We start from the raw sequence: 57671 nt of genomic DNA on the forward strand, positions 1-57671 counted from the left end.
ATTTTTTAAGGATAATAAGCTGGATTTTGATTCCGGTTCGTAGGGACACGAACCGGGGATGAGTTACTTCAATAGGGAAACAGTAACAAAAGAACTGTTATGTACATCATGATAAATTCGATGTGTCGCCTTCTGAAAATCCTGTGGTTCGGCCTGATAGATATCCATAAATTTCTGGGGATTGCGATCGGCCAAGGGAAACCATGAATTTTGAATCTGGATCATGATTTTATGTCCTTTTTTAAAGGTGTGCGCGATATCCGGCAACGGATAATTTACTTTGGTAATGGCGCCAGGAACAAAAGGTTCAGGTTTTTCGAAACTGTTGCGGTATTTTCCGCGCATAATTTCACCGCGCACCAGCATTTCATAACCGCCCATAATTAAGTTTTTGGGATTCGGTATTGGGTTTGGCGCTTCTTCAGGATAAACATCAATCAATTTAACTACATAATCAGCATCGGTTCCGGTAGTAGAAACCACAAGATTGGCCAGCACAGGTCCGGTTAGGGTAATATCTTCCGTTAAGGCGTCAGTCTGATAAGTTTTAACATCTGGGCGGCGGGCTGCAAAACGCTGATCGTCTATCATGTACTCGCGGGTACGCCTGGCCTGAACGCCATCCTGGTAAGGTACCGGGTTATTTGGATCGCTCACATATTCATCCCAGCTATCAGTTCTGCCAACTTTTTCAAAGCTGAGCTTTCCGTTAGGCTGTAAATAAAGATTTTTGCTCTCTACTTCTTGTGGAGGCCAGGTATTGAATTTTTTCCATTCGTTACTTCCGGTTACAAAAATATTGGCTTCTGCTGCATTAAAATCTCCTTCTCCTTTTAAATAATGCTTAAAAAAAGGTAGTTCATACTGTTGCTGATAATCAATACTGGTGGTTTTGCCAAAGTTGATATCGCCAAGAAAAGAACCATCACTACGTACCCAGCCGCCATGGAACCAGGGGCCTGCAACGAGAATATTATTGGCGCCGGGATTCTGTTTTTCAATAGCTTTATAGGTATCAAAAGTTCCATAAGCATCTTCGGCATCAAAAAAGCCGCCCACCACCATCACGGCGGGCTTTACCTGGGTTAGATGAGGAGTAATTAAACGTGCTTTCCAGAAGGTATCTAAATTCGGGTGTTTAAATAAATCGTTCCAGAATTTAATACTGTCTGCAAAATAGCGTTCCTTCAGGTTCTTAACTGATCCGGCTTCTAAATAAAAACGATAATTATCCTGAATAGGAAACTGAAAGCCTTTTGGTCCTTTATCCGGTGTAATGGGCTTAGGCCTCGGCACCCCAAAACTACTCATAAAACTGAAGGCATCCATTAAAAATAGGGTACCACGGTGGTGAAAATCGTCGCCCATAAACCAGTCGGTAACCGGTGCCTGAGGAGAAACGGCTTTCAGTGCCGGGTGAGCATTTGGCAAAGAGGTGGTAGAATAAAAACCAGGATACGAAATGCCATAAATGCCAGCCTTTCCATTGTTTCCTTTTACGTTTTTAACCAGCCAATCAATAGTATCGTAAGTATCCGTACTTTCATCAATTGCAGTTTTAGATTTCTTTCCAACCAGCTGAGGACGGATATCTTCAAAAGTTCCTTCACTCATCCAGCGGCCGCGCACATCCTGATAAACAAAAATAAATCCCTCGCGCATCATGGCTGGGAAATTGCCCAGGCTTAATTTGTATTTATCTTCACCATAAGGAGCAACCGTGTAAGGCGTACGGTTAATTAACAATGGATATTTTTTGGATTGATTTTTTGGTATGTAGATGGAAGTAAATAACTTCACTCCATCTCGCATAGGAATTTGACGTTCTATTTTGGTGTAATTTTGTCTCACATATGCCGAATCGGTTTGTTGAGCCATTAATTCGTTAGAAATAAACAGGTAAAACAAAAGGCCAAAAATTCTGCTAAGGTTCATTTGAGCTGGTTTTTAGGAATAAAATTTAAATATAGGCAGATTAACGATTGATAAGAAAAATATAGTGCGTAAAAGGTTTGTTAGTATGGGAAACGAGGGTAGGGTGTACGATGTACGATGTAAGATGTAGGATGTACGATGTAAGATGGAAGATGGAAGACGCAGGATGATGACGGATGATGGCAAAGTCAGACCTTGTTAGTAGCCGTGCAAAAGAAAATTCGGTTATTTATAGATCATCGGAAAGAAAATTAATGGGGCATAGCTGTGCTATTGGATATTGTTTTCCAACCTGATTCGCTATTCGTCATTAATTTATCAAAATTTAGTTAAATATGGTTAAAGGATAATCTTTTAGACGCTTTTGACGTCTGATAGATAATTGATATAAACACAAAGCAATGAATAGGTTATTCAGTAAAGGATGGGTTGTTTTTGCTGCAGCAGCGATGATAGCAACCTTGAGTATCGAAAGTGTTTCTGCACAGCGGCCGAGTAGGAGCGGTGGCGGTTTTTTCGGTGGGGGCAGATCAGGCTCAATTGGCTCATCGAGAGGTGGTGGATTTTCTCATCAGCCCACCATGCGCGGGCCAGGCAGGGGTAGTTTTTCTACTGGTATCCGTTCCGGCAGATCAAGTTATGGATATTACCGGCCAGGTTATCGGGTGGGATATGGCAGGCCATACTATGGGTACAGATTTGGTTTCGGAAGACCTTATTACAGACCATATTATAGTTATTACAATTTTTACAGGCCGTTTTTAGGTGTCAGGATTAGTGTACTGCCGTATGGATATTATCCATTCTGGTATGGACCAACCCAGTTTTATTATTCCGGCGGATTGTTTTATCAACAAAATAATGATCAATACGAAGTGGTCACACCACCAGTTGGTGCCGAAGTACCGAATTTGCCATCTGATGCCAACCGGATAACCATTAATGGAGTTGACTATTACGAATACAAAGGTGTTTATTATACCCAAAAAGAAAATGCTGATGGTAAAACGGTATATGTGGTAGCTGGAAAAGATGGCGTTTTGAATACTACAGATGGTTCGGCTAATACGCCTAACATTGGTGATATCATTAACCAGTTGCCTGAAGGATGCAGAGAGGTGACCATTAAAGACGAAAAATACTTTGTTTCGCCCGATGATGTGTATTATGAAGAGGTGGTTGATGGAACAAATATTACCTACCGCGTAATCGGTAAATTGTTTTAATGCGATTTATCAATATAAGTGCTGGCCATTTTAAAGTATGACCAGCATTTTTTATTTCTAATGTTCTTAATTTCTAATGATGAGTTTATTTTTATTATCAAGGAATAAATATGCAATCGGATGTTACCACCCGGCTGTTTTGTTCTAAAAAAGGATTATATAGGGCGCTAAATTAATGTTGAGCCTGTTAGATGGTAAAAGCGAGCAGCTGACATAAGAACAATTCTAAAAAGACTGTGAAATAATTCAGAATGACTTATCCTGGCCCGTCAAAAAAACATATTTTTACAGTCTAAATATTTCGATTTGAAATCCATACAACCATATATCATTGTCTATGCTCTTTTTGCTGTTATTTTCTATTCCTGTTCAGTAACTAAGCATGCTAAAGTTAAACAGGAAGAGACCAGTATTTCAGCTGTAAAGTTTTTGGATGGATATATAATGCCCTTAAACCCGGTTTTCCAAAATACCGTTGTTGGAGGTTTATCGGGGATTGATTATGATGTAAAGCAGAACCAATATTATTTGATCAGCGATGATCCATCGCAATTTAGTCCCGCAAGGATTTACACCGCAAACATTGATCTCAAAGAAAATAAAATCGATACCATCCGGATTACGGGCGTTACTTTTCTTTTACAGGAAAACGGAAAACAATATCCCAAATATGGCACGGATAAAAGGGTGAAGCCAGATGGGGAGTCTGTTCGTTTTAATCCAGTTACCAATCAAATGATCTGGAGCAGCGAAGGCGAAAGGTTGTTTAAAAATGGTGATACGACCATTGTTCAGCCCAGTTTAACTTTTATATCTACAACAGGCAAATTTTTGGATACCCTTCCGCTACCCAAAGGCTTCCACTTTACCAATACAGAGAGCGGTCCACGAAAAAATGCTTTGTTTGAAGGTTTGACCTATGCTGATGATTACAAAACTTTATATGCCAGTTTAGAAGAACCACTTTATCAGGATGGCCCGCAGGCCGCTTTTAAATATGATCAAGCTTTAACGCGAATTTTAAAGTTTGATGTGGCAACTAAAAAGAATATTGCACAATATGCTTATAAGCTTGGCGCTTTACCTGTTAAACCTACTGTTGATAATGACTGGAATGTAAATGGAATTTCCGAAATACTGGCCATTAACCCTCACACGCTTCTGGTAATGGAACGGGCCTGGGCAAAAGGGCATGATGACCATACTTTTTTAAAACTTTACCTGGTTGATCTTAATGGCGGAGAAAATGAAATCGATAATCCATCTTTTATAAAAAATCCACCTAAGCCGCTCAGCAAAAAACTGCTTTTCGATTTTGATAGCTTAAACAGGCACATCGATAACTTTGAAGGGGTAACTTTTGGCCCAAAACTTGCCAACGGGCATCATTCGTTGATATTTTGTGTAGATAATAATTTCAGTAAATCTCAGGTGCAGCAGTTTTTCCTTTTTGAGATTATCCCATAAACCATTCAGTTAAAAATTTATAATGAGTAAAATAAAAGCCCTGCTTTTCGATTTAGATGGTACACTGATTGATTCTGAAAAATTTCATTTCGATTGCTGGAATACCTTTTTGTGTGACTATAATGTAACCATTGATTTTAAAGACTGGTTAAGTAATTATGCAGGAATACCACTGCCGAAAAATGCAAAAACCATTATAGACCGCTATAAAATTGAGGAAGATTTAGCAAGCTTTATTGAGAGAAGGGAAAAAATCACTTTTGATGGGTTTAGAACAACGGATATTAAATTAATGCCACATGCCTTGGAGTTTATACAGTTTGCCTACGAAAAAGGACTTACGCTTGCGGTGGTTACCGCTAGCCCAAAGATTGATGTGGAAGCCGTTTTTGAGCGTAACGGGCTGGCCAGATATTTCAGTTTATTTATCACGAGAACAGACGTAAGCAAATCTAAACCCGATCCCGAAAGTTATAACCTCTGCGTGGAGCGGTTGGGTTTCGCAAAAGAAGAATGTATCGTTTTTGAAGACACCCTGAATGGTGTTAAATCGGCCCTGGCTGCTGGTATTACCTGTTATGCCATACAGAGCAATGTGCGTGCACACCAAAAATTGAAAATAGCTGATGAACTTTTCCTCAGTTTTGCGAATGCCAAAGCATTTATGCTACAAAAGGAATTAATCTAGGTTCTAAAATTAACTGGTTGTTAATGTAGTAACAGGATTTAATATGGTGAAAAAAGTTTTATGGATTTTATTTGCAACTTTCGCATTGCTAGTTGGACTTTATCCAATAATTTACTTTTTGATCGATAGAAAATTTGGACTGTTAAATTCAAAATCAATTGAGTTATTGAGTAATACCTGCTGGAATATGGGTTTTTATACGCATATTATCTTGGGAGGAATTGCTCTATTGATTGGTTGGACACAATTTAGTCCGAAAATGAGAAATAGTCGAATGGCATGGCATCGGAAACTGGGTAAAGTTTATGTGGTTTCCGTCCTGCTAAGCGCATTAGCTGGTATCTATATTGGCTTTTTTGCAACAGGTGGATGGGTTTCTTCCGCAGGGTTTATCAGTTTAGGCGTCATTTGGTTTTTTACCACATTAAAAGCTTATTTATATGTTAGAAACGGCGAGATTGAAAAGCATCAAATAATGATGGTTTACAGTTATGCTGCTTGTTTTGCTGCAGTAACCTTAAGGATCTGGTTGCCAATATTGACCATAATGTTTGGCGATTTTTTTAAAGCCTACCTGGTTGTTGCCTGGTTATGCTGGATTCCAAATTTGATTGTTGCCTATTTAATCACCAGAAAAACATTAACCAATAAATGGTTTGGTCGCCCTATCCGCTGAAATAATTGAATTTTATATGATGTCTGCTCAGGAAATTTTATCCGGTGTCGGATCATTTTCATCTTATGATCTGCTTCTTTTTGAAGCAAAAGCGACGCGAAAAATATTCAAGAAAAACGATACGTTATTGAAAAAAGGTGAGGTTTGTCAATCCATCTATTTCATCTTATCAGGATCTTTCTTTCAATTTAAATCTGATGGCCTGGATGAAACCATTATCGATCTGCACCTACGCAATGAGTGGATGTACAATCACCCGAGTTTAATAGACCAACAATCATCCGAAACGACTATTAAAGCATTTGAGGACGCGGAGGTGGTTGAGTTGAGTTTACAACAGCTGCACGAACTGATTGCCAGATCACCATCTTTTTTAAGCTTTGGAAAGATTTTCGATCAAACGAACCATCGGACTTACTTCTTCGATAATGCATTAAGTCCTGTACAAAAATATAACTACATTAAAAACGTAAAACCGCTTATTGTACAGGTTTTTCCTGTAAAAATGATTGCCTCTTACCTTAAAATAGCGCCCGAAACACTCAGTAGGGTTAGGGCAGGTAAATAATTTCCTGATTTCGATCAAGTGCTGTTTTTGACAAAATTTCCCATTTTTGAAATAAAAAAATATGCTAACAGAAATCAATCCGAAACTTCCCATGCGTGATAAAGAAATCACCAGAGATTTTTATGTGAATAAATTAGGCTTTGAAGACATTGGTGTCGACAATTTTAAGGATTACCTTATGGTGCAAAAAGATCATGTTCAGCTTCACTTTTTTTTATTCGAAGCACTCGATCCCAAAGAAAACTATGGCCAGGTTTACCTCCGCACAGATGATATAGAAGACTTATACAAATGGATGCTGGATAATAAACGAAGCATTCATCCGAATGGGCATCTACAAACAAAACCTTGGGGGCAAAAGGAGTTCTCTATGCTCGATCCGGACAACAATTTACTTACTTTCGGACAAGAGGCCTAGGGGGTGGTTAGTTCAATAGTCGATAGTTCATTGGTCAATCGTTAATTAGTCGGTGGCTCATAGTTTGATAGTTTGTGATTATTGATATGGTTAATTAACGCAAAACATTATAGGCTGAGCCCGGTTGATCTGATTTTTTGCCGGGCCATTCAAATATTTTATAGTCTTAAAGTAAAATATTTTTATGCTCAGCACTTTGAGACAGTTGAACTTTGTGTGATTATCCTCTTTGGTCTCAATAATGAAGCCTTGACTATGGGGATGGGCCAATAATCTTATAGACTGATGTCTGGAATTGGAAGACTATTGCCTAATCACTTTCAGCTTTCCGCCTTTTTTCCATACCTTTGGCTAATCAAAATACTCAAGAAATTATGCAATACGATGTCGTTGTTATCGGTTCAGGACCGGGCGGTTATGTAGGCGCAATCCGTTGTGCTCAGTTAGGTTTAAAAACTGCAGTAGTAGAAAAATATAAAACTTTTGGAGGTACTTGCTTAAACGTAGGTTGTATCCCATCTAAAGCTTTGTTAGATTCGTCGGAGCATTTTCACAACGCTGCCCATACATTTACTACTCACGGTATCGATTTAAAAAACCTTAAAGTTAATATGCCACAAATGATCGCCCGTAAAGACGATGTTGTTGCTCAAAATACTGCCGGTATCACTTATCTGTTCAAAAAAAATAAAATCGATTCTTTCGAAGGTGTAGGTTCTTTTGTAGATAAAAATACCATCCTGGTAACCAAAACTGATGGTACTACTGAAACTTTATCTGCTAAAAATGTAATTATTGCTACAGGTTCTAAACCAACTACATTACCGTTTTTGCCAATTGATAAAAAACGCATTATTACTTCAACCGAAGCTTTAAACATTAAAGAAGTGCCAAAAACCATGGTGGTAATCGGTGGTGGTGTAATTGGCTTGGAATTGGGTTCAGTTTATGCCCGTTTAGGAACAAAAGTTTCAGTGATTGAGTTTTTGCCATCCATCATTGCAACAATGGATGCAAGTTTAGGTAAAGAACTTCAACGCGTATTGAAAAAAAACCTGGGCATGGAGTTTTACATGGGCCACAAAGTTACCGGTGCTACCAATAATGGTAAAACGGTAACAGTTACAGCAGATAAGCCTAAAGGGGAATCCATTTCGTTAGAAGCTGATTATTGCATTGTTGCTGTTGGCCGTACTGCTTATAGCGAAGGTTTAGGTTTAGATAAAATTGGTATCACTGTTGAGGAGAGAGGTAAAAAAATTCCGGTTAATGAGCATTTAGAAACTTCGGTTAAAGGTGTTTATGCCATTGGGGATGTAATTACCGGAGCCATGTTGGCGCACAAAGCAGAGGATGAAGGTACTTACGTTGCCGAAACCATTGCCGGCCAAAAACCACACATTAATTATAATTTAATCCCAGGTGTAGTTTATACCTGGCCAGAGGTGGCTTCTGTAGGTTTAACAGAAGATCAGTTAAAAGAAAAAGGTGTAAAGTATAAAGCAGGTTCCTTTCCTTTCAAGGCCAGCGGACGTGCAAAAGCAAGTATGGATACTGATGGTTTCATTAAAGTTTTGGCTGATGCTGCTACTGATGAGGTTTTAGGTGTACATATGATTGGACCGCGTGCTGCGGATATGATTGCTGAAGCCGTTATCGCCATGGAATTCCGTGCGTCTGCTGAAGATATTGCACGTACCTGCCATGCACATCCAACTTATACGGAAGCGTTGAAAGAAGCTGCTTTAGCTGCAACCGAAAACAGAGCAATACATATTTAGACAAAGCTGTTTAATGAATAATAGAAAATCCCGGTATTTATATCGGGATTTTTTGCTTTATTTCTTTCTGTCATCTCGAGTGTAGTCGGGAAATCTGTCTCGAAAATACATTCGATTTAGAACCCTCCTTTTTGATTTCTCATCCCTTCTTTACATTTTCTTAACTGAATGATAATATAACTATCTTAAAAACAGCATGATTTGAATTTATTTTTGCGGTTCAGATAATAAGTAAACCATGAACTGTAAAAAACTATTTGGCGCAATCCTTATGGCTTCGCTGGTGTTTGCTGCCTGCAAAAAAAATTCAACCGATGATCCGATGGTAGATCCTCCTGTCGAAGCTGTTGTGCCTGAAAAAATCGATAGCTTTAAAGAAACTGCATCTGTTGATTTAGGCGGCGAATTCGCTTCTGAAATTTCTGCTTACGATCCCTCAACCAAAAGATTATTTGTAGCCAGTAATGATGGTGGTGCCAAAGTTGATGTAGTAGACATGAGCAAATACCCAACGGTTACAAAGTTGCAAACCTTAACCTACGCAGCTAACGCGGGCATTAATAGTGTGGCCGTGAATAACGGCTTATTGGCCATTGCCTTAGATGGTGCTGATAAACAGGGGAACGGTGATGTTTTGATACTGAAGACTTCAGATTTATCGGAAGTTAAAAAAATTACAGTAGGTGCCATGCCAGATATGGTAACGTTTAGCCCGGATGGCAACTATATTTTATCTGCTAATGAAGGTGAACCCAATCTGGCCTACACGGTTGATCCAAAAGGAACGATTTCTATCATCAATGTAAAGGATAATTATTCAGTAAAAACAATAGATTTCTCGGCTTTTGAATCGCAAAAGGCGACATTGCTGGCTGGCGGTTTCAGGATATATGGTTACAATGCGAGTTTTACCCAGGACATTGAGCCGGAATATATTACAGTAAGCAGCGATTCTAAGAAGGCTTATATTACGCTTCAGGAAAACAATGGTGTTGCTGAAGTTGATATCTTTGCAGGGAAAATCAACAAAATCACCCCCTTGGGCACCAGGGATTTCAGTATTGAAGAAAATGCCATTGATTTTACGGTAAAAGATGGTAAACCAGAATTTAAAACATGGCCGGTTAAGGGTTTTTACCTGCCCGATGCCATATCTTATTTTACCGCAAACGGTATTGCTTATCTTGCCTTGGCCAATGAAGGCGATACACGCGACTGGTCGAAAGAAACCTCCGAAGAAATAGAGGTGGGCAGTAGTAAACTAATCCTAGACCCTCTTAAATTCCCAAATGCGGCAACACTAAAGTCAAATGAAAATTTGGGTAAACTTATCGTTGCAAAAAATTATGGCGATACGGATGGCGATGGCGATTATGATGAACTGTATTCTTTTAGCACCCGCAGTTTCAGCATTATTAATGCAAATACCGGTCAATTAGTGGCCAATGTAGGCAGAGAACTGGCGCAAAAAGTGTCGGATGCAGGAAAATACGATCCCAAAAGAGCAACTAAAAAAGGGGTTGAGGTTGAAGGGATCACCGTGGCTCAGGTAAATGGACAAACTTTAGCTTTTATTGGTCTTGAACGTGCAGATGCAATAGCGATTTATGATGTAACCAATCCGGTAGCGCCAAAATTTGTTCAGTTATTTTCTACCGGCGATGCGCCAGAAGGTTTACTTTTTGTGAAACCAAAAGATAGCCCGAACGGCAGAAGTTTATTAATTGTTTCAAATGAAGGAGATGGAACCGTTCGGTTCTATCAACCTGATAAAATATAGTCTCTCCATACCTTTATTGATTATGATGTTAATCCCGGTATTTTTATCGGGATTATTTTGTTTTAGGCTAGGGCGTTAACTCCACTAATCATTGTCATTTCGAGCGAAGTACAACGCAGCCGAGAGATCTATCTCGAGGTAGATTTCCCCGCTCCGCTATGCTGCAGTTGAGATGAAGAAGTGGGTGCTTTAGTCTTTGGTCTTTCTGCCTTGGCCTTTACTCTTTTTCCTTTTTTTCTCCCAACAATAAAAACTAAGCCCTATATTGCATCACAAAAAAACTTTAGGGGTGCCTTCAAATAAGTTGGCTGAGAATATACCCTTTTTGAGGTTAAAGGTAGATGGTAAAAAGGTAGAGGTTAATTCCTTCAGCCTTAAAACCCTCCAGCTATCGACCTCGAATGGACCTGATCCGGATCATGCCGGCGTAGGAAATTAGTTTGTCTGCAATAATTGCATAAAATGCCTTCGGCATTTGAAGACTCCTGAAGTTGTACAACAAAAAGAAGTCTTTAGCAATGAATTATATCCAGGTATTAACAATAGCCGGCTCAGATAGTGGGGGTGGCGCAGGCATTCAGGCAGATTTGAAGACCTTTTCGGCCCTGGGCTGTTTTGGTACATCTGTTATTACGGCCGTCACCGCGCAGAATACGTTAGGAGTGTGTTCCGTTCATGGTATTCCTGTCACAATAATTATAGATCAGTTAAAGGCAGTGCTGGATGATATTAAACCCATGGCAATTAAAATCGGCATGATTAATAGGGCAGAAGTAGTTGAGGTAATTGAAACAGAACTTAAAAATTACACTGCGGATGTACCCGTTATTTTAGATCCGGTAATGGTAGCTACCAGTGGCCATAAACTGATAGCACCTGATACTGTTGAGCAGTTAATTGACAAATTGTTCCCGTTGGTAAGCCTGGTTACCCCAAATATTGATGAAGCGGTTATCCTGGCCGGGCAGCCCATTCATAACCTTGAGGATATGGTTGCTGCGGGTAAGAAAATTATTGAAAAAGGGGCAAGAGCTGTTTTGGTTAAAGGAGGACATTTAATAGGAGCCGTAATTTATGATGTCTTTATTTGTGGAAGCGATGCGCCGGTTATACTCGAAAGTACTTTTATTGCTTCTAAAAATCTGCATGGCACCGGTTGCACACTTTCATCAGCCATAGCCGCCGAAATGGCTAAAGGAAAAATGCTGCTGGATGCTATTAAAAATGCGAAAAAATACATCGGCCAGGCCTTACAAGCTGGTAGTGAAGTAAAAACAGGTGAAGGTAACGGACCTTTAAACCATTTTTTCGAACCTTTAAAATTAATTATACAATGAAGTGGAGCGAACAGGCATGGGAAAGAATTGTACCCATCTATAAGAAAATTTTAGCTATGCCTTTTAATAAGGAGCTGAGCAATGGCACCTTACCAAAAGAAAAATTTATTTTCTATTTAGCACAAGACGCTTATTATCTTTTAGAATTTGGGCGGACGCTAAGCACCATTAGTGGGCGTATGCAGAATGCGGATTGGGTAATGGCTTTTGCCAGCTTTTCTACAGGTGCTATTTTTGCCGAGCGTAGTTTGCACGAAAGTTATTTCACCGAATTTGGTTTAGCTAATCATGTGCAACCTACGCCATCTACACTTTTATATACCAGTTATATACTTAGTCAGGCTGCCTATGCCAATGTAGAAATAGCAGTAGCAGCTGTTTTGCCGTGCTTTTGGATTTATAAGGCAGTAGGAGACCATATTCTCGCCCGGCAGAAAGGAGAAGCAAATCCTTACAAAAGGTGGATCGACATGTATGCGGGAGTCGAGTTTGCTGTTGCAGTAGAAAAAGCTATTGATATTGCAGATCAACTGGCGGTACAAGCGAATGCCGCAACCCAACAAAAAATGCTGGAAGCTTTCGAAATGGCAACACGTTTAGAATGGATGTTCTGGAATAGCGCTTATGAATTGGAAAAATGGAAAATTTAATATTTTAACCTGATAAACAGCAAAATATTTTGATAAAAAGTTAAAAACATGTCGGTATTTCCAATAGATTTAAAGAACTTTGCCATTCTATAATTTTAAAGCATCACATTGGAAGAAAGCAAGCAAGAACAGGAAATTTTAATTAAACAAGAAGATAAACCTGCATTAACGCAAAGCTCTCCGAAACAAGTACGTTTAGCCATATCTGCCTTTTACTTTATGCAAGGGGTTTGTTTTGCCAGTTGGGCCAGTAGAATTCCAACTTTTAAAGCTTCTATGGGCCTAAACGACGCAGAATTAGGTTCTATACTTTTTGCATTACCTGCAGGACAGATCCTAACCATGTTTTTTTCTGCAAAACTGACTACGCATTTTGGTAGTAAGAAAATGTTAAGGGCTACAGCACCGCTTTATGCCATTGCATTAACTTTTTTAGCATTAGCCAATACGGGTTGGCAGTTAGCTGCTTTTCTGGTTTTATTTGGCATTACCGGTAACCTGTGCAACATTGCCTTAAATACACAGGGTGTTGCTGGCGAAAACTACTACGGCAAACCTATCATGAGTTCTTTTCATGGCGCCTGGAGCATCGGAAATTTAACCGGTGCATTAATTGCGCTTGGATTGGTAAACTTAAAATTAGGGATGTATACCCATTTTTGGATTATTGCCTTAATATCTTTAACCAATGTGTTATTTAACGCGCAAAAATTACTTAATTACAATAAACCCGATACCGTAGCTGAAAAAACAAAGTTTTTCACCATGCCACAAGGTATCTTGGTATTATTGGGCGTTATTGCATTTTGCAGCATGGCTACCGAGGGCACGATGTTCGATTGGAGTGCTATTTACTTCGAGGATGTGGTGAAATTACCCCATAATAAAGCTATTATCGGTTATGCATCATTCATGTTTATGATGGCTAGCGGAAGGTTTATGGGTGTATATTTAATCGGTAAATTTGGGCGGAAAAATCTCCTGCAGATTAGCGGTGCCATTATATCTATAGGTATGGCGCTTGCCGTAATATTCCCTTATCTAATTACTGCAATTTTTGGTTTTATGCTTATTGGTCTGGGCGTTTCAAGTATTGTACCCATGGTATATAGCATAGCCGGAAACAACAGGAAAGTACCGGCCGGTAAGGCCATTACCATGGTTTCGAGTATTGGTTATTTTGCCTTTTTGTTTGGCCCGCCGTTAATCGGTTATGTTTCGCAACTATCCAGCCTGCGTTATTCTTTTGGGATTATTTCCGTGTTTGGTTTGCTGATTATTTTTTTGGTAGCGAAAATTAAAGAGATCAATTAGGCTTTCTATTTCGTTAAAAAAAATATATTGATTATGTGGGGCGCAAAGCTTGTACAAAACACTACATTTCTTCCCGCTTTTTGCTTGTACGCTTCGCTGCCTCGTACCTCATTGCTGCAGGGTAACACTCCAACCCCCGCCTGCAACGGGCAGGGGGGCTATGTGGCTACTGCAGCATTTCATTTGTCAGGTTGCGGGGCACAGAAACGAAGTTGCTAAACCTGATTGCAATGGAAAGCCCGGAGCGTAGCGGGGACTTGTAATGGAAAGCAGGGCTGCAAACCGCCAGGAACTACCGTACGCTCATTTCCAGGTCTTAAGATACTAGATATGTCCTAATTTATTTCGGTCGGTGAGACACCAACCGATAGGATAAGCAGCTTTTCATTTTGGGGTTTTAGCGTGCAGAAACGAAGTTGCTAAACCTGATTGCAATGGAAAGCCCGCATCCCGATTTTCATCGGGAGAGGACTTGTAATGGAAAGCAGGGCTGCAAACCGCCAGGAACTACCGTACGCTCATTTCCAAGTCTTAAGATACTAGATATGTCCTAATTTATTTCGGTCGGTGAGACACCAACCGATAGGATAAAATTCAGGTTGACGATTACCCGAGTGAGTCTCTACTAAATCTGGTGTGCTACTCTTTCTTTAGCAATCCATGTTCCTTTAAGGCTGCAACGGCAAGCTCGATCAATCTTAAATTTTCTTCCAGGTGCCCATGCTGTACTTCTACATTGATATAGGGAATATTATTTTGCATGGCATAAACCGATAGGGAACCATCATTGGTCGCGAATTTAGATTGAAGAATAACATTCACATTGGCCTTTTTTAAACTGCTGAACAACCTTGGCTCGGTTACATAAATCAGATCATCTCCATCCATCTGAAAGTTGATATACACCGAATCGGCAGTGCTGGCTAAGTCGTAACCTGGCAAATAAGAAGAAATGCCAAAACCGCCATCCGCATTATTATGGAGAGTTAAAAAATAACCCGTAGTTTTTGGGTCGTAAAAATCTACAATTTGCTTTCCTGCGTTCAATATGGCTTTTTCCACTTCGTTAGAGCTGAACTGGTTTTTCTTTAACCTGGTATTAACCCCCACTTCGGTATATATCGCATTTGGGTCTATGCGGTATTGATCGTCCATATAGCTGAAGTAATAATCCCTTACTCCACCATATTGACTGTCGATCAGTTCACCACCGTACCACCGGATATAATCAAAACCAGCCTTAACACCGGTATCTTCATTGTCATGTACCACTAAAAACTTTACGCCATTGGGTTTATAACTGTACTTTACCAGGGTAATATCCAAATTGCAAAGTTTAACGAAGTTCGAGTCGGTACGCATAGCGGCAAAAACAGGCGGATGTTGAGCTTGTACGAAGAGTGTAGAGCAAATTAGGAATAGGCTAAGAAGGGTTTTGAACATAATGCCTAATATACAATGTTGTTTGGTAATTTGTTTGGATGCAGTATAGTAGAATAATTTTCTTGTGAAATGAGGTCGGTTTAATAGTTCTTGTTGGCGCCGACCATGGTATGTCAGGAAATCTTATACGTACTGGATTTAAAAATTCCACAAAAAAAGCCCCGATTTGGGATCGGGGCTAATTGATTGTTAATTTGGAGGGATATTAATGTCCGTGATCTAAATCGTATTCATTTACATCTTTATGGTCATAAGGTTCAACCATTAATTCATCAATGGTTTTTCCTTTTTTATTGAAACCAAAGCGCTCTAACATTCTATCGAATATTAAGTACACTACCGGTACCACAATTAAAGTTAAGAACAGTGAACTGGTTAATCCGCCTACAATAACCCATGCCAAACCGTTTTTCCATTCGGCACCGGCACCGCTTGCCAGGGCAATTGGAAGCATACCGAATACCATGGCGATGGTTGTCATCAAGATTGGACGTAAACGTGCGTGGTTGGCCAATACAAGTGCTTCTTTGGTTTCTTTGCCTTCTGCTTTCAGGTGATTGGTAAAATCGACCAGGATAATCGCATTTTTCGCTACCAGACCCATTAGCATAATCAATCCTAAAATGGTGAAGATACCTATTGAGTTATTGGTTAAAGCCAGGGCTAATAATGCTCCGATTACCGCTAATGGAAGTGAAAACATCACCACCAGAGGATAAATAAAACTATCGTAAAGGGCAACCATAATGAGGTAAACTAAAATAATCGAAGCCAATAATGCGATACCTAAGGTACCAAAACCTTCGCTCTGGTTTTCCTGGTCACCTGCCCAGCTATAACTTACACCAACCGGCGCTTTAAGTTTACCATTTTTTTGCATTTCTTCCAGTTTTGCCTGGAACTCTGCAACCACCGTTCCTGTTGGTCTACCGATTGATTGCGCCTTAACCGATACCGAAGTGGATTTATTTAAACGCTCCAGCTGACTTGGACCTGAACCTTCCGTAATGGTTGCAAACTGTGATAATTTGATCTGTTTGCCATCATTATTTACAAAAATAAGGTTACGTACATCATCAATGTTCTGGCGGTTAAAGTTTTGATATTGGATGTTAATATCGTACTCGTATTCCCCTTTACGGTATTTACCATCGGTATTACCCGCAAATGCAGTTTGCATGGTAGAACCTACAGTTTGTAAGGTTAAGCCTACTGCCGACATCTTATCGCGATCTACCTGAACGTTAATTTCGGGCGTTCCCTTTTCTACGGATAATTTAATCTCTGTTGCGCCCGGAATAGATGCAAGCACTTTTTGTGCGCCTTCTGCATATTTCAAGGCACTGTCCAGATCAGATCCCATTACCACCAACTGGATCGGTGCATTTTCTGCAATACCCAGGATACTGATCGGAACGGTTTTTACTTTGGCTCCCACCAGTTCTTTGGCCAGTGCACGGCTCATTTTGGTAGCAAAAATATCAGAAGAGACGCCTTTACGCTGATCGCGTTCAACCAGTTTAACATTAATTTCAGATTTATAGGCTGTAGCCTGTGTACCACCGAAATCACCGGTCGATTGTCCGACAGTAGTAATCAACTGCGTAATTTCTGGCTGTTTATCCAGAAAAGCCTCTGCTTTTTGAGTGAGGAAGTTGGTTTGCTCTAAAGAAGCATCTTTTGGCAATTCTAACTGCACCAGGAACTCACCTTTATCTGATTTAGGGAAGAATTCAGAACCAATAAAACCACCTGCCAACAAACCGCATGAACTGAAGAACATAACTACTACGATAATCAGTGTTAAAGCTTTGTGATTCAACGACCAGGTTAAGATACTGGTAATCCACAAGGTGAATTTTTTAAGTTGTTTTTCAAACCACAGGATAAAACGGCCAAACAGATTTTTACCTTCAATACGTTCCAATTTACCGAAACGGGAGAAAATAAGTGGTACAATGGTAAATGAAGCCAGCAATGAAAGTAAGGTTGCAATAATTACCACAATACAGAACTGGCGTAAGATATTCGATACCAGACCGGTACTTACGGCAATCGGGAAGAATACCACCACAATTACGAAAGTAATGGATACTACCGTAAAACCAATTTCCCTTGTTGCATCAGATGCGGCCCTCACTTTGTTTTTACCCATCTCCATGTGTCGCTGTATATTTTCCAATACCACAATCGCATCATCCACCAGGATACCTACCACGAGTGATAGCCCGAGCAGCGACATTAAGTTTAAAGTAAAGCCGAATAGGCTAATACCGATAAAGGTAGCGATCAGCGAAACCGGAATCGATACCATTACAATTAACGCATTACGTAAACTGTGCAGGAAAAAAAGCATAACAAATGCCACTAAAATAACCGCGAGGATTAAATCATGGATAACCGCATCAGCAGATTCTAAGGTAAAGATCGAACTATCGTTTACAATTCTGATGTCTAATTTATTGGCTGCGTACTCTGTTTTAAGTTTGGCAATAATGGCATGTACACCTTTACTTACCTCTACAGCATTCGCGTCACTTTGTTTAATGATCTGGATGGCGATAGATGCTTTACGATCAATACGGGCCAGTTTCTCCGTTTCTTTCTGCGAATCCTGAACATCGGCCACATCACCTAAGCGGATCTGGGCACCATCCTTACCTGTGGTTAAAACCAGGTTTCTCAATTCCTCAATACTTCTGTATTTACCCGATAAACGGATCAATACGTCCTGGTTCTGCGTTTTAACACTTCCGGTAGGGAAATCCAGATTCGAAGAAAGAATCATTTGTTGGACCTGGGGAACTGCAAGGCCATAACCCTGTAGTTTATTGGCATCAAGCGAAACCTGGATTTCACGTTCAGAACCACCTACCAGGTTTACCTGTGCAATACCGTTTACCCTCGAAATTACCGGGGCAATACGTTTGTCGATTAAATCGTAAAAGCTTACGTCGTCCATATTGGCAGAGGCCGACATGGTAATTACCGGTAAATCGTCAAGCGAGAATTTACTCAATGATGGTGTTTTTACATCTTCGGGTAGCTCAGCCAGAATGGCGTTTACCTTACGTTGCGCATCATTTAACGAGATATCGATATTAGCGGCATCAGTTAGTGTAATGGTTACGGTTGATAAACTCTCAAACGAAACTGAGTTGATTTTTTTGATGTTTTCCATCGATGATACCGCATCCTCAATCTTTTTGGTCACGGTATTTTCAACCTCATTTGGCGAAGCGCCAGGGTAGATGGTTGAAATAGATACTACGTTGTTGGAGAATTTCGGAAGTAATTCATAACCCAACGAAAAGTAACTTAGTAACCCCAGCAAGGTAAGTGCGGTAAATACCACAATAACCAGCGAAGGCCTTTTTATAGATATATCTGTTATCTTCATTTTAATTCGTATTGCGTTTTGCGATTGGCGTATCGCGTTTTTAAAAGCTGAAAATTCCGCTAACTTACTTTACGATACTAACCGGAGTACCGTCAGTTAAGTTAATTTGTCCACTGGTAATCACAGTCTCACCTTCTTTTAAGCCGTCCAGAATTTCAACGTTATCGCCTAAAATGCGGCCAGCTACCACATTACGGGTTTTAGCCGTGTTGTTGGCTTTATCCAATACAAAAACCTGGTTACTGCTCACACTGCCCACAAATGATGTGCGTGGAATAAGGATGCTTGGGGCCTGTTTAGGGAATTTAAATACTGCAGTGCCATACATACCGGCTTTTAAGGTGTTTTTATGGCTGTTTTCCACTTCAATTTCAACCGGGAAGTTTAAAGTTGCATCAGCTTTAGCCGCGATGAAGGTTACCTTTCCTGAGAAACTATCTGTTGGGAAAACCGAAGATCTGATCTCGATCCGATCACCTATTTTAAGGTTCGCTACCTGCGATTCGTTCACATTAACTTTCAGCTTTAATTTGGAAACATCAACCAGTTCGAATAACTGTGTACCCTGAGCAGTTACAAAAGCACCAACTTCGATGTATCTTTTGTTTACAATGCCGTTAATTGGCGATTTAATATTTGCGTCGCTTAACCTTCTTTGTGAAGCCTGTAAACGCAATTTCGCATTTTTTGTGGCTAATTTAGCCTGATCTAACTGTTGTTGGGTAACGCCACCGGTTTGGAATGAGCTTTGATATCTGGCTTCATCTCTTTTTGCATTTTCGTAAGTAGCTTCAGCAGTTTCCCTATCAGTATTGATGATTTCGGCATCTATGCGGGCCAAAACCTGTCCCTTGCTTACCCTGTCGCCTTCGTCTACATAAATAGCCTTAACCCGCCCTGCGTTTTCCGATAAAAAGTTAAGTTCCTGTTTGGGAATAAAATTTCCGTTTGCACTGAAATCTAAATCCACAGCTTTTTTCTCTACTTCAGCAACACGAACGGCAACTGCACCGCCACCTTTAGCAATGAAAGCAGTTTTCTCTTCGTTCTTCTTTTTATTGTTGCTTAAAACATAAGCTATTGCACCAAGGGCAACAACAACTACGATGATTATGGTAATTACTCTTTTCATTTCTATTGTACTAGCGATTTAATATTTCCGTTCGATTTGATTAATTGTATTTCGGCTATTTTATAATTTAGTAAAGCCTGTGTATAACTGTTTTGTGCCGAGGTAAGTGCATTTTCGGTATCCAAAAGATCGGTTAATGAAGCTAAGCCGTTATTATAATTATTTTGGGTACTTCTGTAAATCTCTTGCGCTAAATCGGCATTTTTACGTTGCGATTTGATGGTATTTAAGTTGTTTCGCAATTGTATTTTCGCATTTTCGTAAGCCAGGTTTAAGGCATTATTGGTTTCTCTTCTGCTCTCCTGAGCCTTTTTAATGTCTACATCGGCCTGGCGGATTTTAGACCGGGTTAAAAAACCGTTAAAAATCGGTACTCTTAACGTCAAGCCAATTGCCGACGAACCGAAACCGATAGCTGAAGCATTCGAATTAAGGAAATCGAAACTATTGCTCTGGCTCGAATAGGTATAGTTGCCCGTTAAAGATAAGCTAGGATAGTATTCGGCCACATAGGCTTTGCGCTGTAAGGATAAAAGTTTATCCTGATTATTTAAAAGTTTAACTTCAGTTCTGTTTGCCAGATCGATAGAATCTGTAAACATAGGTAATGTAGTTACTTCCGTTAATTCGGTAGGAGGCAGGCTGATCGGGGTTGCAACCGCCATGCCCATCGAAAATTTTAACTGGTTTTCCAATTGGGTAATCGCATTGATCACTTGCTCACGTTGTGTGTTCAGGTTGGTCAGGTTTACACTGATCCGGTCTACATCGATTTTTCTGGCCAAACCATTTTTATACTGGGTACCCACAATTTTTTCGACTATCTTAACATTTTTGATGTTGGTATCGATTACGTTAAGCTGTTGCCTGTTTACCAAAACCTGATAATAATTGTTAGCCACCAGTTCGATAATCTGTTCTTCCGTTAATTGCGAGGTAAGCGCATAATATTCTTCGCTTGATCGTGCAGCCTGCAGCCCGGTAAAAACCTGTTGGTTAAATAACTGCTGCGAAAGCTGAACACCTGCAGTCGAATTCCAGTTTTGACCTAATTTAAACGATTGTGTTGCACCACCAATATTAGCCACCAGCTGACCAATAATTGGGTTGTACGTTAAACCCACGTTTCCGGTAATTTGTGGTAAAGCTTGTGCCCTAACTTCTTGTACCTTATATTTTCCACCTTCAATATCTAATTTGGCATTGCGTACTTTAGTATTGTTTTGGAGCGCAAAGGTGAGCGCATCTTTTAAGGTAATTTGCTGCTGTGCAATTGCCAGCTGCGGTAAAACCGAGCCGGTAATAACAATGAGCATTAATCTTACCATTTTTATTCTAAGCATAATGTACTGTTTTTTGTTTTTGGGTTCTTCTCTGTTTATTCAGCCTGTTAAGTTGAGGCTAGTGGTTTATGCCAACGTTAAGCGCTTAGTCTGCACACCTTAAACCTCTTACGAATATGGTAGTCAGGTTTTTTTGCTTTAACGTCATTTTATTTAGTGATTTTTTATCGGGGAAAAGATCTTTGCCTGTTTCCATAATACACATGGTAGAAAGGCCCATTAAACTTTCCAGATACAATTCCGCAACATGTGCAGTATCTTCATACTCAATTTCCCCTTTTGCTTTGGCCTGACTAAAAATCTCTGCGAAAAAATCTTTTTCCGATTCTTTTAGCGTACGTAGTTTGCCTTTAATCACTTCATCGTTCAGTAAATCCGGAATGCCTTCGGTAATGCGAAGCATATAATATTTCTGGAAGAAGGTATTCCGTACATCAACGATGTTAAAAAGAATCTCCTGCACTGGTAAATCAGGATTGTGTTTCTTTTTGATCAGTTCAAAGAAATCGTTAAATACTCTTTCTATTACTCCTAAAATCAAATGTTTTTTATCGGGGAAATAATAATAAAGAGATGGTTTGGATACGGATAAATCTTCGGCAATATCATTCATCGTGGTTTTGCCAATACCAAAATGGATAAAGCGTTTTATCGCACCATCAATAATTTGCTCTCTCTTTTTATCGGCTACAATCATTTTACTTTTCTACTTTCTGACTTTTTTAATATTTTAGTCAAAAATAGTGCTAAAAAATCATATGTCAGAAAATTTGGTTTCAAACCGTATTAAGCTTACAATCTTATGACATAATTTTGCCTGTTGAGATGTTTATATATCTTTACAAACCAATTATTTAGAAAAATTGTCTGCGTTCATCAACATCCTCACCGTACTGTTTACCATCATTGCTATGGAGTGTTTATCGTGGTTTATACACAAGTATCTATTCCACGGGCCATTGTGGTTTATGCATAAAAGTCACCACCAGCAATCAAAATCATTTTTCGAATGGAACGATTTGTTTGCCTTGCTATTTGCCGGAGTATCATTGTACCTTATGTACATTGATCAGGATAACTTAAGTTACCGGTTTTTTGTAGGACTGGGAATCACATTGTATGGCTTGATTTATTTTGTGGTACACGATTGGTTTGTGCACCGGCGTTTTAAAACTTTTAAAAGCAATAATGCTTACTTGCAAGCGGTAAGGAAAGCACATAAAATCCATCATAAAAACAGGGGAAAGGAAAAAGGAAAAGCCTTTGGTTTGTTGTTTGTGCGGAAAAGTTTGATAAAAAAATAACTAAAATATTTTAAAACTATATAATTAGTTTATATTTGACTGGTCATTAAATTAGTTAAGGTTATGAAAATTTTGGTTTTTTTAGCAATGCTTTTCTGGAGCACCGGTTTGTTTGCACAGTGGTTTACATTTGAGGTTAAAGGGCATATCGACGATGCTGAAAAAGCAAAGTATGCATATTTATATAGCGCAGGTAATAGAAATATTTTCTTAAAGGTGCCACTTGTAGGCGGAAATTTTAAATTTAGCTCAACTGCCAATTTGGATGGAAGTCTTTTACGCTGGGCGGTTATCTTTGTTGAAACACGAGATAATGTTACCGCAGCAGAAGTAAAGAAGAACCTCGATAGCAAAACCTGGCGACTGGGTGGAACGCCTAAAATAAAAAGTATCATCCTGGAAAATGTTGATTTAGATATCACAAAGGGAAGCCAGATTAATTATGCTAAAATTGCGGGTGGCGGTACATTTAATAAACAGCTTGAAGAATTAGGTAGTAATGGAAATGTTGATAAAATCAATTTATTTGATTTTATCAGAAAGTACCCTAACTCACCCGTGAGTTTACTTAAGTTACAAGGGTTAGTCAATTTTTTAAAAGTTTTACCTGCGGCTAAATTTGAGCAAATTTACGGCGGATCTCCTCAACAGATGTACGCAATGCTTTCTGATCGTTTAAAACAAAGCAAAGAAGGCAAGTTGATAAAAACGAAAATTGATGAAGGAAAGAATTAGAGGCATGCTATCACTATCAATTCAAGGTTTTCGTTCCAATGCTTTTATGATTAAAAATGATCATAAAATGTATTCAGTTGCTCTTTGATTCTATTGTTCATATTAGTTGTATTGGTGATTATTCTAAAATTTTGAGCTTTAATTTTGATAAGAGGATTACCAAAATCGTTCCTTAGCTATTTTTTATTTTACTTTTGCAGCATAACAGAAAATCACTATGCTTCAAATCCAGGAAAATATTTCGCTAAAACCATACAATTCCTTCGGTATAGATGTTCAGGCAAAGTCCTTTGCTGAAATTTTTTCGGAAGATGAATTGAAATCCCTGTTTGAGCATGAATTGGTAAAAAATCAAAAACTACTCATTATTGGTGGTGGCAGCAATATACTGTTCACACAAAATTATGATGGACTGGTGATCAAAATCAGTATTAAAGGCATTCAATCTAAAGTGATCGATGATCAGGTGTTGGTAACTGCCGGAGCAGGTGAAGTTTGGAACGACTTTGTAAACTACTGTGTAGAAAACCATTTTGCGGGCGTAGAAAATTTAAGCCTGATTCCAGGCACGGTGGGTGCATCGCCGATACAAAATATTGGTGCGTATGGGGTAGAGCTGAAAGATGTTTTTGAAAGCTGCACGGCATTTGAAATCAAAACCGGAGAAATGAAAACCTTTACCTACAATGATTGTCATTTTGGTTACCGCGAAAGTGTTTTCAAAGGCAGGCTAAAGGGGCAATATATCATCACATCTGTCACTTTCCGGTTATCGGCTGTGCCAAAGATTAATACTTCTTACGGTGCTATTGAAACTGAACTGCATAGCAGGGGCATAGCGCAACCGACAATTGCAGATGTTTCGGCTGCTGTATCGCATATCCGCGTGAGCAAACTGCCGGATCCATCTACCATCGGAAATGCTGGTAGTTTCTTCAAAAATCCGGTGATTGAAAAACACGAATTTGCAGATGTTGTGGCAAAACACCCCGATGTGGTGCATTATCCCACGGCAGATGGTAAAGTTAAGCTGGCAGCAGGTTGGCTAATTGAGCAATGTGGCTGGAAAGGCAAGGTGGTTGGGCAAACAGGTACCTGGCGAAACCAGGCCTTAGTTTTGGTTAACCACGGGCGAGCAACCGGCAAAGAAGTGTATGATTTTTCTGAACAAATAATAGACAGTGTGAAGTCTACTTTTGGGGTCACCTTAGAAAGAGAAGTAAATATTCTGTGACGAACGTTGATTATTAGTTAGTTACGTGTTTTTAGCCGTGTGCCAGAAAATTTTGGTATTAAGTTTGTTTGAGTTTTAGCGAATGAACAATAATTGATTTGTTTTTAATCTCCTAAAGCTAAATATCATGACAAAATTTGAATTCAATCATCTAGTTAATCATCACTCGGTATCACTTAGATCTTATGCTTTAAATTTTACTAAAGACGCAGAAGATGCAAATGATTTGGTTCAGGATACTATGCTGAAAGCGATTACTTATTACAATAAGTTTAAGGAGGGAACTAATTTAAAAGGCTGGTTGTTTACCATCATGAAAAATACCTTCATTAACAATTATCGCCGATTGGTTAAAACAAATACTTTAATTACACAGAGCGAAGATATCTCTTCTGCAAACCTATCCTATAGTGCTACTAAAAACAATGCAGAGAGCAAATTTGTGTTAGGTGATATCGATAAAGCATTAGCTCAATTGCCTGAAGAATATTATGTTCCTTTTATCCGCTACTTTGAAGGTTATAAATATCATGAAATTGCTGATATGTTAGAGATTCCAATTGGAACGGTAAAAACACGTATACATGTGGCAAGGGGTATTTTGAAGAAGTACCTTAAAACATATTCGAAAGAAATTGCCAGTACAGAATTGGCTTAAGATACATCTATTATAGAATTAGGGGCTCAGATTAATCTGGGCCTTTTTTGTTATCCCTCCAAAAAAAACGTTATCTCGACCGAAGCGTCTGCCCGTACAGGCGGGGAGAGATTTATCTCCGGATAGTACATCCCTTATATGATCTGGGTTTCTTACCTTTTTGAATCTGCGCGAGCAAATGGAACTACACCTCATTTTTGATTCCCACGGATAACGCTGAAAAGGCCGCAGATTTATTTCATAATGGATATATCATGATCTGCATTTTGAGCATAGCCGGATCAGCATGACGATTGCCTTGTAAAAAGCGTTAAAAAGCAAAAAGCCCGGAAAATCCAGGCCTTTTTGCTTATCATATATTTGGTTAGTTGATTCTTATTTTTTCTTTCAACAATTTGCCTTCTCTCTTATTTCGAAACAAATGCAAACTTCAAACGATTATGTGTTTTTTAAGATTATTGCAGTATTTTTGTTTTGTGGTTATAAAGATAAGGGAAATTTTAAATTTGTCAAGCTTTTTTTAACTTTTTTTTTATTTCTTTTGCTACCACTTGTCCCGAAATGATTGCTGGTGGCACCCCAGGCCCCGGAACGGTTAACTGGCCGGTGTATAAAAAATTTGTTACTTTACTTTTCATTTTGGGTTTTAGAAAAGCGGTCTGTTTCAGAGTGTTTGCTAATCCATACGCATTCCCTTTAAAGGCATGATAATCTTCCACAAAATCTTTCATGGCATAACTGCGTTTAAATAAAATGCTGCTGCTGATATCGTTTCCAGTCAAATTTTTAAAGCGATCAATCAGCACATTAAAGTATTCTTCTCTTTTGCTTTCGCTATCTTCCAAATCTGGTGCAAGCGGAATTAAAAAGAAAAGATTTTCGCAGCCTTCCGGTGCTACACTTTCATCGGTTACTGAAGGGCAGCAGGCATAAAACAGTGGCTTTGATGGCCATTGCGGATGGCTGTAGATTTCTTCGGCATGTTGGTCAAAATTCTCATCAAAGAATAAGTTATGGTGTAATATATTGTCTATTTTTTTATTTAAGCCTATATAAAATAAAAGACAGGACGGTGCCATTGTTCTTTTATCCCAATAATTTTTGTCGTAATTACGGTATGGTTGGTCGAAAAGATGCTGGTCAATGTGGTGATAATCTGCGTTACCCACCACAAAGTCGTTTTTGAAATTTCCCTGATTCGTAACCACGTACGCTGCCAGGTTGTTTTTTACCTCAATTTTGGTTACTTCGGTGTTGAACATGAATTTTACCCCTTCGGCTTCTGCAATGTTTTGCATAGCGGCCACAATTTGATGCATACCGCCCATTGGGTACCAGGTGCCTAATACAAGATCAGCGTAGTTCATCAGGCTATATAATGCAGGTGTATGCTGTGGCGTGGCACCTAAAAATAAAACCGGGAATTCCAAAAGCTTCCGCAGGCGTTCATTCTTAAACAGCTTATGCACATGTTTTCGCATATTGCCCAAAAGCTGTAGTTTAATGCCGCTAATGGCTAACCTGGGGTCAAAGTATTCCATTACGCTATGCGAAGGCTTAAAAACATACTCATTCATGCCTACATCGTATTTATATTTAGCCTGATCGAGAAAATATTTGAGGTTACTGCTGCTTCCCGGCTCAAGTTTTTCAAATAAGGCATACAAATCATCCAATGTTGCCGGAACATCAATCGTATCGTTTTTGCCAAAATAAATGCGGTAAGAGGGGCTTAACCTTTTTAATGCATAAAAATCAGCAGTCGTTTTGCCGAACAGGTTAAAATAGTTTTCGAAAACATCCGGCATCCAGTACCAGCTGGGACCCATATCAAAAAGAAAACCGTCTTTTTGCCAGGTTCTGGCCCTGCCTCCTGCCATTTCGTTTTTTTCGATAACGGTAACATCGCAGCCATCTTTGGCCAATAGGGCTGCTGCAGCCATGCCTGCAAAACCGGCGCCGATAATGGTAACCGTGGTTTTTTTCTCCATGGTGTAAATAAAGGAATTTTATCGCGTTTTGTTTTGGTTTTTTCTCACGCTGTGTCTGTTATTCCGAATGCCATGAAAAATCTTTCTTGTCGATGGTATTTAATCAGTTTACTTGATCAATGGTTTTGGGTAGCATGTTTTATCAGTTTAAATACCTTTTGCCGTGCTGCTATTGACATGACCTGATAGAAGAATCGTCAATTATACTGAAGCCAGCCCGGTTTTTTGCCGGTGCCGAAAGGCCCGCCTGTACAGACGGGAAGAAATCTATAGAGACAGATTTAGCTGCGCTGGGTACTTCGTGGTTCTCAACTGCGTTGCGCTCTGCTTGAAATGACGAGCCCAAAAATGGCTGTCAATCATATTGATTTTTATACCATAAATTATTCCACAGTAAGACAGAGCAAACAAATGCGCCCAGCTTTTCTTACATTTGCCACCATCTCATGATTAAACTACGTATAATATTTCTCCTGCTGTTGGCATCAGGCAACATTGCCTACGCACAACTCTCCAACCAGGAAATTGCGGTATTGAAAACCAACATGGTTAAAGCGGTAGAAAACCCGAAGCTAACTGATTCCTTATTTGCAAAGCTGAATAAACTGCCCAATAAAACCGCATTGGTAACGGGTTACCTGGGTACTTTGGAAGCCCTTAAAGCCAAACACTCCTGGAATCCATACAATAAGATTAAATATGTAAGCCAATCGCTAAAAACGATGCAGAAAGCAATAGATATGGATGGGGAAAATATGGAAATCCGTTTTATGCGTTTTTCGATCGAATTTTATACCCCTTCCTTTCTCGGTTTCAGTAAAAATTTAGCGCAGGATAAAAGGGAAATTATTAAACATTATCAAAATGGAAATTTTGGCCTTGCCGATGCGGAATTGGTAAAAAACGTAGCTAAGTTTATGATCAACAGTAAAAAATGCAGTGCGGCTGAAGTTAAAATTTTAACAAAATACCTTTAAAATGAATTATACCTATCTACTTATTAATATAGCCGTAATTTTTTTTCCGCTGGTTTTATCATTCGATAAAAAAGTTTATTTTTTTAGCAAATGGAAATTTATTTTTCCTGCCATATTGCTTACCGGTATTGTTTTTTTAATTTGGGATATCCTTTTTACCAAGCTTAACGTATGGTCTTTTAATCCTGATTACCTCGTGGGGATAAACCTTTTTGGCTTACCTTTAGAAGAGATGCTGTTCTTTTTAACTGTTCCATATGCCTGTGTATTTATTTACGAATGTTTAAACATCTATTTCCCGAAAAATAACCTCCAAAAGTATAGTCTTGCAGTAAGCAATCTTTTTTTGGGCCTTAGTGTAGCCCTGTTGTTTTTTGGTTATAACAGGTGGTATACGCTGATCAATTTTGGCTTTTTGCTGATCGTGCTGGCCTATGTAGAATATGTCAATGTAAAATTAAGGTTTATGTACAGGTTTTACAGGGCTTATCTGGTTTCGCTTGTTCCTTTTTATATCGTAAATGGTTTTTTAACCGCTGTTCCAGTGGTTATGTACAACGATAAAGAAAATATAGGTTTTAGGGTAGGTACGATACCTTTCGAAGATCATTTTTATTTAATGAGTTTATTGCTGATGAATGTTTTTCTTTACGAGTTTTTTAAAAGCAGAGCGGGTAAAACAAGCGCATAGCAGATTGTAATATCCAATGCCATTTTTTAAAAAATGTACGTGCTGTGTCTTTTGGCAGCATCAGCCCCGCTTTTGCTTTACCTCTTTGCACTTCGTGTTCGCTGCAATCCCTTAGGTTTAGGAATAACGGCTTATGCACCCTGCAACCCTACCAATGAAATGCTGTTTTGGCCAGTTAGCCCTGTATGCAGCGGTACCCTGGAGCAACGAGGTACGAGGCAGCGAAGCGTACAAGCGGAAAACGGGAGGGCATTTGGTGTTTTGCACAGGTCTTGCGCTCGACTTGGTCAAGATATTTTAGCTTTTATCCTATCGGTTAGTGTCTCACCGACCGAAATAAATCAGGGCATATTTAGTATCTTAAGACTTGGAAATGAGCATGCAGTAGTTCTTGGCGGTTTGCAGCCCTGCTTTCCATTACAAGTCCTCGCTGCGCTCCGGGCTTTTCATTGCAATCGGGTTTAGAAACAAAGGTCTGTGCCTTGCCAACCTAAAAAATGAAATACTGTTTTAGCCAGTTAGCCCTGTATGCAGCGGTACCCTTCAGCAACGAGATACGAGGCAGCGAAGCGTATAAGCGGAAAACGGGAGGGCATTTGATGTTTTGAACAGGTCTTACGCTCCACTTGGTCAAGATATTTTAGCTTTTATCCTATCGGTTAGTGTCTCACCGACCGAAATAAATTAGGGCATATTAGTATCTTAAGATCCGGAAATGAGCATGCAGCGACCCTGGGCGATGTGTAGCCCTGCTTTCCGCCTGTAGTCCCTCCTTTTCAATCGGGAGCTACCGCTTCAATCAGTATCTATGTGATAAAGTGATCTTAGTTCAAGTGGTCTTAAGCAAGCCACAATTGTTAAATTTAAACAAAGAATAGAACTAAGATCATGACAAATTTAGCAGAAAAATTAGATTATCCTATCGGTTGGTGTCTCACCGACCGAAATAAATTAGGGACGTAGTTAGTATCTTAAGACTTGGAAATGAGCATACAGTAGCTCTTGGCGGTTTGCAGCCCCGCTTTCCATTACAAGTCCTCTCCCGATGAAAATCGGGATGCGGGCTTTCCATTTCAATCAGGTTTAACAACTTCGTTTCTGCGCCCCCGCGACCTGACAAATGAAATGCTGTTTTGGCCAGTTAGCCCCGTATGCAGCGGTACCCTGCGGCAATGAGGTACGAGGCAGCGAAGCGTACAAGCGCAAGGGCATTTGATGTTTTGTAGCGACCTTGCGCTTCAGATGGGAATTGTAAATCGAAATACCCTGCCGATAAGTCTTCGAATCTGCTCAGACAGAAAACTTTGCATTAATCTTTTGATTTGAAACTGATAGCTGCTTATAATAACATAAGGCATTAACGAAAACACAAGCTTATATGCCCTTATATTTCTGATAGGGTTAAAAACCTTTTGATTATCTTCAACCCGAAAATTAATTAAATGGATTTACCTAATTATACCAAACAACAACTTGCGTTGCGGAACGGACAGGATAAGCCTCAGATTTGGGTGGCTTATAAGGGTTTGATTTACGATATGACGGATAGCAGGTTATGGAAGAATGGGAAACATTATGAACATTGGGCAGGGCAGGATTTGACTGATGAGCTGCCGGATGCACCCCATACCGAAGCTGTGTTTGAAAAGTTTGTTCCGATAGCTATGCTTGCCAAACCAGATTGATTTTAGCAGCTGGTTCATCGCTAAAAACATTAACTCAATAAAAAAACTGCAGACTTGAAGACTAATTTCTTAAAGCCTGCAGCTAACTTGCAATATGAAACTGTTAAATGGTTATTAAAAACAGTTAACTCCTTACGCTTCTATCGTGAAAGAACTTAGGCTTACAAATTCCTGAATTCTTGCGGCAACTTCTTCATCGGTTAAATTCAATAACTTTTCTGTTCCAAATTTCTCCACACAAAATGAAGCCAGGGCAGAGCCATAAATAATTGCGTTTTTCATGTTATTGAAGTTAATGGTTCCCACTTTGGCCAAATAGCCGATAAATCCTCCTGCGAAGGTATCACCGGCACCTGTCGGATCGAATACTTCTGCCAAAGGTAAGGCTGGGGCAGAGAAAATCTGATCTTCATGAAATAACAATGCACCGTGCTCACCTTTTTTAATGATCAAATATTTTGGGCCCATGGTAAGGATTTTCCTGGCGGCTTTTACCAGTGAATATTCTCCTGACAGCTGACGTGCTTCAGCATCATTAATGGTTAATACATCTACCATTTTAATGGTTTCCAGTAAATCATCCATCATAATATCCATCCAAAAGTTCATGGTGTCCATTACAATTAACTTAGGGCGGTTTTTAAGGCGTTTTATCACGGTTTGCTGTACTTGTGGTGTGAGGTTGCCCAACATCAGGTATTCGCAGTCCTGATAGCTCTCGGGGATAATCGGGTCAAAATTTTCCAATACATTTAATTCCGTAATCAACGTATCGCGGCTGTTCATATCATTATGGTATTTCCCGGACCAGAAAAATGATTTTTCGCCAGCCTTAATCTGTAACCCTTCGGTATCAATACCATGTTTGGTAAAAGTGTCGATGTCTGATTGATGAAAGTCATCACCCACCACAGCTACAATTTTTGCTTTATTATAAAAGTAAGAAGCGGCTAAACTGGCGTAAGTTGCTGCGCCACCTACAATTTTATCTGTTTTTCCGAAAGGAGTTTCAATAGCATCAAAAGCTACAGTACCTATGATTATCAGGCTCATATATATGTGTTAAATTTTTTTAAAAATTTTTCAGTGCAAATATTGCATAAATAATTTAAAAGCCCTAATATTGCATTCCCAAAACAAACAAGCGGATGTTTGCTGAAAAGTTTAACTATGTTTCTTTTTTTGGATAGCCGGATTCCTTCTTAGCTCAGCCGGTTAGAGCATCTGACTGTTAATCAGAGGGTCGCTGGTTCGAGCCCAGCAGAAGGAGCAGATTTTTAAAGCCTTACAACATTGTTGTGAGGCTTTTTATTTTTGAGCTGGGTGAGAAGTTTATCTGAGCGCAGGCGAAGGGAGCCCAGCAGAAGGAGTTTAAAGCGGATGACGATAGTTATCCGCTTTTTTTGTTTCAGGTTTATTTTGATGAAAGATTTATTGGATTCCTTAAGTAGGCTCATTCTAGGTAACCCGTACATGCGGGATGAATCAGAGGATCGCTGGGAAGTATGATCCCGATTCTTCGGGAAGCCCGGCAGAAGGAGCTAAAAGCGGATAAAGAATCAGGAATTAGCGATCAGGCCAAATGGTTTTTAGCCGAAGGTTCAGATGCGGCCGTAATGACGCGTAGCATCCCCATTGCAAAAGCCTGGGATGATGCCATGATTGTTTATGCGCAAAACGGTGAAGCCATACGGCCTGAGCAGGGTTATCCCATCAGGTTACTGCTGCCCGGTTTTGAAGGCAATATGAATATTAAATGGATCAGGCGCATCGAACTTTCAGACGAACCCTATATGACCAGGGAAGAAACGTCAAAATATACTTACCCTGTAAAAGATAAAATCAGAATGTTTAGCTTTGAGTTGGATGCGCGTTCCATCATCACCTGTCCGTCTTATCCCCAGAAGGTAAATAAAGGCTGGGTAGAAATACGTGGAATTTCCTGGAGCGGCAGGGGGAAGGTAGAAAAAGTAGAGGTAAGCACCGATGCCGGAAAAACCTGGCAGCTGGCCACTTTACAGGAACCCGTGCTCAGTAAAGCACATACTTATTTCAGGTATCTGTGGAATTGGAAGGGTGAAGCTACTGAAATATTAAGCCGCGTTACTGACGAAACCGGTTATTTACAGCCCACTTTGGCGCAATTGGTAGAAGCCCGTGGCCCAAACCCGGGTGGCTATCACATGAATCCCATCACGGCATGGGAGATTAAAAATGACGGAACCGTTTTATTTAAACCGGAAACCATAAAATAACCAGATGAAACCAGAAAAACGGGATTATGACGCAATTGTAGTAGGATCAGGGCCAAATGGCCTGGCCGCCGCTATTCTCTTGCAGCAACAGGGACTTTCCGTTTTAATAATAGAAGGTAAAGAGGTGATTGGAGGCGGATTGAGCACTGCTGAACTTACGTTGCCCGGCTTTACGCATGATGTATGTTCGGCGATCCACCCGATGGCGCTGGCTTCACCCTTTTTTAAAACCCTGCCGCTAACAGATTTTGGATTAGAATACCTGCAGCCTGTTTTGGCCGCAGCACACCCTTTTGATGACGGAACTGCTGCGATACTGGATCATTCTATTGATAAAACCGCTGAATATTTAGGTGCCGACGCAAAAAATTATACTGCATTGATGGAAAGCATAACGGCTGCCTGGCCACTCATTGATGAAGATGCACTGGGACCTCTCCATTTCCCTAAACATCCATTGGCAATGGCAGGCTTCGGACTAAAAGCATTGACCAGTGCGACAGGTTTTGTTAAACGTTTTAAAGACCAACACGCCCGGGGCCTTTTTGGCGGAATGGCTGCACATGCCATACAACCGCTAAGCAATTTAAGCACCACAGCCATTGGTTTGGTATTAATGGCCACAGGTCACCTTAAGGGCTGGCCGATACCTAAAGGCGGGTCAAAATTTATTGCCGAAGCGTTGGCTGGTTATTTTAAATCGCTGGGCGGAAAAATCGAAACCGGAATTTTTGTTACATCTTTAAATCAATTGCCCTCAACCCATGCGGTGCTTTTTGATGTGACCCCGAAACAGTTACTGCAGATCGCCGGGCATCAATTTTCCAATATTTATAAATGGCAGCTTGAACGTTACCGCTATGGTATGGGGGTGTTTAAGGTAGACTGGGCATTAAACGGGCCGATTCCGTTTACCGCTAAAGAATGCCTTGGCGCAGGTACAGTACACCTGGGTAATACTTTCGAAGAAATAGCGGCTGGTGAGCTGATGACCAGTAAAGGCCGGCAGGCTGAAAAACCTTTTGTGCTTTTGGCGCAGCAAAGTTTGTTTGATCCTTCGCGCGCACCTGAGGGAAAACAGACGGCCTGGGCTTACTGCCATGTTCCCAACGGGTCGAAACAGGATATGACAAGCCTGATCGAAAATCAGGTAGAGCGTTTTGCGCCTGGCTTTAGAGATCGGATCATTGCCAAGCACACGATGAATACTGAACAGATGGAAGCGCATAACCGCAACTACATTGGAGGAGATATTAACGGAGGGATCCTAGACCTGGGACAATTATTTACCCGACCGGCTTTGAGGTGGTCGCCATATAAAACTTCCGCCAAAGGATTGTACCTCTGCTCGTCTTCTACTCCGCCGGGAGGTGGCGTACATGGAATGTGCGGCTACAATGCCGCAAAAAAAGTTTTAAAAGATATTTTCAATATAAAAATCAGATAACCCTAAAGAAAAAACGATGTCAACACAGAACAATGCTTCAGGAACTACAGAAGCTTTAACAGATGCAGGGATCACGCCCGACAAAAAAACATTTTTACAATCGCTTACCGAAGATTGGTGGGCGGTCATTTTAGGAACGATCATTATTGCCACCGTACTTTATTTAACCCATAACGGTACAACAATTACTTTACCCGCTTATAAATGGGCTACTTCTGATGATCTTTTTAATAAAATTCTTTCAGGAGGGAATTTATTGCTCATTTTAGAAACAGGTGCAGTTTTTCTGGTACTTGCAGCCATAGCCATTGGTCTTTCTGGAGGTAATGTAGCGAGGTTTGCTGCAGGTTTCTCTCTCATTTACTTTTTTGCGATCATTTCCTTCATCATTGGCGGCAATAAAAACGTTTCTTATCTCGGACTGGAATATGTGGTGTTTGCTTTGCTGACCGGAATTTTTTTAGGTAATGTGTTAAGACTGCCTGATTGGCTGAAAGAGGCAGTAAGATCTGAATTTTATATCAAAACTGGTCTGGTTATTTTAGGCACTACCATTTTATCGGCCGATTTAATTAAAGCTGGTTTACCCGGAATTGTCCAGGCGGTTATTGTAGTAACGGCCGTATGGTTTTTCTCATTATGGTTGAGCCGCAGGTTAAAAGTGGATGATGAATTTGGTGTGATTTTAGCTTCAGCGGTATCTATTTGTGGCGTTTCAGCAGCGATAGTTGCTGCAGGAGCCATTAATGGCGATAAACGCAAACTCTCTTACGTAACCACATTGGTGTTAATTATGGCCATTCCGATGATGATCATCCAGCCCTGGGCGGTGAGGTATTTTCATATCCCTGATGTTATTGGAGGTGCCTGGTTGGGTGGTACATTAGATACCACTGCAACGGTTACTGCGGCAGGCGATCTGGTTGGACCAATAGCAGTTAAAGCCGGGGTGATTGCAAAATTCTCGCAGAATGTATTTATCGGTGTGGCGGCATTTTTTATCGCCATATGGTGGGCCTATAAAAAACCCAAAGGCGAAAATGGTGAGGTTTTGGTTAAAGCGGAAAGCCCGGGTCTGAAAATTGTATGGGAGCGTTTCCCGAAATTTGTACTGGGCTTTGTTGCGGCATCACTGGTATTCTCTTTCTTACTCTCGCCAGCCACCGCTAAAAATGTAGCGCCCACCTTAAATGGCTTGCGTACCGTTTGGTTTGCCATTGCTTTTATCTCCATCGGTATGGAAGCCAAATTTTCATCACTGGTAAAACTGCAGGGTGGCCGGCCGGCGTTCACCTTTGTAACCGCTCAGATTTTCAACATCTTTTGGACATTGTTATGGGCTTATATCCTGTTTGGAGGATATTTATTCCCAGTGCCGGATTTTAAATAAAAAAATTATTACCTCATGTCTCGGTCCGTGTCTCCACGGACCGAAATTAATATTTGTTGGTCTTTGCTCTTCAGACCCCTTTCTGGTTGTCATGCTAAACGCCGGGAAAACCTTCCAAGTAAGCATGAATGCCATAATAGCAATAAACAACAAATAAATTATCTGTTTCATATGAGCATTTTCTTTAATTAAACATAATCCTTAAGGGAGCATCCCTTGTTTCTGTATTTCATCTGTTAGAGCATCTTCGCGCCACTCAGAAAGACAGATTTATCCAGGCAGATTGAATTTCCTGGCTGATACAGGCCGTCGGTTAATTATTATCCTGCAGCGACGCGGTACGAGGCAGCGAAGCTTAAAAGCGGAAAACATGTAGTATTGTGCAAAGGTCTTGCGCTCCAAATAGAAGTTACTCCTGTATGGTGATGGAAAAGAATTCTTTGTTTTAGGAAATGAGCAGGCAGTAGTTCTTGGCGGTGTGAAGTCCCGCTATTCATTTCAAGTCCTCGCTGCGCTCCGGGCTTTACATTTCTATCGGGTTTAAGGAATAGGTGGCCCCTGCAAACTTAAATAAAAGCTGCTTTTTGGCCAAATCAGGTTACAATAACTTTTGGTAACAAAAGAAACGTAATCCGGGGCGTTTGGCTAATCCAATTTCGCCGCTAAACTGATAACCAAGTTTTGGGAAAAGTGCCTGGGTGGCTATGTTTTTACTGTTGGTATCTACCCTTAAGATAGAAATGTCCGAATCTTTTGCTACCTGTTCGGCCTGTTGCATCAAAGCTTTGGCAATGCCCTTGCCCTGGCAATCGGGGTCAACGGCCAGGCGGTGTGTAACAATAGCTTTTTCGGTAATGTCCCAGCCGGCATCTGCATATTCGGGGTCTTGATCTGTAGTAATAGCTGAAACTCCCACAATTTCTTTTTCCAGTTCAGCTACCCATAACTGGCCAACACCAATATCGCTGGCAAATACTTCAGGGTTCGGATAATCATCTCCCCACTGGAAATTTCCGGCAGCACGCATTGAAGGGACAACCTTGCCCACCAGTTGCATTATAAATGGTATATCTTCTGTAACAGCTAATCTTATTCTCATGGCTGCAAAGATAAAGAATGGGTTTATTAGTTCAATTGCCATTGGTTAGTTTGGGGAAGAGTTGTAGCGGTTAACGGGTTGATTATCTAAAAAGGTTAGTTGTGGCTAAACCCTAACCACTCAACGCTTAACTGTTCAAACAGGCCAATCGACTCTGGACTAAAGACTAACCGTCTTCATCAAATCTTCATCTTTCTGCCTGATATTTGAGCATATTGCTCTTCATCATATTCCGGCTAATAATTAGCTGTTAAGGAATTGTTTTCCAATTGTTTTCTTCTGATTTTCATATTGTTAAATTAAGGTTAAACTTAATTTGAAATTAATATTGAGTTAATATTGGTACTGTTGTTTTGTGCCAAAATAAAACAACAGAAAATGAAATCACGTATACTATCTCTGATCAGTATTCTTGTACTCCTGATTACGTTTGCTCAGGCTCAGGTTACAACATCTAGTATTAATGGAAAGATTAAAGATAACAAAGGCATCATCCCTGGTGCAACCATTGTTATGGTGCACATTCCCACCGGAACAGTATCCAAAGGTTCATCAAACGAATCCGGGCTGTACCGCATCGGTAACTTAAATCCTGGCGGGCCATACAAAATTACCGTAACTTTTGTGGGTTATAATCCGGTAGTAAAGGAAAACATTTATTTAACCCTTGGCTCAGATATAAAATTTGATGTTGATCTTCAGGAACAGGGCAATCAATTGGCCGAAGTCAATGTGAAAGGCCAGAAAGGCGGAACGAAATCTGGTGCAGGTACCAGTATTGGCGAAGGCCAGATTAAAACCCTGCCTACCATGAACCGCAGTTTGCAGGATGTTACCCGCGTAACGCCTCAGGGTAGTAAAGATAATACTTTTGGAGGTACCAATTTCAGGTACAATAACGTAACCATTGATGGTGCAATCAATAACGATGCGATCGGTTTTAGTCCTTCATTGGGTGGACAGAGCGGAAGTTCTGGTATGCCGGGAAGCAGTACACGAACCAACCCGGTTTCGCTTGATGCAATCCAGGATGTTACCGTTCTGCTTTCACCTTACGATGTTAAAGTGGGTAATTTTTTAGGTGGTAGTATTAATGCGGTTACGCGTGGTGGTACCAACGATGTAGTAGGGTCGGTTTACGGTTATGGCCGTAATGCTTCTCTGATCGGCAGAAATAAAATCGGCGATAACAGTAAAGAGCCGTCCGCTTTTCACGATTATCAAACCGGTTTCCGTGTGGGTTTCCCGATTATAAAAGATAAATTGTTCTTCTTTACTAACGAAGAGATTACCCGTCGTCAGGATCCCGTAATTTTAGGTGCAGGATCATCTGACATGAAATTACTTACTGCAAATGATGCACAGCAGATTTCTGATTACATGAAAACTGCTTATGGTGTAGACGCAGGTACGTTCGGTAATTACAATATCTATTCGCAATCAAACAAATTCTTTAACCGTTTAGATTGGAATATCAGTGAAAGCACTCAATTGACCATCAGAAATAACACCATTATTTCTAAAGCAACAAACCTGGAAAGAGACCAGCTTAACTTCAGGTTTGGTGGTATCGATTTCAGGCAGAACAATAACCAGACTTCAACCGTTGCCGATTTGAAAACCCGTTTTGGAAATTCAGCTACCAATAATTTAATTGTAGGTTATTCTACCGTGCACGATTACCGCAATCCACTTTCCAATCCGGCTGTACCGCAGATCGAGATTGCGGCTAACGGAGGAACATTGTTTTTAGGTACCGACCGCGAAGCGAGTATCTTTAATATGAAACAGAATACTTTCGAATTTACCGATAACTATACTTACAATTCAGGTATTCATACTTTTACGGTTGGTACGCACAATGAGTTCTACAAAATTAACTACGGTTTCGTAAATGCATGGAACGGTCGTGTAGCTTACAGCAGTATAGCTGATTTCCTGGCCAACAAGCCAAACCGGGTACGTACAAGTTACAACTATGACGACAATACCCGTGATAACATCATTAACAATCCAACTGCAGAATTTAATGTAAATATGTATAGTATATATGGACAGGATGAAATTCGTATTGGTGACCGTTTTAAGTTAACGCCAGGTTTACGTTTTGATATGGCAAATCTACCTACTATGCCAGCATTGAGTCCAAAAACCACCAACTCGCCTGTTGATGCCAATTACGGCACAACTTATACCTACACACAACCATCATCCATTACCGGCAAATTCCTGAACAAAATCCAGATTTCTCCGCGTGTTGGCTTTAATTTCGATGTATTGGGTAAGCAAAGTTTGGTCATGCGAGGCGGTACCGGTTTATTTACCAGCCGTGTCCCTTTTGCGTGGATTGGTTATGCTTATTATAATAACGGCGTAAACTACGGTGCTTTTGATAAATCGTATGTTTATGCAAATGCAGATCCTGCAAAAATTGTTACACCGGCAGCAGGTTCAGACCCGATCAGAGATGCTTTGACCGGTAATGGCGAAGCAGGTTATGTAACTAAACAAGGTGTAAATGTTAAAGATGCCAGTGGCGCTACGCAGGTAGATTTAGTTGATAATAACTTTAAAATGCCAAAAGCCTGGAGAAGTAATCTGGCCTTCGATTATAAAACAGAAGACCAGTGGAAATTTACAGTTGAGGGAATCTTCAGTCAGGTAATTAAAGATGTACAGTTCCAACAGATCAACTATGTAGATAATCCAAAGTACATGGTTTATGATACACAAAAACAACAGCCTATATATTCAGGTACGAAAATCAATCCTTTGTACACAAATGCCTACTTGTTATCAAACACCGATAAAGGATATAAATATAGCTTAACTGCACAGGTCAGTAAATCACTTCCTTTCGGTTTAGATATGATGGTAGCCTATACCTACGGAAGATCAAAAGATATTGCCAATGGTATCCGTAACTCAATGGAATCTAACTGGCAGTTAAACCAGGCACTTAGTCCGAATAATCCGGGATTGGCTTATTCAAACTTTGATATCCGCAACAGGATCATTTCGACCATCAACTATAGATTGGATTGGGCTAAAAACGGTAAATATGTATCTAACTTCTCGTTATTCTTCAGTGGTCAGTCGGGTTCTCCATACTCATTGGGTTTAGTAAACACCAGGATCAATGGAACAGGACAGACTGTAAGTTTAATGTATGTGCCTGCAGTAGGCGAAACACAGAAATTCTTTGCCAATACAGCTGATGGAATTGCGCAGGCAGCTGCGTTTGATAACTATATCAACGGTGATAAATACCTAAGCAGTCGTCGTGGTGATTTTACCGAACGTAACGGTGCACGTACCCCTTGGAATGTTCAGGCTGATTTCCGCTTCGCTCAGGACATACAGGTGGCCAAAGGAAAACATCCACATGTGCTTACCTTAACCTATGATATCATTAACCTGACCAATCTGGTGAATAAAAACTGGGGAGTTCAGTATTTCTCTCCTAATACTTATAACTCGATGGCCAGTATGGGTATCAAAGTGGCAACCGCCGGAACACCAACCACTTATCCGGTTTATACGTTTGCACAAAAAGATGTAACCTCATATTCTAAAGATTTCTTTGCCTCACGTTACCAGATGCAATTGGGATTAAGATATAGTTTCTAATCTTTTTTAAAATAGTATGTTTTAACGGTCTGACCTGATCAGGGTCAGGCCGTTTTTTGTTTAGCGGCACACCTTATTGATAGTTAAGCGACAAAGTTTACTTAGTAACAATGTTAAACAAGATGAAACCTAAAAGAGGCTTTACTTCGCCAATATAACAGCAGAATATATTAATCAATCACCATGGATCCTTTTTCTGATTTTTAATGATCTGATATTCAGTGTTAAATTAATAGTATGATCCAGCGTTTTAAAATGAAGATTCTTTTCTTAAATAATAATTAAATAATTTTTTGCATAAATAATTTAAAAGCACTAATATTGCACTCCCAAAACGAACAAGCGGATGTTTGCTGAAAAGTTTAAAATCAGCTGTTTTTTTGGATAGCCGGATTCCTTCTTAGCTCAGCCGGTTAGAGCATCTGACTGTTAATCAGAGGGTCGCTGGTTCGAGCCCAGCAGAAGGAGCATAAAGCGGATAATGAAAGTTATCCGCTTTTTTTTGTTTAAAAATTAAGCTGGGCGAGAGATTTATCCTAGGTGCGGCGAAGGGGGATCGTTATGGATAATTCGAATTTTAATGCTGAAAATTACATAAACCCCAATTTATAGCCAATGGAATGGTTTTTTATTTCCATAATAGAATTTTTCCAGCTTTCTAATATCTTTTCAATTGCTGATATTGTAAGGAACGGTTTATCAGGATAATGAAATTTTACCCGATTATTATCGGATTTTCTCCAAAAATAAATCAAAACCTCGCTGTAGGCTGTATTTAGTCCTATTATTATATAAAATGATTTGACAGTATTACTCCTTGTAACTATGCAAAGCATTTATTTGTAAATTAGCTATGAATTTAGCTAACGGTCATAGGATCTTTCTCATTTGATTAGGTTTTCTAACCAAGCTTCTATCGGATTTAGTGTTGGAACAGAATAATTTGATACTTTTTTGCTGTCTGAATGATAGCAGTAGGTGCCAAAATACTCAACAGGGATTTCATATATTGATCGATTACTAAATTTAAAATTATCTAAATTACTATCATGACGCTCATCAAAGATAAAGAGATTACAAAAGCGAAGCTTATTGAAGCCGTAGGAGAAATCATTAAGGAATCAGGCTATACTGGGTTAGGTGTTAATAAAATTGCCAAACGTGCAGAGGTAGACAAGTGTTTGATTTATCGATATTTTTCGGGGTTTGAAGGTTTAATAGAAGCCTATGTCCTACAAAGGGATTACTGGCTTAGGACAAACAATAATGCTGAAACGTTCGTACAGCGTCCTGACGAGGGATTAAAGGAATTCGTATCCCGCCTCCTAGTTGAACAGTTTGACTACTTTAATAACAGTGAGGAAATGCAGGAATTAATATATTGGGAGATTAGCGAAAGAAATGAGTTGTTAAACAGCATATCCAGAACTAGAGAGATTAAAGCCGGTAGTCTTCTTGCCCGTATTGATGATGAAGTTTCGGATAATACGATCGATTTTAGGTCTCTTAGCGCTCTTCTGGTTGCAGGCATATACTATTTAAATCTTCATCGACGTGTCAATGATAGCTCGTTTTGCGAATTGGATATAAATGATCCTGAAGATAGGCAAAAGCTTCGCAAGACAATTACCCAGTTAATTTATCATGCTCTTGAATAGATTTAAGGTGATTTTTATTTAAGATGAATCTTATATTAAACTATAATCACTTTTAATGATTTACGTTAACGTCAAACTGTCTTCAAAGTTTTTATAGCTATGTCTCAAAATAGTGCGGTACTATTGCTTTCCATTATATCCAGCATAAATCATTAGCTTGTCTCTATTGGCTTTAATACTAGTTGTTTAGCAGCTTTGTTATTTCTTAACTAGGATATCTCTCTTATATCCGATTAGCAGCTATGCTCTTGGTTTGTTAATAAAAGTGTCTATTAAAACATTCTTTAATGGAGTGATTGTTAGGTTTAAACTTGTCTATATTCGTTTTCATAACTACTAACAATAATTTTTTTATAGTAAATTTTATTAGTAATTATTTTTTTAAAAAAAACTACAATGTCACCACTTCGAAGAATTTTTAAATCTAAATTAGATTCAAATGCATTGTTAATAGCAGTTAAAATTTTAAAAAGTAGAAAAATCTAACCATTAGTAGCCATATCTATATGAAGCAATATTCAAATGCCTTTTTAGTTGTACACCAATTTTTAAAATCGTTAAAGGTTAAACATAGTAAAGTTGGACTTTCCCAAACACTGGTAGGGCATCCCGACTTTCCAAGTATGATGGCTATTAGTGATTGTCTAACAGAATGGCGGGTTGCAAATGAAGCCAATGTAATACCAAAAGAAAATTACAAAGACTTGGAAGTGCCTTTTATAGCTCATTTTGCTGAAAATGGAGGAAATATCATTCTAATAAACTCGACAACTAATGGAAGCATAGGTTATTTTGATGGGAGGCGTCAAAATTCGAGTATGTCAGAAAATGAATTTCTGAAGAAGTGGAATGGTATAGTTTTACGGGCAGAAGCTGATGAGGATAGCGGAGAGGCAGAATACAACCAAAATAGATGGAAAGATCTGTTTCAGATATTGAAGATTCCCATGCTTTTTACTATTTTATTGGTAGGAATAGGTATCAGGATTTATGCTTTGTTTCCAATTTTAACTTTGCCTTATTACACTCAGTTGGTCATTAACATATTGGGTGTGGTTATTACCAGTTTGTTATTGGTATCGAGCGTTGATAATAATAATTACCTTGTACAAAACCTTTGCAGTTTGGGTAGTAAGAATGGCTGTAATGCTATTTTAAAAACAGATGCCTCGAAGCTAACCAATTGGCTTAGCTGGAGCGAAATTGGTTTCATTTATTTCACCGGTGGTTTGCTTTCTTTGCTAATAACCCCTTCTTCCTTGTTTCTTATAGCCGGTTTTAACCTATTGGCAATGCCTTATACTGTTTATTCTATAACTTATCAATATAGGCATAAAAACTGGTGTGCGTTGTGCTGTATGGTGCAAGGTCTTTTAATACTGGGTTGCATAAATGTGCTGGTTTTTAAACTTTGGTTTTTTAGTTTTAATAACGTTCCAATATCTGCTTTTTACCTTGTTCCTTTTTCATTCCTGTTACCAATAACAATATGGTATATACTTAAACCATTCTTTGAGCAAGCTGTGCAATTTCAACCGTTGAAGCAACAGCTAAATAAGTTTAAGTACAATAGCGACCTGTTTGACAAGGTTCTGAAAAACCAGCCCTGCTACGCCGTAAGTAATGAACTCATGCCGATAGTTTTAGGAAACCCCCAGGCTGATACTGTAATTACTATGGTAAGTAACCCTTTCTGCGCACCATGTGCAAAGGCCCACCGGACTATTGATGAGTGGTTGAAATATAGAGAAGATATACAGTTGAAAATTATTTTTACTACAGCAGACCATGAGGATGATGACCGTACAAAGGTGTCGAGACATATCAGCGCACTCACCACGCTAAATAATGCGCAACTTGTAGAAGATGCATTGAACGATTGGTACATGCAAAAAACAAAACAATATAACGACTGGGCCGTAAAATACCCTGTCAACTTTGATACAGCTGTAAATGGTATTACCGAAAAGCAGAAACAATGGTGTGAAATGGCTGAAATTTCATTTACCCCTACCATTTTAGTGAATGGTTACAAACTCCCTGAACCCTATACACTGGAAGATATCAAGTATTTGATTACTTAAAGCTATTTGAGATGTGAAACCTCAAAAGTGATAAAAATTTTTTGTACAAAAAAGGGGCAACCGGTTCGAAACGTATTGCCCCAAAACGAGTACCAGCGTTACTGGTATCGCCTAAGTTGTTCTTGCGTGAAAGGACAACAAAACCATAAACAACAAAGTTAATATTAAAACAATGAAAAAACTTAGTTTAAAACCAACGGCATTTGCCAAAGGAGAAGTGCTAACCAAAGCACAAATGAAAAAAGTTGTAGGCGGATCATGCGGTGTCAAAATTAATGGAAATTGGTACTCGGTTTCAGGAGGCAGAAGTGAAGCGGAAGGTAGCTTGGGAAGATCAGGTACCTGGAATAATGGCCAAGTGAGCGGCACGGTAACCAACTGGTGCTGCGATAGTTGCTATTGGAACTAAATTACCTAAAAAGTAGCGGATCCGATCCGCTACTTTAAAGAAAATAATGTTAAATGAAAAAATTGATGATGATACTTAGCTTGGCTTTGTCTTATTTACTGGGATGTAGCAACGATACATCTATTAGGAATGATGTTAAGGATACTGAAAAATTAAAACAGGTAGTGATCGTGGTTTTTAAAAACCCGTTAATGAAAAAGCCAAAGAAGGGAGAGTTCTATACTCAAAATAAAATTAGCTATTATGATGATGATATGATGCTAAAAGAAAATGATCTAGGCAATAGATCAGGAAATGATACCATCTTACTTGCTTCGAAAAGGCAATTTATAGCGGTGGATCTGTTTAGCAGTTACGTGAATTACAATTATCATTTTAGGAATGGCGATACAATTTTTATCAATTTTAGAAAAAACATACCGCTCGCCACCGATACGAAAAATCTCCCTCATTATGATTTGAATTACTCTTTGGAGTACAAAAAAAGATATTTAAAACCTTTGATAAGTAGTGGAATGCTTACAATGAGTAAGGACATCTTAAGCTCAGAAAGCAAATTCAGTTTTATCAAATCTGATTATGTTAATCAAAAAAAATTTATTGATTCGCTTGAGCAAAACAATAAATTATCGCCAGTTATTGCTTCATTTTTCCGAAACCAGAACAATTTTGAGTTTTACAGCCATGGAATTTTAGATGATTCTTATTCAAAATATTTTAACGCTTTTCCAGAAAAATCCGATTCTATAAATATCCTGAATGACAAGCGCTATTTCTATAATGGATATTTTCACAATTTTTTAATATGGAAATACTTATGGAGCTCTAAGTCGGGGATTAACAGAATACAGCGTGGTTCAAGAATTTCTCCAGACTATAAGCAAGTTTATCAGCTATCAAGAAAGTTGTTCCCAGATACCTCTCTCCGATATGCTATGTTGCGTTACAGCCTGCAAATGGTACAAGAACAGGAGCCTAAAGATGTATTTAAATTATATAAACAAAAATTTAAAGAAGACGTGCCGGAAAGTTTTTATCAGAATTATCTGGCAGATAATCCAATGGTAGAAATAAGTACAAAATCAGGATCATCTTTGTTGATAAGCAAAATGTCGTCAAAAAAAATTGAATTTAGTGAACTCATCAAATCTTTACCTGGCCAAGTTCTATATGTAGATCTATGGGCAAGCTGGTGTGTACCCTGCCGTGCCTCTATGCCAGCATCACGACTATTGAAAAAGACTTTTTCTAATAAAAAAATTAAATTTATCTATCTGTCTATAGACGAAAAATTAAGTAGTTGGGAAAAAGCATCAATTGAAGAAGGGTTAAATTCTGATGCATATAATTTTCTACTCATTAATCCAAAAGAATCCAGTATTCTAAAGCAAATAAATCTTAAGACTATTCCGCGTTATCTACTATTCGATAAGACAGGAAAGCTGGTGTATGAAAATGCACCAAACCCAGGAAGTTCGGAATTAATTGGAATAATAAACAAATATCTCTAGTAAAACAAGTTGTTTATAAACAATAGGCAGTAATATGAAAAAAATGCATCCACTTTACATTATTAATTTAACCGAAAGGACGGAACGTCTAGCTCATATATTAAACGAATTCAAAGGGCGAAGTGAATTTGCATTGAAAATACAGAAAGCTAAGCGACATAAGAATGGTGCATTAGGGTTGTGGCAGAATTTTGTTAAGATAGTTTCTAAAGCTCAAAAAGCAAATCTTGAATACGTAATTATCTGCGAAGATGACCACCAATTCACAAAAAATTATTCTTCACAAAAATTGGATGAATCTATCTCAAAAGCAAAAGCGCAAAATGCAGATATTTTATTGGGTGGTGTAAGTTGGTTTAATTCAGCTATGCAACTATCACAAAATATATTCTGGGTTGATAACTTCTCTGGAACTCAATTTACCATTATTTATCAAAAATTCTATTCTTCTTTTTTAGAAATGAAATTTAAAAAAGGAGATTCTATTGATTACAGTATATGTGACCTAACGGATAATGTGATGATGATTTACCCACTTATTTCAACCCAAAAAGAATTTGGATATTCAGACGTTACAGTTATTAATAATTTTGCAGGGCAAGTTACTTATGCGTTTAAAAATGTATCTCGAACGCTACGTCAACTAATTAGGGTATATAAGCACTACAAGCCATTACTAAATCTTTCTAGTGATATGATTGAACATATGGAGAATATAGTTATACCAACCTATGTTATCAATTTGGCAAAACGCGTTGAACGTTTGGAAAGCATAAAAAATCAATTTTCAGGGAAACCGGAGTTCGATTTAAATATCATTGAAGCATGTGAGCATGAAATTGGTGCTGTCGGGTTGTGGGAAAGTATTATTAAGGTTATCAGAATAGCTATTCAAAACGAAGATGATGTCATAATCATTTGCGAAGACGATCATGAGTTTACCGAATTTTATTCAAAAGAGTATTTATTTAGTAATATTTTAGAAGCCCATGAACAAGGGATAGATTATCTATCGGGTGGAACAGCTGGGTTTGACAGTGCGATTCCTTTATCTGTAAATAGATTTTGGCTTCACCCATCTTCAGCTTCACAATTTTTAGTGGTATACAGCAAATTTTTCGATCGGATATTGAATGAAGCTTATGATAACAATGTGATAGCAGATATAAAATTAGCAAGCCTAACAAGTAACAAAATGGTCATATATCCATTTATTTCCAGGCAAAAAGACTTCGGTTATTCAGATATTACGTGGCAGCATAATGAGAATCCTGGGCTTGTTCAAACTATGTTCAAAAGAACTGAAGCCCGACTGGAAAAAATTCAACGAGCATATATCAAGTATACAAGTTAATCAATTAAATTATGCGAATCGCCTATCTAATCTTAGCTCATCAAAATATCAAACAACTTGCGACCTTAATTGACCTGCTCAGCTATAAAACGCCAAATTACTGTTTCGTTCACTTGGATGGACGTTTACATAAATCAACCACCATAAAAGAATTAAAAAAGCTAACGATAAGTAGCAACTGGCATATTTGCAAAAAAAGCATAGTAATTAACTGGGGAGGTTTCACAATGGTCGAGGCTACCTTAAATTTAATTTTGGAGGCGCTAAATGATACTGTAAGGTTTGATTATCTTTCTCTTCATAGCGGAATGGATTTGCCTATTAAAAGTTCACAAGCGATAGCATCCTACTTGGAAAATGGAAAAAACCTGCAATACTTGGATTATTTTAAACTCCCTAACAAACGTTGGGGAGGTGATGGTGGATTGGAAAGAGTAAACTATTATTGGTTAGCCGAGTGTTTAGATAGCCATGAAGATGCCTACAGTCTAGTAAGGGCGCAAAAAAAAATTGGGATGATTCGAGCTCTTCCTGCAGGAATCAAAGAAGTCTATGGTGGTTCCCAATGGTGGACACTGACTGCTGAATGTATGGAATATATTATTCACTACCTTAATAATACCCCTGGAATTATTCATTTCTTCAAGTATAGTCACATACCTGATGAAAGCTTTTTTCAAACTATATTGCTTAATTCAACTTACAAAGAAAAAATAATTAATGATAATCTTCGGTTGATTGATTGGACTACAAATCCTGGAATACCTAAAGTATTTGACCAAATGGATAAAAGAAGGTTAAATCAATCGAGAAAAATCTTTGCTCGCAAATTCGACGAAAATATAGACAAGGAAATCATTTTATATTTCAAAAATAAATTATTGAAATAAGATATCTAATCATTGAGGAGATATTTCAATAACCTACATCAAACTGTTAGCTAAGATACAATCATCAATAAAATTGAAAACCTTTACACATTATAAACAGCCCGACCAGATGGACTGCGGCCCTACCTGTCTACGCATGGTCGCAAAGTTCCATCGGAAAAATTTTACGCTACAGCGATTAAGAGATATCAGCGGAATAAATCGGGAAGGAGTTTCTATGTTAGGAATTAGTGAGGCTGCCGAAAAAATTGGTTTTCGCACCTATGGAAGTAAGTTAACGCTAGAACAACTAAGAGAAACCGAGTTGCCGGCAATCCTACACTGGAGACAGAATCACTTCGTAGTCTTGTATAAAATTAAACGCCATCATTTTTATATTGCAGATCCGGCAAAAGGACTAATTGAATATTCCGAGAATGAATTTCGAAGGTTTTGGTTTGGTACAAAAAATGAAGAAGAGGGTCAAGGACTAGCACTTATCCTTTCTCCTACTCCCAATTTCTACGACCTGGAGGGCGACAGGGATGAAGGCTTAAATTTTAGTTTTTTATGGCGTTATCTTTATAGATACAAACAGCTGATTGGTCAGTTATTTATGGGACTTGGTGTGGGTACGATATTACAGCTTATTGTTCCATTTCTAACTCAGTCGATAGTTGATATCGGCATTAATACCCGGAACCTAAATTTTATATATATCATCCTTATTGCTCAAACTATGCTTTTTGTGGGAAGATTAAGCGTAGATTTTATCCGCTCATGGATCTTATTGCACGTAAGCACTCGCATTAATATTTCGATACTAACTGATTTTTTAATCAAATTGATGAAATTACCCATGAGCTTTTTCGATACCAAGATGACAGGTGATATCATGCAAAGAATGAATGATCAACATCGAATTGAAGCTTTCTTAACAAGTTCAACTTTGAGTACGATTTTTTCAATGTTCAACCTAGCAATATTTACAATATTGCTAGCATATTATAACATAAGTGTATTCGTCATATTTATCATTAGCAGCATCCTTTATGCCCTTTGGGTGATGGCGTTTTTAAAAAGACGCAGAGATCTAGATTTCAAGCGGTTCGATATTTCATCCAAGAATCAAAGCAGTGTTGTTCAGCTTATTGGTGGCATGCAGGAAATAAAACTAAATAATTGTGAAAAACAAAAGCGTTGGGAATGGGAACGTTTACAGGCTGGCCTTTTTAAATTCAGTATAAAAAGTCTTTCTCTCGGTCAGATACAGCAGGCCGGGGCTTTCGCTATAAATGAAGGAAAGAATATTCTAATAACCTTTTTGGTTGCTAAATCGGTAATTGATGGAAATTTGACTTTGGGAGGTATGATGGCCGTTCAATATATCATTGGGCAAGTGAATAGTCCGATAGAACAACTTTTAGGTTTTATACAATCTTTTCAGGATGCAAAAATTAGTTTAGAAAGGTTGAACGAAATACATAAGTTGAATGATGAAGAACCAATGGAGCAATCCTTCTTAAACAAGCTTCCTAAAGACCAAAGCCTTAGCTTAAACAACATCAGTTTTACTTATCCTGGCGCAGGTAATGACCCTGTGTTAAAGGGAATAGATTTAAACATACCGCAAGGAAAAACTACGGCAATTGTGGGTATGAGTGGAAGCGGGAAAACAACCATTTTAAAGTTACTTCTTCGTTTCTATATTCCTCAAAAGGGCGATATTAAAGTTGGAACGGGTCAGTTAAATCAGATTGGCTTTGGTTTTTGGCGTAAACAGTGTGGAACGGTCATGCAGGATGGGTTTATATTTTCGGATACAATCGCAAAAAATATAGCCGTAGCAGACGAATATCCAGATGATCAAAAACTTCGTCATGCTATAAAGATCGCTAATATAGAAGATCTTATTGAGTCTTTACCATTGGGCATTAATACTATTATTGGTGCAGAAGGAAATGGCATCAGCGCGGGTCAAAGACAAAGAATACTTATTGCCCGTGCAGTTTATAAAGATCCAGCATATATCTTTTTTGACGAAGCTACCAATGCACTTGATGCTAATAACGAAAGTATTATTATGGATAACTTGAACGACTTTTTTGAAGGACGTACAGTAGTTGTTGTAGCACACAGGTTGAGTACGGTAAAAAATGCTCATAAAATAGTTGTTGTTGATAAAGGGATGATCATTGAACAGGGAACACACCTTGAGTTAATAAAAGCAAGGGGTATATATTATAACTTGGTTAAAAACCAGCTAGAGTTAGGGAACTAATCAATACTAATTAACTTATCAACATTTTTGAAAGTATAAACTGAATCTTCTATAACTAAATTAAATCCAATAATGCCACTGCCACCCAATGCATATAGCCATAGCGATGAGGTCAACGATATTATCACCGCTGTACCCTCATGGATTTTGAGACGTGGCATAGCTTTGATCTTTATCGTATTATTATCTATTATACTGCTGTCAGCGCTCATTCGTTATCCTGATGTGGTGAAAACAACTTTAAAAGTAAGTTCGCTCAATGCCCCGAAAGAGGTTATTTCTCATCAGGCGGGTAAATTAATCAAAATCCTGGTTAAGGACGATCAGATTGTTAAAAACCATGCTCCTCTTGCATTTATTGAAAGCACTGCTAGCCATGAAGACGTAATATTACTTGCTGAAAAACTGAATGCACTACGTAAAAAAGTAGGTTTAGGTCTGCCTATCAAAACACTTGATTTTACAACTAATGGACTTAATCTTGGTGAACTACAAGGAAGTTTCCAAGTGTTTTACCAGCAATATGTTGAGTTCGCAAGCACGCAGCATGGGGGTTTTTATCTTAACCAAAAAGAATATTTGCAAAAAGATCTTAAGGAAATAAAAAAGCTTCAGCAGCTTATCCTTCAACAAAAAAAAATACAAGAACAGGAGTTTGCAAATTTTGCTGAAGAATATGAGGCCTATAAAAAGCTAAAGAGTAAGAATGTTATATCTCAGAGTGAGTTTAAACAACAGGAAAATAAATATTTATCAGGGAAATATCCTCTGCAACAAACGGCAACTGCGTTGCTCAACAACAGTAGTGCATACTTAGCCAAACAAAAAGAGTTGGCTGCTTTGGAAAATACGATTAGAGAGCAACAGGGCAAATTTTTACAATCACTTAACACTATTGTCAATGAAACGCAAAGTTGGCTCATGAAGTATGTAGTAAGAGCAAATACGGCGGGACGGGTTAGCTACGTTGGAATTTTACAGGAAAACCAAAATGTAGCAATTAATCAGCCTCTTTTTATTGTTAATCCTGGAAACAATAGTTTTTTTGGGGAGGTCCAGATACCACAATACAATATGGGCAAGGTACACTCTGGACAAAAAGTACTGATTAAACTAAAAAGCTATCCTTTTGAAGAATTTGGGATGATCAAAGGGCGTGTGACTTATATTACCGACTTCGCGCTGAAAGATAGTGTATTTTTAGCAAAGATTGAGTTCGGTAAATTGGAACAAAAAGACAGTGAACATAAAATTAGGTTGAAGCCCGGGATGACAGCCGATGCTGAGATTCTTACAAGAGAAAGCTCATTGTTGCAAAGATTTGCAAGAAATATGGTAAAGATTTTTGACCAGGGTAGATAGTGTAAATGGAATTTGATAGGCCATTTTTAAGATAATTTTGTTTGAAGGATCTACAATGGGTAGCTTATTTAGATGGGAAATTTGAGATTATGTCATCTGAAGCCCAGGGAACCAGCATTAATATCGAAATGAATATCTGCTCTTAAATACCATCTTTCACTTACTGTGAGCATAAAATTCTAATTATCCTAATGAATTACGTATTTCTATAGTAATTTTCTCTTGTGTCATGCCATTATCCATACTCATTAGGCAATGGTAGTAAGAAGTAAGCCCTGCAGAATCCTTTGCTTGCTTCTTACTTAAAAACGATATACAAACTACCCCAGCTGTTCCGGCATGCCGTTCGGGTCCATCCATACATATTCCCAGTGGTGACCGTCAAGATCATCAAAACTGTGCTGGTACATAAAACCATAATCGGTAGCCGGATTAGGGATGGTGGCACCGGCGGCTACTGCTTTATCTACCATTTCGTTAACCGCCTCTTTAGTTTCCGCAGATATGGCAATAGAGGTTTCTATAGCTTTGTGGGCATCTGTGATTTCTTTTTCGGTAAAGGTTTGGAAAAAGCTTCTGGTGAGCAGCATCACGTAAATTGTATCGCTGATGATCATACAGGTTGCTTTTTCGTTGGTAAATTGCGCGTTAAAAGTATAGCCGAGTTTGGTGAAAAATGCTATTGATCGGTCAAGATCGTTCACAGCCAGGTTGACAAAAATTTGAGTTGCCATATTCTTTTCTTATTTAATTATCCAAAGATACCACCATGAGTTACGGATGTTCGTGTGTAAAAACGACAAGTTAAGGGGTTAAACACGACTGATCTGCATGATGCTAATCACTTGAACGATCCAAGAGGGTATGCGCTGCTCCAGACTTAAATGCATGGAGTGCTATAAAAGCTTCATGATTCTTTTTATCTTTAGTTCTGGTTTTTGATGGTAGCTGTTCATATTCCCGTGTAATTTTTAAACTTTTAAATCCAATTTATCGCTCATGAAACAAATATTGCCTGTTTTAACCCTCTTGCTTCCATTTTCTCTTTTCGCTCAAAACAAACTACCAGTGATAAGGGCAAATGCTGGTCAGGCAAAAATTTATGAAGGACATGATGCCATGTCACGCTGGTATATCAATCCCAAAGTGAAACCTGATGTTTTTACTACGGGTAAGTTTACAAAATCCAAAAAGGTAAAATTCAAAACAGATGTCGATTCGATCGTTTTTAACATCAGCCCCGGGCAAAAAAAGGAGTTTATTGTTTTATTAAACGGGAAAGATTCGTGCCTGACGCAAATCGCCGCCCCAGCGCTAAAAAACTTTAGTAAATTATCACCTGAAATTCACGACTCGATACCTTTTTTTGTGAACAGATACAATACGAATTTCCTGCCGATCGTTTTTAATGGTACGGATACGCTGTTAATGAACTTTGATTCAGGTGCAAATGATATTGATCTTACCAATGCTGCACTGACCACAAAAGTGAAATCGAAGCCAAAGCTTTACCATACCGATTATGATATCAAAATTGGAAACCATACTTACAAAAGCAAAATTTATGATATTGAATTGGCCGGAAATGAAACCGATGGTTTGTTAGGCTGGGATATCTTTGATGGTATGATTGTAGCTTTGGATTATGATCAAAATAAAATGATGGTGCATTCTACCCTGCCAAAAGAGATTTCAAAAGATAAACAGTACAAGCGGTTTAAGATTACCTATATAAAAAACAAGCCTTTTATAGAAAGCGAAATTTCGCAAAGCGGAACCAAAAATAAAAGCTTGTTTTTCTTTGATTTAGGTTACCAGCGCACCGCCATGCTTGATCGCGATCTGCTGCGAAAAATGAAGTTTCCAACCGAAAAGATGGAAGTGATCAAAAAGGTAATGATGCATGGGATAAAAGGGAATGAAGTGCCGGTAACCACAGTAAAACTCCAAAGTTTGAAGATTGGTAATTTTGAACTGAAGAATGTGCCGGCTCAGGTGATGGAACAGAGCAAACCCATGCCAGGTACCAACGTTCATTATCTTGGAACCGATATTCTGAAAAGATTCAATACGGTTTTCGATTTCCAAAACAATGTGATTTATTTAAAACCCAATCATCTTTACGATGTGGCTTATGCAGACCAAAAGAGTTAATCTCATTGGTTTTACTGTTAAAAACAATAAGGGAACTTGAAAAAAAACTTATGGGTATTTTATTAAATCAATATAAATGACATAAAGATTTAACAGGAATAAATCTCCCGATGGATCTTCATTGCTGCAGGTTTTTTCAGCCGAAAGCCAGTCCCGACTTTTGTAAGATGGATGCTAAACGTCAGATTCCGGATCAATTCATCTTACATTTTCCAATCTTTAAATTATGGATTTCAGACGATTCGCATCAGTTTACTCACATGGCTTTCATCCACAAGGCCAAATTCTGCAGCAATTTGTTTTAATCCGAATCTTCCGCTTTCGATCCGTAGTCGGATTAAATTTTTACGGTAATCATGGATATATCGGCGTAGGGTAATACCTGTATTTCTTTTAAAATAGGGGCCTATATAATCTGCTGAAAGCTCAAAATGTGCTGCCATGATACTTGCCTTTAAATTTTTCGGCTGATAAATGTTTTTGTGCAGGTAACAGAAGACGGTTTGAATGTCTTTTGAGCGTTGTGCATTACTTTTGATTTCAGGCATGTTCCGCTGTATGATTACGGAAAGCATTAAAATCTGCGACCAGATCAAAGCTTCATTTTGCAACATGTTGTTGTTAAGTGATAAGATGAGTGCAATAATATGTGCTACAATCAATTGATCATCAACAGTAAAATTAAAGCTTAGAAAATGCGTTTCCCGGCTTTTGATCAGGTATTCCAGGTATTGTAAGCCGGCTGAATTATTTTCTGCTTGATGGATGTATATATCAGTGAATTTGATGTAAATGAACAGTGTTTTTTTGTCAATTTCGAAACGATGATCATCTTCCGGGCCAATCAGGAATAGATTTCCTTCTCTGTAAGGAATAGGATTTTCATTGATGACATGCCGGCCAGATCCGCTTTTAATGTAAATCAGTTCGTAATGATTATGCCGATGCACGGGGTGGTGCCATTTGCCTGTTTCAAATGCTGAAATAACAATTGGCTGAAATTGGACATATCTTTTCATCATAGATTTATACAAATTTATCATACTATTTTACAAAAAAATATCTCTTGGTCATTTGGATCTTTACATCATTAAATGAGTAGATCAAAAAGATATGAATAAAAGTAAAACCGCATTGGTTGTAGGAGCAAGTGGAATAATTGGCAGCAATTTAATCAGCCATTTAGAGCATCTTGAGGATTGGGATATTATTGGGCTATCCCGTCGGGGTGGACACGATACGGGTAAAACCAGGTATATTGCTGTTGATTTGCGCAATGCAGCGGAAACTAAGGAAAAATTGAGCGCTCTAACCGGGGTAACACACATTTTTTATGCTGCATATCAGGATAAATCCACGTGGGCAGCGCTTGTAGCACCTAATTTAGAAATGCTTATAAACGTCGTTAATATTATTGAAAGTATTGCAGAAGACTTACAGCATATTAGTTTAATGCAGGGTTACAAGGTATACGGTGCACATTATGGTCCTTTTAAAACACCCGCAAAAGAAACCGATGGCGGGCATATGCCTCCGGAATTTAATGTAGCTCAGCAGCAGTTTCTGGAGGCTACGCAAAAGGGTAAAAAATGGAATTGGTCTGCCCTTCGTCCATCAGTGGTTGCAGGTACCGCATTGGGCAATCCAATGAATCTGATTTCCGTAATTGCGGTTTATGCATCTATATCTAAAGAACTGGGTTTGCCTTTGCGTTTTCCGGGTAAATCAGGTGCCTATGATAAGCTTTTAGATATCACAGATGCCAGGTTATTGGCTAAAGCTACGGTTTGGGCTGCCACAAACCCGATATGTGCCAATCAGGCTTTCAATATTACCAATGGAGATCTGATCCGCTGGAACGATATCTGGCCTAAAATTGCAGCTTATTTTAAAATGGATACTGCCCCGCCGCTTCAAATGCCTTTGCAAACCATTATGGCCGACAAATCGGTGATATGGTCGCAGTTGCAGGAAAAATATAATCTCGTTAAGTGCAGTTATGAAGAGGTGTCTTCATGGGCCTTTGGCGACTTTGTTTTTTCATGGGACTATGATTTCTTCTCAGATGGTTCCAAAGCCAGGCGAATGGGCTTTCATGAGTATATTGATACTGAGAAAATGCTTTTCGATCTGTTTGATGAACTTAAAAGCAAAAAGGTTATTCCAAACTAAATTAGTCAACATGGATAACTTTTAATTAAGAAACAGGTGTATTTTGGAGCCTTTTAAAAAAATATATCCTGATGCCAGGCATTAGAAGTGCGTTTATTTGTAGTTATTCGACAGACTGTTAGTTAAGCTATCGCTATTCTGCTTTTATAAAGAACTAATATCCCAATAAAGTAGGATATTTGCGGTTCCCAATAATTTAACTGATGAAGCCCTATCTGCAACTTTTCGATTTTTCAAAAAAAATAAATTACAGGACGGAAATCCTTGCTGGTTTAACGGTGGCCATGACCATGATTCCGGAATCACTGTCCTTTGCTATTCTTGCCGGTTTCCCTCCTTTAACCGGGTTGTATGCTGCTTTTATAATGGGTTTGGTTACTGCCGTTTTGGGTGGAAGACCAGGGCTGGTATCTGGTGGGGCCGGTGCAACGGTAATTGTACTCATTGCTTTGATGAAAAGCCAGGGCATAGAATATGTTTTTGCTGCGGTGGCTTTGGCCGGGCTAATTCAGATTATGGTTGGGTTATTCAAGCTTGGCAAATTTGTGAGGCTGGTTCCACAGCCTGTAATGTTCGGTTTTGTTAACGGTTTAGCAGTTATTATCTTCATGTCTCAATTAGCGCAGTTTAAAACGCCGGTTAACGGCAAGTTAGAATGGTTAAGCGGCATGCCTTTATATATCATGCTGACTTTGGTATTGCTCACGGTGGCCATAGTGATTATTCTACCCAGAATGACCAAAGCCATTCCATCCTCGCTCGTGGCTATTATTGTGGTTTTTCTTATAGTATTGGGTTTTGGGATTGATACTAAATTGGTTAAAGATATTGCTTCAGTAAATGGCGGTTTTCCACCTTTTCATATTCCGAAAGTGCCGCTAAATCTGGACATGCTTAAAATCATCTTTCCTTATTCGCTCATTATGGCAGGTGTGGGTTTAACGGAAGGCTTACTTACGTTGAACCTGGTTGATGAAATTACCGAAACTAAAGGCAATGGAGACCGGGAGAGTATTGCACAGGGAATTGCCAATATTACAAACGGATTTTTTACAGGTATGGGTGGCTGTCCGATGATTGCCCAAACGTTGGTTAACCTTTCAGCTGGTGCAAGGGCAAGACTATCGGGGATTATTGCGGCCTTAACTATAATGCTGATCATTTTGGTCGGTGCCCCGGTAATCGATCGTGTACCGATGGCTGCGCTGGTTGGTGTCATGATGATGGTAGCCATTGGCACTTTTGAATGGATGAGCTTTAAGGTCATCAATAGAATGCCCATGCAGGATATTATCATTGGTGTCCTGGTGGCTGTGATCACCATTTGGCTGCATAACCTGGCTTTGGCTGTGCTCATTGGTGTAATTATCTCGGCGCTTGTTTTTGCCTGGGAAAGCGCTAAACATATACGGGCCAATGAACATACCGATGCCAGTGGTATAAAAACTTACGAGATATACGGACCATTATTTTTTGGATCGGTTACTCATTTTAATGAGCTCTTTGATTTAAGCCATGACCCGCAACAGGTTATCATTGATTTTAAGCACAGTCGTGTTTTTG

The 57671-nt window shown here is 38.9% G+C and carries 45 protein-coding genes and 2 tRNA genes (2 of these 47 only partly in view); 35 read left to right on the forward strand and 12 right to left on the reverse strand.

The annotated features are described in order from the left end of the window. Both ACK1I8_RS21060 and ACK1I8_RS21065 read right to left on the reverse strand, forming a co-directional pair. Nucleotides 1-2: a 2-nt sliver of a CocE/NonD family hydrolase gene (locus ACK1I8_RS21060; protein WP_412467216.1), read on the reverse strand. Its footprint begins 1864 nt before the window's first position; just 2 of its 1866 coding nucleotides fall inside the window; the start codon is cut by the window's left edge — 2 of its three bases fall inside, at nucleotides 1-2; the stop codon falls past the left edge of the window. A gap of 61 nt (nucleotides 3-63) precedes the next feature. Further along, nucleotides 64-1935, reverse strand: a complete 1872-nt coding sequence (locus tag ACK1I8_RS21065) for a CocE/NonD family hydrolase (protein ID WP_412467217.1) — start codon at nucleotides 1933-1935, stop codon at nucleotides 64-66. A 401-nt stretch (nucleotides 1936-2336) separates the two neighbouring features. On the opposite strand from ACK1I8_RS21065, the gene ACK1I8_RS21070 reads away from it, so the two are divergent. From ACK1I8_RS21070 to ACK1I8_RS21120, 11 genes are all read left to right on the forward strand, one after another. Beyond that, the gene (locus ACK1I8_RS21070) at nucleotides 2337-3161 is read left to right on the forward strand and encodes a DUF6515 family protein (RefSeq protein WP_412467218.1); all 825 of its coding nucleotides are present in this window, start codon (nucleotides 2337-2339) and stop codon (nucleotides 3159-3161) included. Nucleotides 3162-3467: 306 nt separating this feature from the next. Then, nucleotides 3468-4628, forward strand: coding sequence for an esterase-like activity of phytase family protein (locus tag ACK1I8_RS21075; protein ID WP_412467219.1), 1161 nt, complete (start codon nucleotides 3468-3470; stop codon nucleotides 4626-4628). 22 nt (nucleotides 4629-4650) lie between these two features. Continuing rightward, nucleotides 4651-5316: an HAD family hydrolase gene (locus tag ACK1I8_RS21080; protein ID WP_412467220.1), complete on the forward strand. Its 666-nt coding sequence runs from the start codon at nucleotides 4651-4653 to the stop codon at nucleotides 5314-5316. 118 nt (nucleotides 5317-5434) lie between these two features. After that, nucleotides 5435-5992 (forward strand): DUF2306 domain-containing protein, encoded by a 558-nt coding sequence (locus ACK1I8_RS21085; RefSeq protein ID WP_412467221.1) that lies wholly within the window; start codon nucleotides 5435-5437, stop codon nucleotides 5990-5992. Nucleotides 5993-6008: 16 nt separating this feature from the next. After that, a complete protein-coding gene (locus ACK1I8_RS21090; protein WP_412467222.1) occupies nucleotides 6009-6560 on the forward strand; it encodes a Crp/Fnr family transcriptional regulator in 552 nt (183 codons plus the stop codon). A gap of 61 nt (nucleotides 6561-6621) precedes the next feature. Continuing rightward, entirely contained in the window at nucleotides 6622-6978 is a 357-nt protein-coding gene (locus tag ACK1I8_RS21095) for a bleomycin resistance protein (RefSeq protein WP_412467223.1), read from the forward strand. A gap of 374 nt (nucleotides 6979-7352) precedes the next feature. Beyond that, nucleotides 7353-8759: a dihydrolipoyl dehydrogenase gene (gene lpdA, locus ACK1I8_RS21100; RefSeq protein ID WP_412467224.1), complete on the forward strand. Its 1407-nt coding sequence runs from the start codon at nucleotides 7353-7355 to the stop codon at nucleotides 8757-8759. Between the two features lie 238 nt (nucleotides 8760-8997). Next, nucleotides 8998-10539 carry a choice-of-anchor I family protein gene (locus ACK1I8_RS21105; RefSeq protein WP_412467225.1) on the forward strand — a complete coding sequence of 514 codons (1542 nt, stop codon included), beginning with the start codon at nucleotides 8998-9000 and terminating at the stop codon, nucleotides 10537-10539. Between the two features lie 518 nt (nucleotides 10540-11057). Beyond that, nucleotides 11058-11876 carry a bifunctional hydroxymethylpyrimidine kinase/phosphomethylpyrimidine kinase gene (gene thiD, locus ACK1I8_RS21110; RefSeq protein ID WP_412467226.1) on the forward strand — a complete coding sequence of 273 codons (819 nt, stop codon included), beginning with the start codon at nucleotides 11058-11060 and terminating at the stop codon, nucleotides 11874-11876. Continuing rightward, nucleotides 11873-12526: a TenA family protein gene (locus ACK1I8_RS21115; protein ID WP_412467227.1), complete on the forward strand. Its 654-nt coding sequence runs from the start codon at nucleotides 11873-11875 to the stop codon at nucleotides 12524-12526. Before thiD ends, ACK1I8_RS21115 begins: the two co-directional genes overlap by 4 nt. Before the next feature lie 108 nt (nucleotides 12527-12634). After that, the gene (locus tag ACK1I8_RS21120; RefSeq protein WP_412467228.1) at nucleotides 12635-13840 is read left to right on the forward strand and encodes an MFS transporter; all 1206 of its coding nucleotides are present in this window, start codon (nucleotides 12635-12637) and stop codon (nucleotides 13838-13840) included. 639 nt (nucleotides 13841-14479) lie between these two features. On the opposite strand, the gene ACK1I8_RS21125 is transcribed toward ACK1I8_RS21120, so the two are convergent. From ACK1I8_RS21125 to ACK1I8_RS21145, 5 genes are all read right to left on the reverse strand, one after another. Further along, a complete protein-coding gene (locus tag ACK1I8_RS21125; protein ID WP_412467229.1) occupies nucleotides 14480-15166 on the reverse strand; it encodes a hypothetical protein in 687 nt (228 codons plus the stop codon). Nucleotides 15167-15488: 322 nt separating this feature from the next. Continuing rightward, nucleotides 15489-18683 (reverse strand): efflux RND transporter permease subunit, encoded by a 3195-nt coding sequence (locus tag ACK1I8_RS21130; RefSeq protein WP_412467230.1) that lies wholly within the window; start codon nucleotides 18681-18683, stop codon nucleotides 15489-15491. A 64-nt stretch (nucleotides 18684-18747) separates the two neighbouring features. Then, nucleotides 18748-19815 (reverse strand): efflux RND transporter periplasmic adaptor subunit, encoded by a 1068-nt coding sequence (locus ACK1I8_RS21135; protein ID WP_412467231.1) that lies wholly within the window; start codon nucleotides 19813-19815, stop codon nucleotides 18748-18750. A gap of 2 nt (nucleotides 19816-19817) precedes the next feature. Next, nucleotides 19818-21158 carry a TolC family protein gene (locus tag ACK1I8_RS21140; protein ID WP_412467232.1) on the reverse strand — a complete coding sequence of 447 codons (1341 nt, stop codon included), beginning with the start codon at nucleotides 21156-21158 and terminating at the stop codon, nucleotides 19818-19820. Between the two features lie 85 nt (nucleotides 21159-21243). Beyond that, complete coding sequence (locus tag ACK1I8_RS21145; RefSeq protein WP_412467233.1) at nucleotides 21244-21855, reverse strand: TetR/AcrR family transcriptional regulator; 612 nt, start codon at nucleotides 21853-21855, stop codon at nucleotides 21244-21246. Nucleotides 21856-22021: 166 nt separating this feature from the next. Between ACK1I8_RS21145 and ACK1I8_RS21150 the strand changes: the two genes are divergently transcribed. From ACK1I8_RS21150 to ACK1I8_RS21165, 4 genes are all read left to right on the forward strand, one after another. Beyond that, entirely contained in the window at nucleotides 22022-22462 is a 441-nt protein-coding gene (locus ACK1I8_RS21150) for a sterol desaturase family protein (RefSeq protein WP_412467234.1), read from the forward strand. 63 nt (nucleotides 22463-22525) lie between these two features. Beyond that, nucleotides 22526-23197, forward strand: coding sequence for a hypothetical protein (locus tag ACK1I8_RS21155; protein ID WP_412467235.1), 672 nt, complete (start codon nucleotides 22526-22528; stop codon nucleotides 23195-23197). Between the two features lie 217 nt (nucleotides 23198-23414). Beyond that, nucleotides 23415-24431, forward strand: a complete 1017-nt coding sequence (gene murB, locus ACK1I8_RS21160) for a UDP-N-acetylmuramate dehydrogenase (RefSeq protein ID WP_412467236.1) — start codon at nucleotides 23415-23417, stop codon at nucleotides 24429-24431. 127 nt (nucleotides 24432-24558) lie between these two features. Beyond that, entirely contained in the window at nucleotides 24559-25089 is a 531-nt protein-coding gene (locus ACK1I8_RS21165) for an RNA polymerase sigma factor (protein WP_412467237.1), read from the forward strand. Nucleotides 25090-25598: 509 nt separating this feature from the next. Here ACK1I8_RS21165 and ACK1I8_RS21170 read toward each other — a convergent pair. Continuing rightward, a complete protein-coding gene (locus tag ACK1I8_RS21170) occupies nucleotides 25599-27080 on the reverse strand; it encodes a phytoene desaturase family protein (RefSeq protein WP_412467238.1) in 1482 nt (493 codons plus the stop codon). Nucleotides 27081-27526: 446 nt separating this feature from the next. Here ACK1I8_RS21170 and ACK1I8_RS21175 point away from each other — a divergent pair, with 446 nt between their 5' ends. The 3 genes from ACK1I8_RS21175 (at nucleotide 27527) to ACK1I8_RS21185 (ending at nucleotide 30433) form a co-directional block, all read left to right on the forward strand. After that, nucleotides 27527-28057 carry a hypothetical protein gene (locus ACK1I8_RS21175; protein WP_412467239.1) on the forward strand — a complete coding sequence of 177 codons (531 nt, stop codon included), beginning with the start codon at nucleotides 27527-27529 and terminating at the stop codon, nucleotides 28055-28057. 1 nt (nucleotide 28058) lies between these two features. Then, nucleotides 28059-28748, forward strand: a complete 690-nt coding sequence (locus ACK1I8_RS21180) for a lycopene cyclase domain-containing protein (RefSeq protein ID WP_412467240.1) — start codon at nucleotides 28059-28061, stop codon at nucleotides 28746-28748. A gap of 1442 nt (nucleotides 28749-30190) precedes the next feature. Further along, a complete protein-coding gene (locus ACK1I8_RS21185) occupies nucleotides 30191-30433 on the forward strand; it encodes a cytochrome b5 domain-containing protein (RefSeq protein ID WP_335317619.1) in 243 nt (80 codons plus the stop codon). A gap of 132 nt (nucleotides 30434-30565) precedes the next feature. Here ACK1I8_RS21185 and ACK1I8_RS21190 read toward each other — a convergent pair whose 3' ends face one another. Next, nucleotides 30566-31486 carry a PfkB family carbohydrate kinase gene (locus tag ACK1I8_RS21190; protein WP_412467241.1) on the reverse strand — a complete coding sequence of 307 codons (921 nt, stop codon included), beginning with the start codon at nucleotides 31484-31486 and terminating at the stop codon, nucleotides 30566-30568. Between the two features lie 143 nt (nucleotides 31487-31629). Here ACK1I8_RS21190 and ACK1I8_RS21195 point away from each other — a divergent pair. The 4 genes from ACK1I8_RS21195 (at nucleotide 31630) to ACK1I8_RS21210 (ending at nucleotide 35525) form a co-directional block, all read left to right on the forward strand. After that, nucleotides 31630-31703 (forward strand) — tRNA-Asn (locus ACK1I8_RS21195). A 235-nt stretch (nucleotides 31704-31938) separates the two neighbouring features. Further along, nucleotides 31939-32688 (forward strand): molybdopterin-dependent oxidoreductase, encoded by a 750-nt coding sequence (locus ACK1I8_RS21200; protein WP_412467242.1) that lies wholly within the window; start codon nucleotides 31939-31941, stop codon nucleotides 32686-32688. 4 nt (nucleotides 32689-32692) lie between these two features. After that, nucleotides 32693-34135 carry a phytoene desaturase family protein gene (locus ACK1I8_RS21205; RefSeq protein WP_412467243.1) on the forward strand — a complete coding sequence of 481 codons (1443 nt, stop codon included), beginning with the start codon at nucleotides 32693-32695 and terminating at the stop codon, nucleotides 34133-34135. 16 nt (nucleotides 34136-34151) lie between these two features. Then, the gene (locus ACK1I8_RS21210; RefSeq protein WP_412467244.1) at nucleotides 34152-35525 is read left to right on the forward strand and encodes a YeiH family protein; all 1374 of its coding nucleotides are present in this window, start codon (nucleotides 34152-34154) and stop codon (nucleotides 35523-35525) included. Nucleotides 35526-36123: 598 nt separating this feature from the next. Here ACK1I8_RS21210 and ACK1I8_RS21215 read toward each other — a convergent pair. Beyond that, entirely contained in the window at nucleotides 36124-36624 is a 501-nt protein-coding gene (locus tag ACK1I8_RS21215; protein WP_412467245.1) for a GNAT family N-acetyltransferase, read from the reverse strand. Nucleotides 36625-37002: 378 nt separating this feature from the next. Between ACK1I8_RS21215 and ACK1I8_RS21220 the strand changes: the two genes are divergently transcribed. The 10 genes from ACK1I8_RS21220 to ACK1I8_RS21265 all read left to right on the forward strand — a co-directional run bounded on the left by ACK1I8_RS21220 (nucleotide 37003) and on the right by ACK1I8_RS21265 (nucleotide 51782). After that, nucleotides 37003-40254 carry a carboxypeptidase regulatory-like domain-containing protein gene (locus ACK1I8_RS21220; protein WP_412467246.1) on the forward strand — a complete coding sequence of 1084 codons (3252 nt, stop codon included), beginning with the start codon at nucleotides 37003-37005 and terminating at the stop codon, nucleotides 40252-40254. Between the two features lie 394 nt (nucleotides 40255-40648). Continuing rightward, nucleotides 40649-40722, forward strand: a tRNA-Asn gene (locus tag ACK1I8_RS21225). A gap of 581 nt (nucleotides 40723-41303) precedes the next feature. Beyond that, nucleotides 41304-41912, forward strand: a complete 609-nt coding sequence (locus ACK1I8_RS21230) for a TetR/AcrR family transcriptional regulator (RefSeq protein ID WP_412467247.1) — start codon at nucleotides 41304-41306, stop codon at nucleotides 41910-41912. A 506-nt stretch (nucleotides 41913-42418) separates the two neighbouring features. After that, complete coding sequence (locus ACK1I8_RS21235) at nucleotides 42419-43996, forward strand: thioredoxin domain-containing protein (RefSeq protein WP_412467248.1); 1578 nt, start codon at nucleotides 42419-42421, stop codon at nucleotides 43994-43996. Nucleotides 43997-44168: 172 nt separating this feature from the next. After that, on the forward strand, nucleotides 44169-44405 hold the full coding sequence (locus tag ACK1I8_RS21240) for a hypothetical protein (protein WP_412467249.1): 237 nt from the start codon (nucleotides 44169-44171) through the stop codon (nucleotides 44403-44405). A gap of 53 nt (nucleotides 44406-44458) precedes the next feature. After that, complete coding sequence (locus ACK1I8_RS21245; protein WP_412467250.1) at nucleotides 44459-45916, forward strand: TlpA family protein disulfide reductase; 1458 nt, start codon at nucleotides 44459-44461, stop codon at nucleotides 45914-45916. Between the two features lie 34 nt (nucleotides 45917-45950). Beyond that, complete coding sequence (locus tag ACK1I8_RS21250) at nucleotides 45951-47270, forward strand: hypothetical protein (RefSeq protein WP_412467251.1); 1320 nt, start codon at nucleotides 45951-45953, stop codon at nucleotides 47268-47270. A gap of 11 nt (nucleotides 47271-47281) precedes the next feature. Then, the gene (locus ACK1I8_RS21255) at nucleotides 47282-48160 is read left to right on the forward strand and encodes a beta-1,6-N-acetylglucosaminyltransferase (protein WP_412467252.1); all 879 of its coding nucleotides are present in this window, start codon (nucleotides 47282-47284) and stop codon (nucleotides 48158-48160) included. Nucleotides 48161-48233: 73 nt separating this feature from the next. Then, on the forward strand, nucleotides 48234-50420 hold the full coding sequence (locus ACK1I8_RS21260; RefSeq protein WP_412467253.1) for a peptidase domain-containing ABC transporter: 2187 nt from the start codon (nucleotides 48234-48236) through the stop codon (nucleotides 50418-50420). Between the two features lie 72 nt (nucleotides 50421-50492). After that, entirely contained in the window at nucleotides 50493-51782 is a 1290-nt protein-coding gene (locus ACK1I8_RS21265; protein WP_293788733.1) for an HlyD family secretion protein, read from the forward strand. Between the two features lie 320 nt (nucleotides 51783-52102). On the opposite strand, the gene ACK1I8_RS21270 is transcribed toward ACK1I8_RS21265, so the two are convergent. Beyond that, on the reverse strand, nucleotides 52103-52516 hold the full coding sequence (locus tag ACK1I8_RS21270) for a VOC family protein (protein WP_412467254.1): 414 nt from the start codon (nucleotides 52514-52516) through the stop codon (nucleotides 52103-52105). A gap of 265 nt (nucleotides 52517-52781) precedes the next feature. Here ACK1I8_RS21270 and ACK1I8_RS21275 point away from each other — a divergent pair, with 265 nt between their 5' ends. Further along, nucleotides 52782-53936, forward strand: a complete 1155-nt coding sequence (locus ACK1I8_RS21275; RefSeq protein WP_412467255.1) for an aspartyl protease family protein — start codon at nucleotides 52782-52784, stop codon at nucleotides 53934-53936. Nucleotides 53937-54169: 233 nt separating this feature from the next. On the opposite strand, the gene ACK1I8_RS21280 is transcribed toward ACK1I8_RS21275, so the two are convergent. Further along, on the reverse strand, nucleotides 54170-54958 hold the full coding sequence (locus ACK1I8_RS21280; protein ID WP_412467256.1) for an AraC family ligand binding domain-containing protein: 789 nt from the start codon (nucleotides 54956-54958) through the stop codon (nucleotides 54170-54172). 91 nt (nucleotides 54959-55049) lie between these two features. On the opposite strand from ACK1I8_RS21280, the gene ACK1I8_RS21285 reads away from it, so the two are divergent. Then, a complete protein-coding gene (locus ACK1I8_RS21285) occupies nucleotides 55050-56108 on the forward strand; it encodes an SDR family oxidoreductase (protein WP_412467257.1) in 1059 nt (352 codons plus the stop codon). A gap of 203 nt (nucleotides 56109-56311) precedes the next feature. Then, nucleotides 56312-57671, forward strand: partial view of a SulP family inorganic anion transporter gene (locus ACK1I8_RS21290; RefSeq protein WP_412467258.1) — the 5' portion only. Its footprint extends 176 nt past the window's final position; 1360 of the gene's 1536 nt are visible here — the first part of the coding sequence; it begins with the start codon at nucleotides 56312-56314; the stop codon falls past the right edge of the window.

Source organism: Pedobacter sp. KLB.chiD (genome assembly GCF_047040275.1).
Taxonomy (GTDB): domain Bacteria; phylum Bacteroidota; class Bacteroidia; order Sphingobacteriales; family Sphingobacteriaceae; genus Pedobacter.

What these genes read in the sequence shown, in the direction of transcription:
- ACK1I8_RS21105 (WP_412467225.1), top strand. Translation starts at nt 8,998, where the DNA reads ATGAACTGTAAAAAACTATTTGGCGCAATCCTTATGGCTTCGCTGGTG.
- murB (WP_412467236.1), top strand. Translation starts at nt 23,415, where the DNA reads ATGCTTCAAATCCAGGAAAATATTTCGCTAAAACCATACAATTCCTTC.
- ACK1I8_RS21215 (WP_412467245.1), bottom strand. Translation starts at nt 36,624, where the DNA reads ATGAGAATAAGATTAGCTGTTACAGAAGATATACCATTTATAATGCAA.
- ACK1I8_RS21230 (WP_412467247.1), top strand. Translation starts at nt 41,304, where the DNA reads ATGACGCTCATCAAAGATAAAGAGATTACAAAAGCGAAGCTTATTGAA.
- ACK1I8_RS21275 (WP_412467255.1), top strand. Translation starts at nt 52,782, where the DNA reads ATGAAACAAATATTGCCTGTTTTAACCCTCTTGCTTCCATTTTCTCTT.
- ACK1I8_RS21095 (WP_412467223.1), top strand. Translation starts at nt 6,622, where the DNA reads ATGCTAACAGAAATCAATCCGAAACTTCCCATGCGTGATAAAGAAATC.
- ACK1I8_RS21250 (WP_412467251.1), top strand. Translation starts at nt 45,951, where the DNA reads ATGAAAAAAATGCATCCACTTTACATTATTAATTTAACCGAAAGGACG.
- thiD (WP_412467226.1), top strand. Translation starts at nt 11,058, where the DNA reads ATGAATTATATCCAGGTATTAACAATAGCCGGCTCAGATAGTGGGGGT.
- ACK1I8_RS21235 (WP_412467248.1), top strand. Translation starts at nt 42,419, where the DNA reads ATGAAGCAATATTCAAATGCCTTTTTAGTTGTACACCAATTTTTAAAA.
- ACK1I8_RS21145 (WP_412467233.1), bottom strand. Translation starts at nt 21,855, where the DNA reads ATGATTGTAGCCGATAAAAAGAGAGAGCAAATTATTGATGGTGCGATA.
- ACK1I8_RS21205 (WP_412467243.1), top strand. Translation starts at nt 32,693, where the DNA reads ATGAAACCAGAAAAACGGGATTATGACGCAATTGTAGTAGGATCAGGG.
- ACK1I8_RS21065 (WP_412467217.1), bottom strand. Translation starts at nt 1,935, where the DNA reads ATGAACCTTAGCAGAATTTTTGGCCTTTTGTTTTACCTGTTTATTTCT.
- ACK1I8_RS21180 (WP_412467240.1), top strand. Translation starts at nt 28,059, where the DNA reads ATGAATTATACCTATCTACTTATTAATATAGCCGTAATTTTTTTTCCG.
- ACK1I8_RS21140 (WP_412467232.1), bottom strand. Translation starts at nt 21,158, where the DNA reads ATGCTTAGAATAAAAATGGTAAGATTAATGCTCATTGTTATTACCGGC.
- ACK1I8_RS21285 (WP_412467257.1), top strand. Translation starts at nt 55,050, where the DNA reads ATGAATAAAAGTAAAACCGCATTGGTTGTAGGAGCAAGTGGAATAATT.
- ACK1I8_RS21200 (WP_412467242.1), top strand. Translation starts at nt 31,939, where the DNA reads ATGATCCCGATTCTTCGGGAAGCCCGGCAGAAGGAGCTAAAAGCGGAT.
- ACK1I8_RS21270 (WP_412467254.1), bottom strand. Translation starts at nt 52,516, where the DNA reads ATGGCAACTCAAATTTTTGTCAACCTGGCTGTGAACGATCTTGACCGA.
- ACK1I8_RS21190 (WP_412467241.1), bottom strand. Translation starts at nt 31,486, where the DNA reads ATGAGCCTGATAATCATAGGTACTGTAGCTTTTGATGCTATTGAAACT.
- ACK1I8_RS21280 (WP_412467256.1), bottom strand. Translation starts at nt 54,958, where the DNA reads ATGATGAAAAGATATGTCCAATTTCAGCCAATTGTTATTTCAGCATTT.
- ACK1I8_RS21220 (WP_412467246.1), top strand. Translation starts at nt 37,003, where the DNA reads ATGAAATCACGTATACTATCTCTGATCAGTATTCTTGTACTCCTGATT.
- ACK1I8_RS21175 (WP_412467239.1), top strand. Translation starts at nt 27,527, where the DNA reads ATGATTAAACTACGTATAATATTTCTCCTGCTGTTGGCATCAGGCAAC.
- ACK1I8_RS21255 (WP_412467252.1), top strand. Translation starts at nt 47,282, where the DNA reads ATGCGAATCGCCTATCTAATCTTAGCTCATCAAAATATCAAACAACTT.
- ACK1I8_RS21210 (WP_412467244.1), top strand. Translation starts at nt 34,152, where the DNA reads ATGTCAACACAGAACAATGCTTCAGGAACTACAGAAGCTTTAACAGAT.
- ACK1I8_RS21090 (WP_412467222.1), top strand. Translation starts at nt 6,009, where the DNA reads ATGATGTCTGCTCAGGAAATTTTATCCGGTGTCGGATCATTTTCATCT.
- ACK1I8_RS21185 (WP_335317619.1), top strand. Translation starts at nt 30,191, where the DNA reads ATGGATTTACCTAATTATACCAAACAACAACTTGCGTTGCGGAACGGA.
- ACK1I8_RS21165 (WP_412467237.1), top strand. Translation starts at nt 24,559, where the DNA reads ATGACAAAATTTGAATTCAATCATCTAGTTAATCATCACTCGGTATCA.
- ACK1I8_RS21155 (WP_412467235.1), top strand. Translation starts at nt 22,526, where the DNA reads ATGAAAATTTTGGTTTTTTTAGCAATGCTTTTCTGGAGCACCGGTTTG.
- lpdA (WP_412467224.1), top strand. Translation starts at nt 7,353, where the DNA reads ATGCAATACGATGTCGTTGTTATCGGTTCAGGACCGGGCGGTTATGTA.
- ACK1I8_RS21070 (WP_412467218.1), top strand. Translation starts at nt 2,337, where the DNA reads ATGAATAGGTTATTCAGTAAAGGATGGGTTGTTTTTGCTGCAGCAGCG.
- ACK1I8_RS21135 (WP_412467231.1), bottom strand. Translation starts at nt 19,815, where the DNA reads ATGAAAAGAGTAATTACCATAATCATCGTAGTTGTTGTTGCCCTTGGT.
- ACK1I8_RS21115 (WP_412467227.1), top strand. Translation starts at nt 11,873, where the DNA reads ATGAAGTGGAGCGAACAGGCATGGGAAAGAATTGTACCCATCTATAAG.
- ACK1I8_RS21245 (WP_412467250.1), top strand. Translation starts at nt 44,459, where the DNA reads ATGAAAAAATTGATGATGATACTTAGCTTGGCTTTGTCTTATTTACTG.
- ACK1I8_RS21265 (WP_293788733.1), top strand. Translation starts at nt 50,493, where the DNA reads ATGCCACTGCCACCCAATGCATATAGCCATAGCGATGAGGTCAACGAT.
- ACK1I8_RS21080 (WP_412467220.1), top strand. Translation starts at nt 4,651, where the DNA reads ATGAGTAAAATAAAAGCCCTGCTTTTCGATTTAGATGGTACACTGATT.
- ACK1I8_RS21240 (WP_412467249.1), top strand. Translation starts at nt 44,169, where the DNA reads ATGAAAAAACTTAGTTTAAAACCAACGGCATTTGCCAAAGGAGAAGTG.
- ACK1I8_RS21130 (WP_412467230.1), bottom strand. Translation starts at nt 18,683, where the DNA reads ATGAAGATAACAGATATATCTATAAAAAGGCCTTCGCTGGTTATTGTG.
- ACK1I8_RS21170 (WP_412467238.1), bottom strand. Translation starts at nt 27,080, where the DNA reads ATGGAGAAAAAAACCACGGTTACCATTATCGGCGCCGGTTTTGCAGGC.